Below are 56804 nucleotides of genomic sequence, written 5' to 3' on the forward strand. Positions count from 1 at the left end.
AATCGGGCACGGTCACGCTCGAACTGGCGCTGGCCGGCGTGCCGATGGTCGCCGCTTACCGGGCAGGCGCGGTCGAGGCCTGGTTCGTCCAGCGCGCCATCACTGTCCAGTCGGTGATCCTGGCGAATCTGGTGGTTGGCGAAAACGTGGTCCCCGAGTTTATCCAGGACGCCTGCACGGCGGACAACCTGGCGGGCGCGCTCGGCGAGGTGTTGTCAGACTCTCCGATGCGCCAGCGTCAATTGGCTGCCTTTGCGCGAATGGACGGCATCATGTCGACTGGCAATCATCCGCCCAGCGTCCGCGCCGCCGACATTGTTCTGGCGACGCTGCGGAAATCCCGAAGGGCCGGCTAGAGCGTTTTCGAGCGAAGTGGGCACCGGTTCGCGTAAAGAAAACGCGTCGCAACAAAAGACTGGAGCCCGGTTCTGATTCAATCAGAACCGGGCTCCAGGGAGCGGAATACGACGAAGCCGGACGCGATCATCGCATCCGGCTTCAAAGTCGTTTACGCGCAGGCGCTCGCTATTTCCGTTGATCGATGCCGACGTAGTCGCGACGCGTCACCCCGGTATAGAGCTGGCGCGGACGGCCGATCTTCTGCAGCGGGTCTTCGATCATCTCGCTCCACTGGCTGATCCAGCCAACGGTGCGCGCAACCGCGAACAGAACGGTGAACATCGAGGTCGGGAAACCCATCGCCTTCAGCGTGATGCCCGAATAGAAGTCGACGTTCGGATAAAGCTTGCGTTGAATGAAATACTCGTCGCTGAGCGCGATCTTTTCCAATTCCAGCGCGACCTTCAGCATCGGATCGTCGCCATGGCCGGTTTCCTTCAGCACGGCGTGACACATCTTCTGCATGATCTTGGCGCGCGGATCGTAATTCTTGTAGACGCGATGGCCGAAGCCCATCAGGCGAACTTCGCTGTTCTTGTCTTTCACCTTCGCGATGAATTCGGGAATCTTGTCGACCGTGCCGATGCCCGCGAGCATCGCCAACGCCGCTTCGTTGGCGCCGCCATGCGCCGGTCCCCACAGGCAGGCGATGCCGGCTGCGATGCAGGCAAACGGGTTGGCGCCGGAAGAGCCGGCGATGCGCACCGTCGAGGTCGAGGCGTTCTGTTCGTGGTCGGCATGCAGGATGAAGATCTTGTCGAGCGCGTCGGCCAGCACAGGATTGATCTGGTATTCCTCGCACGGCACTGCAAAGCACATGTGCAGGAAGTTCTCGGCGAAGCTCAGCGAGTTCTTCGGATAGATAAAGGGCTGGCCGAGATTGTACTTGAAGGCCATGGCGGCCAGCGTCGGAATCTTGGCGATCATGCGCATCGAGGCGATCATGCGCTGCTTCGGATCGTTGATGTCCGTGGAGTCGTGATAGAACGCGGCCAGGGCGCCGACCGAAGCCACCATGACGGCCATCGGATGCGCGTCGCGGCGGAAGCCCTGGAAGAACCGCGCCATCTGTTCGTGAACCATGGTGTGAAGGATCACGCGGCGGTCGAAGTCGGCCTTCTGCGCCTTGGTCGGCAGCTCGCCGTAAAGCAGCAGGTAGCAGGTTTCCAGGAAGTCGCCGTTTTCGGCGAGTTGCTCGATCGGATAACCGCGGTATTCCAGGATGCCGGCATCGCCGTCGATATAGGTGATTTTCGACTCGCAGCTTGCGGTCGAGGTAAAGCCGGGGTCGTAGGTGAACATGCCGGACTGCGCGTAGAGCTTGCCGATGTCGATGACGTCGGGCCCAACGCTGCCGCTCGAAATCGGAAGATCGAAGGTCTTGTTGCCTACCGTTAACGTTGCGCTCTTGCCTTGGGATGCGGCCATCGTGAGGTCCCCGATGCGATCGTTGCGAAAGCCCGCGCTTGCATGCCTTTTAAAGGGCAGGCGCGCCAAGCGGGCGCTGAAATGAAGCAATGAAATGGGTAGCTTATTGCCGTGTGCGCTGCAAGGTGGCGGCACTCATGCTTCAATCCGGTCCCTGGTCGTCGAGCCGGGCCAGACTTTCCTGCCGGCCGAGGACGGCCAGTACGTCGAATATACCGGGGGAGGTGGTGCGTCCGGTCAACGCCGCGCGCAACGGCTGTGCGACGGCGCCGAACTTGAGGCCGTTCTGGTCGGCAAAGGTCCGCATCGCGGTTTCGGTCTCTTGGGCGGTCCAGTCCTTGACCGCCCAGAGGGCGACGCGAAGCCGGCCGATCAATAAGCGGCTTTCCGGCGTCAGTAAGGCGGCGGCTTTGGCGTCGATCTCAAGCGGCCGGTCGGCGAAAATAAAGTAGGCGCTGTCGATCAGCTCGATCAGCGTCTTGGCGCGCTCCTTCAGGCTCGGCATCGCCTGCAACAATTGCGCCCGGGTGGTGTCGTTGAGCTTGGCCTTGAGGTCGGCTCCGTTGGGCACGAACGGGAGCACCTGCTCGAACATATTCACGAGGGATTGATCGTCGGCGTGGCGGATGTAGTGCCCGTTGAGATTTTCAAGCTTGGCGAAATCGAAGCGCGCGGCCGATTTGCCGATGCCGGAGAGGTCGAAGGCGGCGATCATTTCCTCCGTCGAGAAAATCTCCTGGTCGCCATGGCTCCATCCGAGCCGCACGAGGTAATTTCGCAAGGCTGCCGGCAAATATCCCAGCGCACGGTACGCGTCGACGCCGAGTGCGCCGTGACGTTTGGAGAGCTTCGAACCATCGGGGCCGTGAATTAACGGAATATGCGACATGCTGGGGATGTCCCAGCCGAGCGCATCATAGATCTGCTTTTGGCGCGCCGCGTTGATCAGGTGATCGTCGCCGCGGATGATATGGGTGACGCCCATGTCGTGGTCGTCCACCACCACGGCGAGCATATAAGTCGGGGTTCCGTCGCCGCGGAGCAACACGAGATCGTCGAGGTTTTCGTTTTGCCAGACGACCCGGCCCTGCACCTGATCCTCGATCACAGTCTCGCCGGTCTGGGGCGCGCGCAGGCGGATGGTCGGCTTGATCCCGGTTGGAGCCTCGGACGGATCGCGGTCGCGCCACAGGCCGTTGTAAAGGCGGTTACGGCCCTCGGCGCGGGCCTTCTCGCGCATGGCCGTGAGTTCTTCCGGCGTGGCGTAACAATAATAGGCCTTGCCGGCCGCCAGCAGGCTCTCGGCGACCTCCCGGTGGCGCGCCGCACGGCTGAACTGGTAGATGACGTCGCCGTCCCAGTCGAGCTCGAGCCACTTGAGACCATCCAGGATCGCTGCAATCGCAGCGTCCGTCGACCGCTCGCGATCGGTATCCTCGATCCGGAGCAGCATCTTGCCGCCGTGCTTGCGCGCATAGAGCCAATTGAACAGGGCCGTGCGGGCTCCTCCAATATGGAGAAAGCCGGTCGGCGAGGGGGCAAAGCGCGTAACGACAGGTGCGGTCATCGACGTCAACAGGGAGGGTTGGGAATCTGCCTGGGCAGGCTGCGGGTGTATAGCAGGAACCCCATATAACTAAAGCCTTCCTTGGGGCTGGTGGCCCGTTTCTGACATTCGTATCCTGTCGCGGAGGCCCATTTACGAATGTCAGAAACGAAGGGCCACCAGCAAATAATAAGTTTGCAGTGTGGTTTGGGATTTGACATTCGCTATAGGAACTCGCGGCGATACTGAAGCGAATGTCAAATCCACCACACTGGCAGATTTGGCAGCTAGTCCTTCGACTCCGGAACAATAAGGTTAGCATGACCCTAGAACCGACGACAGCAGAGGCCGGCCGCGATTTCATCCGCGATATCGTCCAGGCCGACCTCGACGCCAAGAAGCATAGCCTGATCGTGACGCGGTTTCCGCCGGAACCGAACGGCTACCTGCATATCGGCCACGCCAAGTCGATCGGTCTCAATTTCGGCATTGCGCAGGAGTTTGGCGGACACTGCAATCTACGGTTCGACGATACCAATCCGACCAGGGAAGAGCAGGAATTCATCGACTCGATTCAGGCCGATGTGAAATGGCTTGGATACGACTGGGGCAAGAACCTCTTCTTCGCCTCCGACTATTTCGAAAAGCTCTACGAGTGGGCGGAAGGCTTGATCCGCGCTGGTCTCGCTTATGTCGACGATCAGTCGCAGGAGCAAATCCGGCTGGCGCGCGGCACGCTCACCGAGCCCGGGAAAAACAGTCCGTTTCGCGACCGCTCAGTGGAGGAAAATCTCGATCTGTTTCGCCGCATGAAGGCCGGCGAATTTCCGAACGGCGCGCGCGTGCTGCGCGCCAGGATCGATATGGCCTCGGGCAACATCAACCTGCGCGATCCCGTGCTCTATCGCATCCTGCATGCGCATCACCCGCGCACCGGCACCAAATGGTCGATCTATCCGAGCTACGATTATGCCCACGGCCAGTCGGACGCCATTGAAGGCATCACGCATTCGATCTGCACGCTTGAATTCGAGGATCACCGGCCGCTCTATGAGTGGCTGCTCGACAAATTGCCGGTGCCATCGAAGCCGCATCAGTATGAATTCGCGCGCCTCAACCTGACCTATACGCTGCTCTCCAAGCGCGTTCTGACCGAACTCGTGCGCGGCGGCCATGTGGCGGGCTGGGACGATCCGCGCATGCCCACGATTGCTGGCTTAAAGCGGCGCGGCGTGCCGCCGGCGGCGGTCCGGGAGTTCATCAAGCGCATCGGCGTAGCCAAGGCCAATAGCGTCGTCGATGTCGGCATGCTCGAATTCTGCATCCGCGAGGTTCTGAACCAGACCGCGCAGCGCCGGATGGCGGTGTTGCGGCCGCTCAAAGTCGTGATCGAGAACTATCCGGAAGGGCAGACCGAGGAACTCGAAGCGGTCAACCATCCCGACGATCCGAACGCCGGCACGCGGCGCGTGACGTTCGGCCGCGAGCTCTATATCGAGCGCGACGATTTCATGGAAAATCCGCCAAAGAAGTTTTTCCGCTTGTCGCCGGGCAACGAAGTGCGGCTGCGCTACGCCTATTTCATCACCTGCCGAGACGTGGTGAAGAATGCTGCCGGCGAAGTCGTCGAGTTGCGCTGTACCTATGATCCCGCCACGCGCGGCGGCAACGCGCCCGACGGCCGCAAGGTCAAGGCGACCATGCATTGGCTGTCGGTGGCGCAGTCGAAGCCCGCGGAAATCCGACTCTATAGCCCGCTGTTTGCCAACCCAACTCCGGATCCGGCTAATTTCACCACGGACCTCAATTCGCAGTCATTGGAAGTCCTAAAGGATGCGAGGGTCGAACCCGACGTCGCGATCTCCAATTCGATGGAGGTCGTACAGTTCGAGCGTCAGGGTTATTTCGTGCGGGACAAGGATGCGACCGCAGACCATCCGGTGTTCAACCGCACCATCGGATTGCGCGACACTTTCGCGAAAGAGGTTGGCAAGGGTTGAGGGCAATAGCGTTTTCGAGTGAAGTAGGAACCGGTCGCGTTAACAAAACGCGTCAAAACAAAAAATAGAGTCCGGTTCTGATTCAATCAGAACCGAATAGGCTCTACTCGAGGCGCTCGCGGATTTCGTTGCGCATTTTTTCGCGGAATTCCGCCTTGCGTGCGGGCCGTTCCTTCTCGTCCACGTCCCAGCGATCGAAAATGTTGAAATTCTCCAGGATAGGATGGCGGTCGCTGGCCATCGCGAGGATCGTCAGCAACTTGCCTGCGGGCCCGCTCGGACCTGATACCTCCCAGCGGCGGATCGTGTCGGCGCCTTCCTTGGGCTCCAGTCCGCAAAGCTTCGCCATGTCGGCCGCCGAAAGGGGCCGTCCGATCGCCTCACCGAGATCCTGACGCAGTTGCTTCAATTCCGGGCCTGTCACAGCGGTTATCCCTTTGGAATCGCCGACCGGTAGGGGACGGCGCAGCCGGGCTCTCCACAATAATTGCGGCTTTCTCGCGATTCCGCATCCGTTCCCTTTTGCCCAGCCACCGCCCTGGGTAGCATTGTCGCGTAGCGTATCGCTTGTAGCTTGTCTTTTGGGGTAGGCGGATGGCTGAGCGGGGCAGCGCGCCGGGCCGGGCACAGGGCGTTGCGGGGACCTGGCCGCCACACGGTGGCGTCCACACCGGCGGCTTTACCGCCGGCTTTGGTGCCTGGACGAGGGCATTCGAAAAACTGCGCGAATGGGTGCGTGCCGAGGCTGGCGCCGGACGGCTGTTGCCCTGGGTGCCCATCGCCTTTGGAACCGGCATTGCTTTTTACTTTGCCGCCGATCACGAGCCGGTATTGCCAGTTGCAATCGTCACCGCGCTCGGATTGGGCCTCGTGGCGTTTTTGCTTCGGCGCGGAAAGTTGTTCGCCTTGGCCTTGATGGCCGCGAGGGTGGCGGCGGGCTTTGCGACCGCGACCTTCAGAACCGCACAATCGCCCATGAGGTTTTGGTAAAGCCGGCCTATTCGGTGTCGCTGTCGGGATTCGTTGTGGCGCGGGACATTCGCGAACGCACCGACCGCTTTGTGTTGCGCGTGACGCAGATGGATGGTCCGCGTTTGCCGACAAAACTCGAGCGGGTACGGCTCTCGGTGGGTAAGGGCACGGCGCCCGCGGTCGGAAGCTTCGTTGAATTCAAAGCGCGCCTGCATCCGACGAAGCGAACCGGCAACGTCGAGGCTTGCGCTAGGCGCCGCGCGTTCAAGGAGGCCATGCGGCAGCGTGTCAGGGAAATAGCCGCGTCGCTCAATCTTCCGGACATCCAGATCAAGCCGGTTCTGAAGCTCAAGCACGAGGAGATCGGCCGTTTCTGCCAAACGCACAGCGTAAATCTCGGATGGCTACTCGAAGGCATCGGCCCGATGTTCAAGGCATGGCCTGCGTCATGAAGCGCCTTTGCTGATACAACTCTAGCTACATCAAAGTGAGCGGCGCGGGCTCAGGTCCGCGCTCTTACCATATCCCGCATTCGACCTTATGCTCGTGATCCTCTTGTTCGCTCTGACGTTTGGTAAGGCGAGAGCGATGGCGGCGATGTGACACGGTCAGCGCAGTGATGCCGATCACCAGCGCTATCAAAACTATGGTCGCAATGGTGTATGACATGAAGGCCAACGCAGGCCGTGGTGTATCGTTCCGTCTCTCCGAACGAACAGCCAGCGCCGTAGCCCCGAGTTCTGCGACGACGCCGATCAATCCGGAAGCGGTTGGCCGCACATGCAAGGCGGCTCGGAGGCGGTGAGAATTGCCGGGGGCCTACGCCCCCGGTTTTTCTATGGGGTAAAGTAGGCCTCAACCGCGTGCGCTAGAAAAATGCTGACGCTGGCAAATGCAATGACCGCAATAAATAACATCGAACTGTCCTTACACATTCTGTACGCTGGACAGTTACAGCCTAGACGCTTTTCAATTTCGGGAATGTGCCGTAGTTCACATAAGCGGCCTCATGAAGCTGTTTAACAGCGTCTGTGACACTTTCGACACGCTGACATTTGGCGATCCTTGCCCAGCGCAGTATCGGAAATACTAACGGCGGCCCAGGGCTTCGGTCCCGCGCTCTACGCTCGATATGCCGGGCGGCCGGAATGACACGGATGCTTAGGTAATTTGCTGTTTCATGGCAGTGCCCGCGTTGTGTATGGGCCGAGTAGCCGGGCGCCGCCCTTTTTGACCTACCCCAGAGAGCGATAGCGCTCGGCTACTTCGATTGAACCCTTGGACAGGATCGACACACCCTTCTTGTCAAAAATGCGCGTGCCTAGCTGCCAAGGCCGCCCTTACGACACCGCCACAGCCCCCGGTGTTGCCCACACTATTCACGGCTAGTCGTTGGTGAGGAGTCCTAAGATCAGTTGCTGACCTAGGAAGATATCGCCTGTTGCGGAGAAGACACAAAGCGATGCAAGACTCGCCCGTGCACTGGCGCCGATCGGCCGGCACAAGACAGCCCGCAAATCAAACACGCACCAGCGGGCTTGCTTCGAGTCATGGAGGGTATGCGGCCCTGGGAGCTAGCCGCCGTACCATCCGTCTGGAAACGGGATGAGCGGCCAGGCGAGGCTGTTGTCGTTAGCGGATTTCTCGGGGCACTCGAGCTTATCGGCGGCGGGTGCAGCGGTGCTTGCCGGCTGCCGTTCGGTATTCGCGGATTTCTTTCGCAATGCTGCAGGTCTTCGAGCCTTGATCTCATCGGCCATGAACTGACCTTTCGAAATAAATTCCACCGAAATTTTAAAAAAGGACGCTTGGTCGATTAAATGAGGATTTAATTACCGCCGAACGTGGGGGAAATCCAGACCCTTTTGAGGGTTCAGGCATCCATATGCTTCCCGGTGAGAACAAACGGGAAGCACGTCAGGTCTAAGTATCTGTCTCACATACTAAAATAGATAGATTGACACATCTCGGGCTATCATATGGCGGTCGTGGCCGGCGTGGTGTTCTTTGTCATTCGCGCACTGCTCGCGCTCATCCCGGTCTGGACGGTCGCCGTCCCGATCAAGAAATGGGCCGCGGCCGCAGCGCTCGCCGCGGCAACGTTCTATCTGTTGCTGTCGGGCGCCGAAGTCGCCACGCAGCGATCGTATCACATGACCGCTTTCGTGCTGATTGCGGTGATGGTCGATCGCTGCGCCATCACGTTCCGGACCCTGGCGCTGGCGGCGATCGTGGTGTTGGTGCTTGGGCCGGAAGCGCTGGTGCATCCAAGCTTTCAAATGTCGTTCGCCGCGACGCTCGGCCTCGTGGCGCTGGTCCAGATCGGCATGCCGCGCCTGTTTGCGACGCCGGAGAATTCCACGGCCGCAAAGGTCGCGCTATGGGGCGGACGCGAACTGATGACACTCGCGCTCGCTTCCCTCGTCGCGGGGTTTGCTACCACTCCTTACGCCGCTTTCCATTTCCATCGGATCACGCCATATGGCCTGCTCGCCAATCTGGCGGCCATGCCCGTGGTCTCGGCGGTAGTGATGCCCGCGGGCATGCCGGGGCTTGTCGCGATGCCGTTTGGCTTCGACGGCTTTTTCTGGTGGTTGATGGGCGTCGGCATCGACTGGATGATCGTGGTAACGGAGTGGGTTTCGGCTCTTCCCGGCGCCATCGGCCGGATCACGGCGTTCAGCACCGGTCCGCTGATCGTATCCAGCCTCGGGATCGTGCTCTTGGGCCTTTGCGGACGCCGCTGCGATGGGTGGGCGCCGTCCTGGTGCTGATCTCGGTGGCGTGGATATCAGCGACACCGCAGCCTGATGTTTTGATCTCCGGTGACGGTCACAGCCTTGCTGTGCGTGGACGTGACGGGCGGCTTCACCTGATGAAGACCGCCAAGGACGCTTTTCTGCTCAAGGAGTGGTTGGCCGCGGATGCAGATGACCGGGACGCCACGGACGTATCGCTCGGTGACGGCGTCTCCTGCGACGACGAGGGCTGCGTGGCACAGATGGCCGATGGCCGGCTCATTGCGCTGTCGTTGAAGCCGGACGGATTGGCGGATGATTGCGCGCGGGCGGCACTGATCGTGACCGCCAATCCAGCACCCGCGGCATGCGGGGCGACGGCGATCGACCTGAAGCGGTTGCGGGCGCAAGGCGCGATGGCGGTTCGCTGGACCCGGCGCGGGCTTGTCGTCGATGCCGTTAGGCCGAGAGGCACCAACCGGCCGTGGTCACCTTCTGCCGGCGATGTCGAGCCAGAAGCCGAGCCAGCCTCAGGGCGCACTGTTGCGCGTCCGGCCGACGCGACGCCGGCCGAGCCTGATCTTCAGACCGAGGATTGAATTCCATCGGTCTTTCCGTCAGGCGGCCGCATGCTCCCGGAGGACCTCGTCGTTGGCATGCAGCTCGAATGCGCCAAGGTGAAACTCGTCTTTCTCCGCTGCCGGCGTTTCGTCCGGCTCGATATCCGCGGCCAGGGGCGGCGACGACGTCCGCACCAAGGTGAACGACGTATCCGGATATTGCGTCCAGATCGCGAGATCGCCAGGCGCGATGGTCAGCCATCCGAAGCGGAACATGTAGCGGCCAGGCTCCGTGACGTGTCCGACCTGTTGCCAAGTAACTTTATCTACGACTTTATTGATGGACAATTTTGTCTCCCTTACGAGGTTCGCGGCCCAGCGGGTCATCTGCCGATGGCCCGATCGAAGACAGCACCCCATGCGCCCGCATCTCGAACGTATCGAGTTGCAGGGCGAAGGTCGCGAGCGCCAGCTTTAGCCGGGTCAACTCCCTGACGCGTGGGTCGATCGAGGAACTCATGACGCAACAAACCAACCGTTGGACTGACCGGGCGCGTTATCCTCTCAAACGTTGCCAGCTCAACCCGTGGCCAACGGTCTTGCCACAGCCGTAACGACGGGGACGGGGCGGAGGGCGCCGCGTTTGACGGCGGGAAGTTGCAACACGGTTGCCCGCTGGCCCTCGCGGAGCAGGGTCACCAGTACCTTGCTGCCGTCCGGAAACTCGATCGTGTCGTGATGCCGATCGGGAAGGTGCCGATCGATCTCGCCCAGCTTGCCGACCCGGAAAACCGATCGCCGTGTCCAGAACCAGCGGCTGTCGTATTTGACGTTGTCGGCAAAGGCGAGTTCGGTTCCCGGCAACAGGCAGACCGCCACGTCGGGCTCGCTCTCCGAGGCAAACCCCCTGGTGGAAGTGCCGTGGAACGTCGTGGTAATGAGAGTTTCCCCCGCTTTGGCAGGGCGTGTGGCAACGGCGTGCAGACTGTAGTCGCACATCGGATGGCTCCTCGGTTGAGATAGCCGGCCCGCGCCATTCTATCGAAAAGAGGCGCCAGCCTCCATCTAGGTGAACATCAGCCTGCGAGAGTGTTGTCGATTGGCGGCAATTCTGCGGCTGTCCGCAGCCTCTCGCATCACAAATTTGTTTTGCGAAAGCCGCATGCCCCAAGGAACCTTTTGGTTCCTCAGGAAATGGCCGATACCGAGAGAGTTGAAAGCAGGCGCCGAGAGCTTCGCTCGAGCTCAGTATTTCCGGTACAGGCCGATCAGCTTGCCCTGGATCTTGACCCGGTTCGGCGGCAGGATGCGGACCTCATAGGAGGTGTTCGCCGGTTCGAGCGCGATGGAAGCGCCGCGGCGGCGGAAGCGCTTCAGCGTGGCTTCTTCGTCGTCGATCAAGGCGACGACGATATCGCCGGTCTCAGCGGTTTCGTTGCGCTGGATCAGCGCCATGTCGCCGTCGAGGATTCCAGCTTCCACCATGGAATCGCCGCGCACTTCAAGGGCATAGTGTTCGCCCGAGCCCAGCATGTCCGGCGGCACGCTGATGGTATGGCTGCGCGTCTGCAGCGCCTCGATCGGCGTACCGGCGGCGATCCGGCCCATGACCGGCACGGCTACGGGACGGTTACCGTCATCCTCGGCGGCGATGCTGCCGCTGCTGCGTACTTTCCCAAGCGTGCCCTCAATGACACTCGGCGTGAAGCCACGCCGGCCATTGCCGCCGGCACTGGCCAATTCGGGAAGCTTGATCACTTCGATAGCGCGGGCGCGATTGGGGAGGCGTCGAATGAAGCCGCGCTCTTCCAGGGCGGTAATCAGGCGGTGGATGCCGGACTTCGAGCGCAGGTCGAGCGCGTCCTTCATCTCGTCGAAGGAGGGCGGTACTCCCGACTCCTTCAGCCGTTCGCTTATGAACCGCAGAAGTTCGTATTGTTTGCGCGTCAGCATCTCGACAAGTCCCCAGGTTGCTGTCGTTCTATTTCCGAGACTCTATTCCCGAGGCACCCGACGTTGAGACCTTGAGGGAGCGCCCGATCCCATTCAAAGAAGCCAGTCATCATCGTCGAAGCTCAGAAACAAATCATGAACGAACACTATCTGTTCCATATGTGTTCCGCAACCACTTAATTTTTCGTCAACGAGACGGCCTGCGGGAGAACGCGCCGGAACTCACTCAGGCCGGGAGCCTGAGGATGTTGCAAGCAGAGCCTGCCTTGGCTGCGGGTGCAAAGGGCGGACGGATCAAAAGTGCCTGTGCCGCAGCGAGATTCCCGAGCAGCGAACTGTCCTGATGATCGACCGGTGTTACGATTAAAGCACCATCGTTTCGTGTCGCAAGACGTGCGCGCAGATAGTCCTCGCGTTGATCGTTGGCGGCGATGTCACGCCCCAGCAGCGCGGATTCGGTCGCGTGATGGATCGTGACTCGGCCGCAGAGTCTCCGAATCAACGGCACGAGAAACAGGAAGGCGCACACATAGGACGACACGGGATTGCCGGGCAGGCCGATCACCCGCATCGCGCCGAGACGCCCGTGCATCAGCGGTTTGCCGGGTCGCATGGCGATCCGCCAGAACGCCATCGCGACACCTTCGGCATCCAGCGCCTGCTTGACGAGGTCGTGGTCGCCGACCGAGGCGCCGCCGGTCGTGATCAGGATATCGGCGCCGACGTCGCGGGCGCGGCGAATTCCGCTGGTCGTAGCATCAAGCGTATCCGCGGCAATGCCGAGGTCGATGACGTCGGCACCCTCGGCCCGGGTAAGCGCGCGCAGTGCGTAGCCGTTGGAGTAGACGATCTGACCGGGTCCGGGCGTTTCGCCCGGCATCACCAGTTCGTCGCCGGTGGCGAGCAGCGCGACCTTGGGCCGGCGGCGGACGGGCAGGAGCGGATAGTTCATGGAAGCCGCGAGCGAGAGATCGCGGTCGGAGAGTTCGCTGCCGGCCTTCAGCAATACGTCGCCTTGCCGAAAGTCGACGCCGGCGCGGCGGATGTGGCGTCCCGCGACGGCTGCTTCGGTGACGGTAATTCCGCCGCTCTCGATGACGGTGTCTTCCTGAATGATGACGGCGTCGGCCCCGTCGGGCATGACGCCGCCGGTAAAGATGCGCGCCGCTTCGCCCGGTCCTACGATGCGATCAAAGGGCCGTCCAGCCGCGATCTCGCCAATCACCTTCAGCCGGGCTCCGGCGCGCGCGGCATCCGCAGCGCGCACCGCATAGCCGTCCATGGCCGACATCGCGTCGGGCGGCTGGGTGCGGAGCGCCGCGAGGTCGTGGGCGAGGATCCTCTTGTAAGCTGAATCGAGCGCGACCATCTCCTCGGGCAGCGCTTCGGCGCCCGAAAGAACCGCGGCCAGCGCGTCGGCGACCGGCATCAGGGCCAAGACAAAACTCCGCGAGCGAACAGCTTCAAAACGGCTTTTCCTAAATTCGAGCTCTTCTAGATTCCAAGTGCGTCCAGCGTTCTTGCCACGTCGTCGGTCGAGGTCACAAGAACGGCTTTGAGGCCGCGTTGGCGCGCACCCTCGATGTTTTCGTCGAGATCATCGAAGAACACAATGCGCTCCGCCGGTACTCCAATGGCTTGCACCACATGATCATAGGCCTCCGCATCCGGCTTTCGAAGCCCGATTGTGGAGGACAGGAAGATCTCGCGGAAATGACCGAGCACCTCGGCATATTGACCGGAGAAATGGGCTACGTGCGGGGCATTGGTGTTGGAGAACGCATAGAGCGGCAGGCGTTGGGCGGCGCGGGCGAGCAGTTGCTGAATCCCGGGAATGACCCCGATGAAGATCGCGTTCCAGCCCTCGATGAATTGCGCGTCGGAAATCTCGATGCCGAGCGAGGATCTCAATCCGGCAAAGAAAACCTCATCGCTGATCTCGCCCTTTTCGTGACGGCGATACAATTCGTCACGCCAGAAGGGCAGACCGAGTTGCATCGGCTCGCAACCGGCATGGCGTGCCCAGCAATGCAGAACCCGGCTGAAATCGATGTCGAGCACGACGCGGCCGAGATCGAACAGCAAAGCGTCGGCGCCGCCGGGCGAAAGGGCCAACTCGTTCATCGCCGATTGCGATTTTTCAATACCGGTAGGGGTCGATATCCAGAAGCGGGAAGGCTGAGAAGACGCTCGGCAGGTTGGTCGGCGTCGCCGGATGCAGGTAGGATTTGTCGAGTTCGGCAAATTTGGTGACGCCCAACAGGCCCAGGGTACGGACCACTTCATCTTCCAACAGCTCGAGCATCCGAACGATGCCGGCTTCGCCGCCTGCCGCCAATGCCCAACATTGCAGCCGTCCGATCCCGACGAGGTCGGCGCCCAGAATGATCGCCTTGACGATATCGGTGCCGCGGCAGAACGAACCGTCTACCATGATTTTCGCACGGCCTTTGACCGCGGCCACGACCTCCGGCAGCACGTGCATGGAGCCGCGGCCCTGGTCGAGCTGGCGCCCGCCGTGGTTGGAGACGTAAATCCACTCGACGCCGTGATCGACCGCGATCGCCGCGTCCTCGCCGGTAGCAATGCCCTTGATGACCAGCGGGATCTTGTACTTGTCCTTGATCAGCTTGACGGTGCGCCAATCGAGCCCCTTCTGGAAATCGCCGCCGGTAGCGCGCAAACGGCTTTCGCGGACGTAGCGTTTGGCGATATCGCGTTCGCGGCGGCTGTAATGCGCGGTGTCGACGGTCAGGCAGAAGGCCGTGTAGCCGCTCGCGATCGCGCGCGCGATGCGATCTTCGACAAAGGCATCGTCACCCCGGACATAAAGCTGATAGATACGCAGCGCGTCCGGCTCGGCCTCGGCGACCTTTTCGAGCCCCGGCTCCGACACCGAGCTCAACATGTGGGCGGCGCCAAACCGGCCGACGCCGCGCGCGACGCTGGCTCCTGAACCGGCTGGATCGAAGATTTCCAGCGCGCCGACAGGGGCCATCATGATCGGCAGGCGCAATTTGCGGCCGAATACCTCGGTCGTGGCATCGATGCGCGCGACGTTGCGCAACACCCGCGGCCTGAACGCGATCTCGTCGAGCGCCATACGGTTGCGGCGCATCGTGGTTTCGGTCTCGGTGGCGCCGACGATATAGTCCCAGGCATTCTGGTTGAGGTTGGCGCGGGCCTTTTTCACGAACTCATGGAGGTTCTGAAACGGCTCGGCGCTGGCGCCCAGTTCGGTGCTTGTCGGGATACGGGTGACTTCGTTCATTTTCTTCTCCTTAGTATTTCCGACGGCGATAGCTTCGAACAACCTTTCTTTAGCGTCAGCCGTTCGTCATGCAAAACCGTTCAGCGCGTATCAGGAATGCCCAGCCTGCGGTGTCAGTGTCGCCGCCAAGGCCGGGCATTCTGAAATCCATCATTTCGCGTTTGATGCAATGACCGACATCGCCCGGGCGTCACGTTTGGCGACCATTTTCGACGCGGCAGCCGCGAATTTCTTGAAATGATCGGTCTCGCGGTGCGCTTTGAGCGCGGCCTCGTTTTCGTAAACCTCATAGAGCAGGAAATGGTTTGGGTCGCTCGCTAGGTTGAGAATGTCGAACCGCTTGCAGCCTGGCTCCGTGACCGCTGCCGCACCGTTCTCCTTGATCGCAGCCAGGAAGTTGTCGCGCTCCGCCGGCAAGATATCGAGATCGACGGAGTTGACGTACATTCCGGCCGACTGCGCTTCAACGCGCTGGCCGGCCGCCAGCAAGACGAAACAGGCGGCCGAAATCGCGAGCGTAGCGGTGGCAAGAGAAATTGACTTGAGCATGTGGTGGTCCTCCCCGAGCGTTGCCCCGGATTATTTCCGGTTAAGGGCGCCTGCCTTCCGGTTTCGGAAGCCTTTCTGCACCTCTAAGGCTATCCATAACCTATCGCGCGCAGCCGGGTAAGCCTTGCGGTTATGTTTGACGGCATCCCGGGGCTAGTCCGCCTTGCGGTTGACCGGCTCGCACCCGCACTGCCATCCTCCATCCCATGCTGACGCAGATCAGCCCTTATCGACGCGAGGAAGTTCGACCATGATGTTTCGCACCATCCAATCGTTTGCCGTTGCCACGCTGCTGGCAGGCTCAGCCACCGCCCAAGCCTCCGACATCCGCCGCGTCGTCACCGGTCTCGACGCCGACAACAAGGCGGTCGTATTGTTCGACAGCCGCATGCCGCTGCAAGCCGGCCTCTTGGGTCTGCAAGCGACCAATCTGTGGGTCACCAATTCCTACCCGCTCGGCTTTTCGTTCAAAGAAGACACGTCGTCGATCCCGGTTGGTGTCTCTCCGCTCGACAACGGCACCAAATTCCGCGTGGTAGAGTTTCCGCCACTCGACCCCGCCACCGAATCCAAGATGGAACCCGGAGCTTTGATGAAAGCGGTCGGCCCGGTGGCCCCGGCGAGAGGCCGCCCCGTCACCCATCCTCTGATGCATCGGACGCGCAGTGTCGACTACGCGGTGGTGCTGTCGGGGGAGATCGATATGGTGCTCGATGACTCCGTCGTTCGCCTCAAGCCCGGCGATACGATCGTCCAGCAGGCCACTAATCACGCATGGGTCAATCACGGAACTGAGACTTGCCGGATCCTGTTCGTGCTGATGGACTCCAAGCAGCCGTGAGCGGGAGTCGTGCTCAAGGATGATTGCGCCTATCCTTTCGGCAATTACAAATTGGACATAAAGTGGATTTCCGGTTTCAGGCGCCCGCGAAACGCCTATAGTCGCATAGCGTTGTCACCGGATCTGTTGCTGACCGAACGCGTTGCCTGTGACCGGAACAGTGTTCCGGCGCCCTCAAAGCGGCCTTAATGCTACCGGAAAAGTGTCGCGAATGACCGGTTTGACCGGATAACCAAACGAAGGTCGCCAGTGGCTCTGAAAAGGGGCCCGCGGAACCAACCAAAAGGCTCGCCACATGCGAAAGAACTCCCTGTTTCTCCTCGGTACGGTTACAGGCGTCTGCCTCACCCTTGCTCTTAGCGGGCCGCACGGCGCGCAATTGGTTGCCGTGGCCAAGGCGAAAGTGGAGGGCGATGTTTATTCGCAACTCAATCTATTTGGTGATGTGTTCGAGCGAGTCCGGACCGACTACGTCGAGAAGCCGGACGATTCGCAGCTCGTTGAGGGCGCGATCAACGGCATGATCACCTCGCTCGATCCGCATTCCCGGTACATGAACGACAGCTCCTGGCACGAAATGCAGGAGACGACGCGCGGCGAGTTCGGCGGGCTCGGCATCGAAGTCACGATGGAGGACGGTCTGGTCAAGGTCGTCACGCCGATGGACGACACCCCGGCCGCCAAAGCCGGAATCCTGTCCGGGGATTTCATCTCCCAGATCGACGAGGACGCCGTGCAAGGGCTCACGCTGGAGCAGGCCGTCAACAAGATGAAAGGGCCGGTCGACACCCAGACCAAGCTCACCATCCTGCGCAAGGGTGCTGACGCGCCCATTTACGTGACCCTCACGCGTGAAATCATTCACGTGCGACCCGTCAGCTATCGCACCAACGGCGGCGATATCGGCTATGTCAGGATTTCGTCGTTCAGCGAAACGACCGGTGACGAATTGAAGAAGGCGATTGCCGATATCGCCAAGCAAATCCCGCAGCAGGGTTTGGCGGGCTATGTGCTCGACCTGCGCAATAATCCCGGCGGCTTGCTCGATCAGGCCGTATCGGTCTCCAGTGCATTTTTGGCGCGCGGCGAGGTCGTGTCGACCCGGGGACGCCGGCCCGAGGAAACCCAGCGCTTTTCCGCCCGTGGCGGCGACCTGACCAAGGGCAAGCCGCTCGTCGTCCTGATCAATGGCGGTTCGGCCTCGGCTTCCGAGATCGTCGCAGGCGCCCTGCATGACCACAAGCGGGCAACCGTGATCGGCACCCGTTCATTCGGCAAAGGTTCGGTACAGACCATCATCCCGCTTGGTGGAGGCCATGGCGCGCTGGCTCTGACCACAGCCCGGTATTTTACGCCGTCCGGACACTCGATCCAGGCGCAGGGCGTCGTGCCCGACATCGAGGTGTTGCAGGATGTCCCTGACGAACTGAAGGGGCGCGCCGAAATGAAGGGCGAGGCCTCGATGCGAGGACATCTCTCTGCGGAGGGCGCCGAACAAACGGGCTCTCAGTCCTACGTTCCGCCGGCCGAGAAGGACGACAAGGCGCTGGCTGCAGCCTTCAACGTGTTGCGCGGTGTCACCGTGAACGCGGGCGGGCCGGCTGCTGCGTCCTCAAAGGCATCGGTGCCGAACTAAGGCTGGAATCAAGCCGTAGAGGCCGACATTGCGCGGTGGGCAAACAGGATTTCTCTCAGTTCTTCAGCGGGCTTCGGCGCGCTGAAGAGATAGCCCTGCATTTCGGTGCAACCTAGCGCGCGCAGCAATTGCTGCTGCCGCTCGGTTTCGACGCCTTCCGCCGTTGTCTTCATGTGCCGCGCGGCAGCGATATTGACCACCGCCTGCACGATGGAGGATCCGCCTGCTTCGGCGAGGTCGTTGACGAAGCAGCGGTCGATCTTGATCTTGTCGAAGGGAAAGCGCTGCAAATAGCTCAGCGATGAATAGCCGGTGCCGAAATCGTCGAGCGCGATCTGCACGCCGATCTCGCGGAGCTGGTGCAGGATATCGAGTGCGGCCTCGTCGTCGCGGATCAAGACGGCCTCGGTGATTTCCAGTTCCAGCCGGTGCGCCGGCAGCCCGGAGGCGGCCAGGGCCGAAACAATCTTCAAGGCAAGCGTGCCGCTTTTGAACTGAACCGGCGAGACGTTGACCGCGAGGTTGATTCCCTCGGGCCAGGTGGTGGCCTCGATGCAGGCTTTGGCCAGGACCCATTCGCCGAGTTCATTGATCAAGCCGGTTTCTTCCGCGATTGGAATAAATTCGACGGGCGAAATCATGCCGCGTTCGGGATGACGCCAGCGCAACAGCGCTTCACACCCCGTGATCCTGTCGCTCAGAAGGCTGAGGCAGGGCTGGTAGTAAACTTCAAGCGCCTGGTCGGCGATCGCCTTGCGCAGATCGATTTCCAGCTGACGGCGGGCCCGGACATGCGCGTCCATTGCAGGCTCGAAGAAGCGCCAGGTGCGGCGCCCCGCCGATTTGGCGGCATACATCGCCAGATCCGCGTTCTTGAGAATCTGGTCGAGGTTGGTGCCGTGCTGGGGAGCGAGCGCGACGCCGATACTGGCGTCGGAGGTCACCTGGTGGCCCAAGCAGTTATAGGGCGCGCGGATCGCATCCAGAACCTGTATGGCGAGTTCGGCAACCTCATCCGGATCCTTCACACCGGTCTTGACGATGGCAAATTCATCGCCGCCAAGCCGTGCGACGAAATCGCTGCTTTCGATACAGGCGCCAAGTCGCCGGGCGACCGACTTCAGCAGTTCGTCGCCGATCATATGGCCGAGCGAGTCGTTGACGCTTTTGAACTCGTCGATGTCGATATAGAGCACCGCCAGTTGCCGGTCCGCAGCGGCCGAGGCGAGTTCTTGACCCAGCCGCCCGTGGAACAGGGCGCGATTTGGCAGGTCGGTCAGCGCATCGTAATGCGCCAGATGCCGGATTTGCTCTTCGGCGCGCGTCCGCTCGGTAATATCGTCGTGGGTGGCGAGCCAGCCGTCTTTGAGCGGCTGATTCACGATCTGGATCAGGCGTCCTTCGCCCGTCTCGAAAGTATTGCGCGTTGTCTTTCCGATCGCGACGTTGTGCTTGACCGTAGAAATAAATGCCTCGACGTCGCCTTTGAACGACCCGATCTTCTTTCTGTACAGCAGGAGATCGCGAAAACGGAGACCGGGCTTTACGACGTCAGGCGATAGTCCGTACATCGAAATGTAGCGCTGGTTACAAACCACGAGCCGCTCGGAGGAATCGTAGAGCAGCAGGCCCTGCGACATGTTGTTGATGGCGGTGTCCAGCCGCTGCTTTTCGGTCCGGTGCTGTTGCAGCAGCTTGCGAACGAACAGAAACAGCATGACCGCGATGACGATCGCGGAGAGGGTTGCGACGAGAACCAAAAACCGGGTTTGCGCCCGCCAGTCGGCCAGCGCGGCATCGACCGTCACGCTCGCGACGATCGAGATCGGGAAATGTTGCAGGGTATTGACCGACGCCAGTCGCTCCTGTCCGTCGATCGGACTGGTCAGGCGCAGGGTGCCGCCGCTCGACAAGGACATGTAGGCGTAGATGCTGCTGGTCCGGATGTTGGAGCCGATCATGTGTTCGATGTGCGGAAAACGCGCCAACAGGATTCCATCGCGCCGGTACATCGAAATCGCCGCACCTTCCCGGAGCACCACGGAGGCAAAGTATTTTTCGAAGGTCCCCGGCAGGATTGACCGTGTGATGACGCCTGCGAACTCGCCTTTCGGCCCGGTTAGTCTCTGAGCGACGATGGTCGCCCAGTTGCCGGAGATGCGACTCCGCACGAGTTCGATCTGGATTGGCGTGGGGGCGTTGCCGGATTGGAGAGTTCTGAAATAGATGCGGTCAGAAACGTTGACGTCCGGGACCGGCCAGACCTCGGAGGAGTTGATCAGCGTGCCATTGGCGTCGAATACGTTTATGCCTGCCGCGGCGGAATTGCCATTGACCTTAGTTCTCAATTCCTCGTGCCATTCCAGCGTGGCGAGCTGTCCTCTCAATACTTCGGAGCTGATTCCAGTGGAGCGGACATAGGCTGCAACGTCCTTCAGGACGATGGTGAAGTCTTCCATCTGCTGGTCGTAGTGACGAGTGATCAACTGCACCGTATTTTCAAGTTCGCGCTCGTTGCTGAGCAACGCCCGCTCGCGAAAGTTGTCGACCATGATAGTAGTGCCGATCGCGATGGCCACGATCAGGAACGCGCCGCCGCTGATCAGCGAGCGAATCGGACCACTGGAAAGAAAAGCCTTCAGGTCGAAGGAGCTGCCACCGTCTGCCGTCATCGCGAACGCCACCACATGCGAATGCCGGCCAGATCCCCCGCGCCGGCCCGAGACTATTACAGCCGCGGTATGGAGGTGAGGTTAGCAATCGGAGTTAACTGCCGGTGAATTCAGCCGATTTTATTTTCAGCGAAGGCAGCAATTGCCGCCAGGAATGGGGCCGGCCTGGGAATGAATTGCCCGATCGCCCGGCGCTCACTTTGGCTTAACCATCCAAGGCCCTGACGGGCTTTACGTGGCCTTGGGCACGCGCCTTGCGAAGCCATTCGCGTCGCAAACAACGACCCGGAAAGGGCAGTTTACAATGATCAAGGCTTTGAAGGCATTTCTCGCCGATGAATCCGGCGCAACAGCGATCGAATATATTGCGGCAGGCATCGCGCTTGCAATCATTCCGGCCGTGAATGGGCTGGGCGCCAAGCTCAACACGAAATTCACCGCGATCAACACGTCGTTGAAATAGCGGGTCATTGGAATTCCGCCGCTTTTATCGCAAGCGGAAATTCAGTTTTCGGCCCGGTAGTGTCCGGACTTGCCGCCTGATTTCTCGACGAGGTGAATGCCGTCGATGCGTGCGCCGCGCTCGACCGCCTTGATCATGTCGTAGATCGTGAGGCAGGCAACCGAGACGGCGGTCAAAGCCTCCATCTCGACGCCGGTGGGCCCAGTCACCCTGACGGTCGCCCGGACCAGGCAGCCCGGCAACTTGGGGTCGGGTGAAATGTCCAGTGTTACTTTCGACAAGGCCAGCGGATGACATAGCGGAATGAGCTCGGCGGTGCGCTTGGCCGCCATGATTCCGGCGATGCGCGCCGTCGCCAGCACGTCGCCTTTCTTGGCTTTGCCGGACATGATCAAGGCCAGCGTTGCCTTGCTCATGACGACACGTCCTTCGGCGACCGCCGCCCGCTCGGTTGCGGCCTTGGCGGACACGTCCACCATCCGCGCTTCGCCTTTGGCGTCGATATGGGTGAGGGCGGCCTTGGTTTCGGTGGATGATGTGGTCTTGGACGGCCGCTGTGCCATATTTCAACTGGCCTTTGTCGCGCTGACGGGTTCGCCGCGCGCGAGTAACGCGCGGGTGGCAGCTGCCACATCGCTCTGCCGCATCAGGCTTTCGCCGACCAGGAACGTCGACATGCCGACGCGCGCCAGCCGCGCCAGATCTGCCGGCGTGAAGATACCGCTCTCGCCGACCATCAGACGGTCTTTCGGGATCAGCAGCGCCAGGGCCTCGCTGGTCTCAAGCTTGGTCTCGAAAGTTCGCAGGTTGCGGTTGTTGACCCCGATCATCGCCGACTTGAGTTTGAGTGCCCGCTCCAACTCGCTTCGGTCGTGGATTTCGACGAGGACGTCCATGCCATGGGCGAGGGCGGCTGCCTCGATATCTTGCGCGGCGGTGTCTTCCAGAGCGGCCATGATGATCAGGATGCAGTCGGCACCATAGGCGCGCGCTTCGGTCACCTGATAGGTGTCGTAGACGAAATCCTTGCGCAACACAGGCAATTGCGTGGCCGCGCGCGCGGCAACCAGAAAATCGATATGACCCTGGAACGAGGGCGTATCCGTCAAAACAGAAAGGCAGGCGGCGCCGCCGGACTCATAGGCTTTTGCCAGCGCCGGCGGATCGAAGTCGGCCCGAATGAGCCCCCTCGAAGGCGAGGCCTTCTTGATTTCGGCAATGAGGGCGTAATCGCCACGCGCGAGCTTGTCGCGGATGGCGGCGACAAAGCCACGGGGCCTCGATGCCGCCTTGGCGCGGGCCTCGAGGCTCGAGAGCGGATGCGCGCGTTTGGCGGCGGCGATCTCTTCCCGCTTGTAGGTCTCGATCCGCTTCAGGATATCGGACATGGTCGGACCTGCTCAGGCGTTGGAGACGGCGACGAGGCGTTTCAGCCGTTCGGCCGCCGCGCCGCTGTCGATTGATTGGATACCGAGCGTCAGGCCTTCCTTCAAATCCTTTGCTCGACCGGCCACGACCAGCGCCGCCGCGGCATTGAAAAGTGCGACGTCGCGATAGGGGCTGGGTTTGCCGTCAAGAACGCTTTGCAGCGCGACGGCATTGGCGGCCGCATTGCCGCCCTTCAGCGCTTCGCCAGCGACGCGTTTGAGGCCGACATCTTCCGGCGACACTTCAAAGGAACGGATCGCGCCGCCTTCAAGCGCGGCGACGAAGGTCGGGCCGGTGAGGGTGATCTCGTCGAGACCATCCGAGCCGTGCACCACCCATACGGCCTCGGACCCGAGGTTTTTCAGAACCTGCGCCAGCGGCAGCACCCATTGCTTCGAGAACACGCCGACCATCTGCCGCTTGACGCCGGCGGGATTAGCCAGCGGTCCCAGCAGATTGAAAATCGTGCGGGTGGCAAGTTCGACGCGCGTCGGCCCGACGTTCTTCCAGGCCGGATGATGGGAGGGCGCGAACATGAAACCGATGCCGGCCTCCGCGATGCAGCGGCCGACCCGCTCGGGCGTGATATCGATCTTGACCCCGAGCGACGACAGCACATCGGCCGCGCCCGAGTGCGACGACAGCGCGCGGTTACCGTGCTTGGCGACGGGGACGCCCGTCCCGGCGACAATGAAGGAGGCGCAGGTCGACACGTTGACCGACCCGGAACCGTCGCCCCCGGTCCCGACCACGTCGACGGCGTTGGCGGGAGCCTTCACGCGCAGCATCTTGGCGCGCACGGCGGACACAGCGCCAGTGATCTCATCGACGGTCTCGCCGCGGACGCGAAGCGCCATCAAAAGCCCCCCCAGCTGCGAGGGCGTGGCTTCACCGGACATCATGCGGTCAAAGGCGGATGCGGCCTCCTCGCGCGAAAGCGTGGCGCCGGTAGCTACCTTGGCAATGATTGATTTGAGATCGTCCATCACATGCTTTCAGCAGAACGCGACAGCCTTTCGGCGCACTGGTGCTTTTAGGGTTAGTTGTTCGCGCCGGTCACCTGCGCAAACGCGATTTCGTTGACGCTGGTGCCGATCGTCGTTTCCAGCTTGGTGATGTACTGGGCGATCTGCTCATCGGTCTGCGCGCGCTGAACGCTTTCCTTGAATTTCTTCATCTCATCCGAGGCCATGTCGACCGGCGGCACCTTGACGTCGGTGACGCGGAAAACGATCCAGCCGTTCGAGGCGACGTCGGGTGTTTGGCCGGCGGCGTCCTTGGCGGTGCCAAACACGGCCGCGACGACACCCGCGTTGAGACCGGGCAGAGTTGCGCTGCGGTTGAAGCCGCCGACGGTTTCGACACTCAAGGCGGCCTGCGCCGCCTCATCGACCAGCTTGCCGCCCTGGTTGATCTTCTGAACCATTTCGTTGGCCTTGTCGCGCAACCGGCTCGAGATCTGCTCGGCACGCCATCTCGCCTCGACCTGATCCTTGACCTCGTCCAGATTGCGCTCGCGTGACGGGGTGATGCTGACAACATCGTACCAGACGTAGCCGCCGCTGAACGAAATCGGATCGTTGTCGACGCCGACATCGGTGTTGAAGGCCTGCGAAACCACATCCAGTCCACGCGGAATGTTCGCCGCCGGCTGACCGTCGGGCAGGCGGCCCGAGCGGTCCACCGCATCGATGGTGATTGCGGTCAGGCCAAGCTTCTGCGCGGCCTCGACGACGCTTGCGCCCCCGCCGCGCTCGTCTTCCATCTTGTCCCTGAGCTCTCCGACCTTGGCGCGGGCGCGCTCGGCGGCAATATCGTGCTTGATCTGCGAGGCGTAGCCCTCATAGGTCGCTTCGGCGCCCGGTTCGATCTTGCCGACCTTGAGCAACGCCACGCCAAACCGTCCTTGTGCCGGCTGACTAACCTCGCCGGATGATAGCGAGAATGCGGCGTCGGCGATCGCGGGATCGCCCGCCGCCGATTTGGCGATCAGGCCGAGGTCGGTGTCGGTCGGGCCGAGACCCCGCTCCTTGGCGAGGTCTTCAAAGGACAAACCCGAAGCGATGCGGTTGCGGGCGGCAGTCGCTTCGTCCGCGTTCGGGAAGATGATCTGCTGGACCTCCCGGCGCTCGGGCGTGCTGAGTTTGTCGCGACGCAGCTCGAAAGCCTTTCGGGCGTCTTCGTCGGAGACCTCGGTCCACTTGCCGATTTCATCCGGCGTCACGGCGACGAACGATATCTTGCGATACTCAGGCGCGCGGAACAGCGTCTTGTGGTCTTCAAAATAGGCTGCCAGCGCCTCCGGCGACGGAGGGTCGATCGTTCCGGCCTGGGCCGCTCCGAGCTTGACGTATTCGATCGAACGCTGCTCGCTCTGGAATCGCGCCAGCGCTTCCAGAAGAACTTTCGAGGGCTCAAGTCCGGCCGCGAGCGATCCGGCGATCTGACGCCGCAGCGAGATTCGCCGCTGTTCGGCGATAAAACGTTGCTCGCTGAAACCGAGTTGCCGGATCAGCATCTGGAAGCGGTTGGGGTCGAACGAACCGTTGACTCCCTTGAAGTTCGGATCGGCGAAGATCGTCTTCAGGGTTTCTTCGTTCGACTGTCCAAGCCCCAGCCGCCGGGCTTCTTCGTCCAGCGCTGCTTCCGCGATGGTCTGTTGAAGCACCTGCCGGTCGAACCCGAGCGCGCGGGCCTGATCCTGAGTCAGAGGACGGCCGAACTGGCGACCGACCTGTTGCAGCCGATCATTGTAGATCTGGCGGAATTGCTCGGTCGATATCTCCGTGCGTCCAACCTTGGCGAGCGTCGACTGTCCGAAGCCCCGGAAAATATCTGCGATGCCCCAAACGCCGAAACTGATAATCAGGACGCCCATCACCACGGCCATGATAATTTTGCCGAGCCAGTTTGATGAGGCTTTGCGCATTCCTCGGAGCATAGGATCCAACTTGTTGGCAGGAGGGAACCGGCGGCGGCCTCTCGGAATTCGTTCTCGAATGCCGCAAAAGGGGCGTCACTGGATTGATAACGCATCATAAAGTGACGGCCTTCTACCCGCAACCAGCGCAAGGGTCCAATTGCAGTCCAATTGGAAGAGTTAACGGCAGCGCAGCATTCCGTTTGGACCGATCTGGCCGAGTTTGCCGGGCTCTGCTAGCGATGCTTGCTCTCTCGTTTGCTAGAGGAACTTTCCAGACATGAGCCCCGTCATTCGGCCGTTGATCGCCGGCAATTGGAAAATGAACGGCCTGCGGTCTTCGATGGCCGAGTTCGAGGCCATGCTGGCTGGTGCCTCCAAAGTGGCTGCGAAGGCCGATTTGCTGGTTTGCCCGCCCGCCACGCTGATTGCGGCGTTCGCGGCGAAATTGGCCGGTTCAAAAGAGCTCGCGGTCGGCGGTCAGGATTGTCACCCCAAGCCGTCGGGCGCCCATACCGGCGATATTTCGGCGGAAATGCTGGCCGATGCCGGCGCCAGCGCCGTCATTGTCGGCCACTCGGAACGGCGTGCCGATCACGGCGAGGGCTGCAGTCTGGTGCGTCAGAAGGCGGAAGCCGTCTGGCGCGCAGGGCTTACGGCCATCGTCTGCATCGGCGAGACCCAGGGCCACCGCGATGCAGGCCAGACGCTTGATATCTGCCGCGGCCAGCTTCAGGGCTCGCTGCCGGAGGGGGCGCGGGCGGATAACCTCGTCGTGGCCTACGAGCCGGTGTGGGCGATCGGCACCGGGCTGACGCCCACGGCCAAGGATGTCGAGCAAATTCATCAGTTTATCCGACAAGCCCTCAGCGCCCGGTTTAACCAGGAGGGGGCCGGGATGCGCATCCTTTATGGCGGCTCGGTCAAGCCGTCGAACGCGAGGGAACTGATGGCGGTCGCCAACGTCAACGGCGCCCTGATTGGTGGGGCGAGCCTCAAGGCCACCGATTTCCTTGCGATTGCAGCCGATTGTCCCTAACTGAACGTGGAGCCGTGCCGGGGGTGACAACGCCCTGTGCAATCGTGTAACACCCGGCCAAATTCAAAATCCCGCAAACCGAAACCCGAGAAAGCCGGACGGTTTTGGTTTGCGACGGAAGGTCGAAATGCAGACTGTCGTTATCGTAATTCACCTGATGATCGTCGCGACGTTGATCGCCACGGTGTTGCTGCAGAAATCCGAAGGTGGCGGCCTGGGCATCGGTGGCGGTGCCGGTTTCATGTCGAGCCGGGGCACGGCCAATCTCCTGAGCCGGACGACCGCGATTCTGGCGGCCGGCTTCTTCGTCACAAGCCTGTTTCTGTCGTGGCTTGCCAGCTACGACCGCAAGCCGAGTTCGATCATCGCGCCGACCTCGCAGTCGCAGCCGGTGGGCGGAGCGCCGGCCGTGCCATCGAGCGGCGGCGGACTTCTGGATTCGTTGAAGAAATCCGACGAGCAGCAAAGTCCGCCCGCGCCATCCGGTCCGGAAGCGCCGCGCTCTCAGTAGACGACGTTCGCAATAAAGCAGGCGGGCCATGCAACGTGGCCGCTTACCACGCTGTATCAGAAACCTATATCAAGGCACTGATATCTCTTTGAATTTGGCGTCACCCACAGGCCGGGAAAATTTCACGGCGTTGAGCCGATTCGTTTTGGCGAATCGTCTTTGTGGCCTTAAAGGTTAGGTCCCATGGCGCGGTACATATTCATCACCGGCGGCGTGGTCTCCTCGCTCGGAAAAGGTCTGGCATCGGCGGCTCTTGGCGCGCTGTTGCAGGCGCGTGGCTACAGGGTTCGGCTGCGCAAGCTCGATCCCTATCTCAATCTCGATCCCGGAACGATGTCGCCCTATCAGCATGGCGAAGTGTTCGTGACCGATGACGGCGCGGAGACCGACCTCGATCTCGGCCATTATGAGCGCTTCACCGGGCGTCCCGCCACCAAGGCGGACAGCATCACCACCGGGCGCATCTATCAGGACATCATCACCAAGGAACGGCGCGGCGACTATCTCGGTGCGACCATCCAGGTGATCCCGCACGTTACCAACGCGATCAAGGATTTCATCCTCGACAGCAATGACGACTTCGACTTCGTGCTCTGCGAGATCGGCGGCACCGTCGGCGACATCGAGGGCTTGCCGTTCTTCGAGGCTATCCGGCAGGTCAAGAACGATCTGCCGCGCGACCATGCGATCTATATTCACCTGACGCTGTTGCCGTTCATTCCAAGCGCCGGCGAACTGAAGACCAAACCGACCCAGCATTCGGTTAAGGAGCTGCGTTCGATCGGCATCCAGCCGGACATCCTGCTCTGCCGTACCGATCGCCCGATTCCGAAAGAAGAGCGCCGCAAGCTCGGCCTGTTCTGCAATGTGCGTGAGACCGCCGTGATCGAGGCGCGCGACGTCGATAACATCTACGCCGTGCCGGAGGCCTATCATGCCGCCGGCCTCGATGATGAGGTACTGGCGGCGTTCGGCGTCACCGCCAAGATTCCACCGAGCCTGCAGAGCTGGCACGTCATCAACGAGCGGGTCAGGAATCCGGAAGGTCAGGTGACCATTGCCGTCGTCGGCAAATACACCGGCATGAAGGACGCCTACAAGTCGCTGATCGAGGCGCTGTCGCACGGCGGCATCGCCAACAAAGTGAAGGTCAATCTCGACTGGATCGAGAGCGAGGTCTTCGAAAATGAAGACCCGGCGCCGTTCCTCGAGCACGTCAACGGCATCCTGGTGCCGGGCGGCTTCGGCCAGCGCGGCGCCGAGGGAAAAATCCGCGCGGCCCAGTTCGCGCGCGAGCGCAACGTGCCGTATTTCGGGATCTGTTTCGGTATGCAGATGGCCGTGATCGAGGCTGCCCGCAATCTTGTCGGCATCGCGGAAGCCAATTCCACCGAATTCGGTGCGACGGCAGAACCGGTCGTGGGTTTGATGACCGAATGGCTGCGCGGTAACGAACTCGAAAAGCGATCGCAGAACGGCAATCTCGGCGGAACGATGCGGCTCGGCGCCTATCCCGCGAGCTTGCGGCGCGGCAGTCGGGTCTCTTCGGTCTATGGCGGCGCGACCGAAATCTCCGAACGCCACCGCCATCGTTATGAGGTGAATACCGCCTACAAGGACCGGCTGGAGCAGCAGGGCTTGCGCTTCTCGGGACTATCGCCCGACGGCATCTTGCCGGAGATCGTCGAATATGAAGGCCATCCGTGGTTCATCGGCGTGCAATTCCATCCCGAATTGAAATCGCGTCCGTTCGAGCCGCACCCGCTGTTTGCCTCGTTCATCGAGGCCGCGATGGTGCGGTCGCGGCTGGTTTGAATCACTAAGGCGCGGTGGTTTTTTTACCTGTGGGCGGCACGGCGGAGGCAGACGTCGCAGCCGCTTTCAATCGCGCCAGTTCGAAACCCGCTGCGATGTGTTCGGTGTAGATGATCACCCCCTGATCGCGCGCTTTTTCGAAACTGGTTTGCGCAAGCCCCTTATAGCCGGCAGCGAGATAATGCTCGCCGAGATAAAAGTAGGCCTCCGACAGAGCCATTTGATGGTCATCGCCGTTCTTTTCGGCGAGGACATTGAGAAGACCGGCGGGCGTTATCGCACCCGTGAGCATGGCAAGTGCGGCGCGGGGCCATTCGCCATGGGCTTCTGCGGCTGCCCAGCTGACCAGACTTTCGGGAAGCGGCTTCCCGAGGCGGCCATAGGCGGCGGCAAGCCAGATATCGCAATAAACCTTGTTTTCCTTATCGGCCAGTTCGCTGGCTTTTGTCAGATCGTCGCGTGCCTCTTCGAACCTTCCGAGCATGAATTTCGATACGCCGCGTCCTCGGAATGTCGATGTGTCGACTGCGCCGAGCGAGAGCGCTTTCGAATAATCGGCAATGCTGTTTTCGAGCTGGCCGCTGTGAAAATAGACCTCGGCCCGGCAGGCGAGCGGGGCAGGCGAGTTCGGGTTGAGGCGCACGCCGGCGCTGGCGTTTTGCAGCGCTTCATCATGGCGCTCAAGATCGGCATAGGCGATGCCGCGAAGGCAGTATGTTTCGGCGAGATCGGCGCCAGCTAGCTTTCCATTGCCGATCGTTTCCGTGGTCTTCTTGATGAGTTCCTGTCGGAGATCGTGGAGCCGGTGGGAGAAGTCGACTTGCGCCGAAGCATCTTCCGACTTGATCGCGATCTTGTTGATGATGAAGGCGCCGCCGATGGCCTTGTTTGCTGAACGCAGGTCCTCGGCATATCGGGAATAATTTTCGGAATCCACCGCACGACGGAGCGTCGCCAGATCGATGGCTTTCTTGGCGATGTTTCCGCGAAAATAGTCGGTTACGATCGCGCTGAAATACTGGTTGGCAAACGTTTGCGCGCGCGGGTCGGTAATGACGCTGACGTTTTCGGGAAACGTCATTTCGAAACTGTATTTGCTATGAAAGGGAAATACGGGGAGTCCCAGCGGTGTTGCCCGGCTTGCCGAGGCCGACGTCGCCAAAACATTCAGCATGTTGTCGGGTCTGAACGTGACGAACCAGTTTCCATCTTTTTCAGTCGCGAAGTTCGGTATGGTGTAGTTGGCGGCGATCGTGAACACGTTCTGGACGGCGTCGTCCTGGATTGTCGGTTCGCTGAACAGCTTTGCTCCGGGGTATCGGTGCTCCATGGCATCGCCGATGCTCCTTAAAAGCTGATCGCGAGAAGTCCGCTCAACGAGGATCCGAAGCCGTTCGGCTCCCAAGCCGTTCCAGACGTGTTTGACTTCGAGCTGGCCCTCTCCGCCGAGCTTTGGAAGCGTGCCGTGTTCGGTTAGCTCGTCGTTGACGACATCCTCAACACGCGTAGAGATCGTCGAGAGCTCCTTGGTGAGCGGCGAGATGATCAGCACCTCGGTGCCTTCGTGGAGCTGTCCCATGCGGTCGAGGAGGCCACGCTGACCAAGCCGGGTCGGATCAAGGAAGAAGGTCTTGCCGTTGAGCGCAGCCTGAACAATGGCGTGGTCAAAAAACTGCGGGCTGGGCAACGTCTTTTCGAGCCCCATGTGGCGGCCGATCTGCAGCAACACGGGCTTGCTGTCGATGCCTAGCTCCCGAAGTAGCGTAATCAGCAGCAGTGATTTGTCTTTGCAGTCGCCAAATCGCCGCCTGAGGACTTCGTTAGGTGAAGCCGGCCGGTGCGAGCTCTCGCCGAGCGAAACCGAAAAGTAGCGAATTTGCGACTGCACGAATTCGAGGGCGGCGGCGATACGGCGCTCGCCGGAGTCCAGCGTACGAAAGCGGTCGACGGCGGCTTTCAGTTCCGCGTCAGGTGCGACTTTGCCCTCGAACAACGAATTCGCCCATATCGCGACTTCGTTCCAATTGGAAAACTGGGAGAACTGAAGAAGACGGAATCCGAAATAGTCCGGAGGCGTCAGAGTTTCGCCGATGATTTGCGGAAGGGGCTGCTCGTTGAATTCGAGCCTGTGCAGGTCACCTTGAATGGAATCTTTCGGGGTGACGGCCGCTGTATTCCGGTCCCCGACCATGCGCCAGGCAATCGGCCGGGCCGACGGGTGGTTCAGCACGACGCGCCGGCGCAGCGTGGGAAGGCCCTGATCCCAGGAGGTTATGCGGAAAAATTTGCCGCCGAAGACGGGGTTCTGACCATACGTGGAGTACGCGATTTCAAGAGTGTCGCCAACGCGCAAATCCTCGATGAGGATCGAGGCGGTCACGCGGCCCGTATATACGCCGCCCTCGAGACCCTGCTCGCGTTGCAGGAAACGCACGTTGGAGGTTTTGGTCCGGTCGAGTTGCTCCTGGCCGCGGTGAATTCGGATAAAATGGAGCTCGACACGCTCGTATTCGGGAGCGAATGGAATCGAGACGCGCCCAGCGCTCGTGAGAGATGCGGCATCGTTGACGAGCGTCGCGCGCCTGACGAAGGTCACGGGCACCCGATCGACGAGAAATTGAGTATCCGCCAGACGGATGACGATGGGCTGAGGCTTCTCCGATTCGGGTATCGGCGCCAGATCGACCCAGGAGGGTACCGAACTTTCAACGGCGAAAGAATTAGCCCCGAGCTGAACTTCTTTCAGAGGGCTCTCGGCACTCTGTTGCGCGGCCGATTGTTGAATTCCAAAAATACCCGCGAGTAGCAAGCTTGTACGGACGAAGTTCGCAAGAGACATGCAGGGCCCCTACCACTCAAAGGTTGTATAGTTGATCGAAATTCGGCGTGCAACATTCCCGGCCCTGCAAGACGTCGCCGCTCAAAGAATCGGCAAGGAAATGTTTTTGTTTTGTGACGATGACATCGGACTTTGACCTAACTGGGATTTCTTGCCAAAAAGGCGCGCTCGCTTGTGAAGACAAGCGCCCAAAGAAGAGCCAGGGAGATTGTTCGATGATCTACGAAACCCGCGTCTATCGCTGCCTGCCGGGCCGGTTGCCTGCGCTGTTGAAGCGATTTGAGACCATCACGTTAAAACTGTGGGAAAAACACGGCATTCGTCAGGCCGGTTTTTTCACCACGCTGATCGGCGAATCCAACCAGGAGCTGACCTATCTGCTGGCCTGGGAATCCTTGGCCGATCGTGAGAAGAAGTGGGCGGCGTTCCAGAGCGATCCCGACTGGATTTCCGCGCGCGCGAAGACCGAGGAAGACGGCCAGATCGTCGCCAACATCGTCAACCAATTGCTGGTGCCGACCGCGTTCTCTTCCGTGAAGTAGTTATCACGAAGGACGTAAGGTCCCGCGATGCCCCACGGTCTTGATCATATCGTGCATGCGGTTCGTGACCTGGATGCGGTGGCGGAATTCTACCGCCGCGCCGGGTTCACTGTCGGCGGCCGCAATCGCCATCCCTGGGGCACGCATAACCGCATTGTGCAGTTGAAGAACTGCTACATCGAAATCTTGGAGGTCGCCGAACCCGAAAAGATCGTGCCGCATGCGACACGATCTTTCTCATTCGGCGCCTTCCATCGCGACTTCCTCGCCCAACGCGAGGGCTTTTCGATGCTGCTGCTCAACAGCAGCGATGCGGCTTCGGATGCGCGGGCGTTCGAGGCAAATGGCATCGGGGCGTTCGACGTGTTCGATTTAGCCCGCGAAGGAAAACGGCCGGATGGCGGCACGGTGAAGCTTGCCTTCTCGCTGGCCTTCGCAGCCGAGCCGAACTCGCCTGATCTGCGTTTTGCCGTCTGTCAGCACCACTTTCCGGAAAATTTCTGGAATCCAGCGTTTCAGGTCCACGCCAACGGGGCACAGCGCGTGCCGGGCGTGGTGGTGGTCGCCAATAGTCCCGCTCGCCATCAAGACTTCCTCAAAGCCTATATCGGTGGAGGCGAGGTGACGGCAGACCCGGCTGGCGTGACCGCGCACACGGAGAATGGCGTAATCGAGGTCCCGGAGCCTTCGGCTGCACGCGATCTCCTGGGTTTTCCGGTCAAGGCAAGCGGCGACGGGCTCACGCTGAACGCTATGCGCTTTGCGGTTGCCGATCTCGGGCGGACCGAGGCCCTGTATCGGCAAAATCGTTTGGCCGTTCGGCGCCATGGGGAAAAGCTGATGGTGCCACCGGATGAGGCCTTTGGCGCAACCCTGATATTCGAAGCTGCCAACTAAAGTGGGTTGATCCGCCCCCTCTCAACGGTCATGGTCGCGCGCGAACAGGACCTCACCGTTGAAAACAGCCGTCTCCGCCGCAACAATCGTCGATATTGGCCCGGTCAAATTCGGTAACGACTTGCCGATTTCGATCATTGCCGGTCCGTGTCAGCTCGAAAGCCGCGCGCATGCGCTTGAGGTTGCGTCGGCGCTAAAAGAGATCGCTTGGCGCCTGAAGATCGGTCTCGTCTACAAGACCTCTTTCGACAAGGCCAACCGCACCAGCGCGTCGGCGGCGCGGGGAATAGGCCTGGCGCAGGCCTTGCCGATCTTTGCGGAAATACGCTCATCGCTGGGATTGCCGGTTCTCACCGACGTGCATGAGGCCGCACAATGCGCGGAAGCGGCGCAAGCGGTTGATGTCTTGCAAATTCCGGCGTTCCTGTGCCGGCAGACCGACCTGCTGCTCGCCGCCGCGGCCACCGGCAAGGTCGTCAACGTCAAGAAGGGCCAGTTCCTGGCGCCGTGGGACATGGCCAACGTCGTGTCCAAGATCACGGGCGCGGGGAATCCGAAAGTTCTGGTCACCGAGCGCGGCGCCTCGTTCGGCTACAATACGCTTGTGTCCGACATGCGCGCGCTGCCGATTCTCGCGCGCACCACCGGCGCGCCGGTCATCTTCGATGCGACCCATTCGGTTCAGCAGCCGGGCGGCAAGGGAACCTCGTCGGGTGGCGAGCGTGAATTTGTCCCGGTGCTGGCGCGGGCGGCGGTCGCCGTCGGCGTCGCCGGTGTCTTCATCGAAACCCACCCCGATCCGGACCATGCGCCTTCCGACGGGCCGAACATGGTGCCGCTCCGCGAGTTTGAGGATCTGCTGCGAACCCTGCTGGCTTTCGACGCGGTTGCGAAAAATCATAACAAGGATCACGGAAAGAACGTGACGCGCTGATGCCGCAGCCTGCAACGCGGCCGCATGATCGCATGCCGCCCGCGATCAATATCATCGCGATCGCGAACTTTGCGGCGAGCCTTTCGGCACGCGCGCTCGATCCGGTCCTGCCGCACGTGGCAGACGAGTTCAGCATCAGCATTTCGACCGCCGCGAGTTTCGCCGCGGTGTTTGCGTTTACCTTTGCCGTTATTCAGCCGGTGTTGGGGGCGGCCGCCGATATGCTCGGCAAGGTCCGCCTGATGATCGCGTGTCTGGTCGTTCTTGGATTCGCCAACATGCTCGGCGCTGTGGCCGGGTCCTTTCCGCTGTTGTTTGCGACGCGAATTCTGGCCGGTATCGGCTCCGGCGGTGTGTTTCCGGTCGCACTCAGCCTCACCAGCGACCTCGTCGGACCCGAAAAGCGTCAGGTCGCGATCGGGCGTACGCTGGCGGGCTCGATGACCGGCAATTTGCTGGGCGCCTCGTTCTCGGGCGTGGTCGGCGACTTTCTCGGTTGGCGCGGCGTGCTCGCGATCCTCGGCCTTCTGGTGGTTGCAGCATCGGTCGCGGTCGCAGCTGGCTTTCGGGGTAAGGCGATCACGCATCCGCCGAAAACCAACCTGAGGATGCTTCGTCACGGCTATCGCACCATTTTCACAAACCCAAACGCACTCTGCTACGCGGCGGTCTTCATCGAAGGGTGCTGCGTGCTCGGCCTGTTTCCCTACCTCGCTTCGTTTCTTTTCGACCTCGGTGAAAAGAGCCTGTCGATCGCAGGAATCGTGATCGCCGGTTTTGCGCTTGGCGGCTTGTTCTACACCCTGACCGTTTCCCGCTTTCTGCCGCGGCTCGGCGTCAACGGCATGATGATAACAGGCGCGGCGCTGGTCGGGATTCAGCTCGCCGCCCTTGCTTTCGGCCCGGGTTGGAAAATTCAGGTGACATGCCTGCTGCTGATGGGGTGGGGCTTCTACATGATCCACGGCTGCCTGCAGGTCTTCGCCAGCGAACTTTCGGTGGAGGCGCGCGCCACGGCGCTGTCGCTGCATTCGTTCTTCTTCTTCATGGGCCAGACCGTCGGCCCGATCGCCTATGGTTTCGGTATTCGGCACGCCGGCAAGACCACGACCTTGCTCACCGCTGCTGTGATCATTACCTCGCTTGGCTTTATCTGTACCCGGCTGTTGCGCCAGCGGCCGCCGGCGGATGCAACGGCGGGCGCAAACTAGCGATCCTTCTAACATTTGCATCCCAATCGAGCAGGCACTTTTGCAAATGTTAGAATCAAAGGACCACCAGCAAATAGAGGTTTCTAGTGGAGTTTTGGATTTGACATTCGCATTGCGAGTTCCCGCCTACGGGTTAGCGATCAAATCCACGCCACTAGCGGCCTTACCCCCGGCCGCGATAGGGCGCTACCCCCTGATCGGGAATCCACATCCCCTTGGGCAGCATTCCGGTCTGCCAGAACACGTCGATCGGAATGCCGCCGCGCGGATACCAGTAACCGCCGATCCGCAAAAATTTCGGCTTGATCTCGGCCGCGATCCGTTTGCCGATGGCGACCGTGCAGTCCTCGTGGAAAGCGCCGTGATTGCGGAAGCTCGCGATGTAGAGCTTGAGCGACTTCGATTCCAGCAGCCACTGGCCGGGGACGTAATCGATCATCAGGTGCGCGAAATCAGGTTGGCCGGTGACCGGACACAGCGATGTAAATTCCGGCGCCGTAAAGCGCACCACATAGTCCGTATCTTTTTGCGGATTAGGGACGCGGTCGAGCTTGGCGGCCTCCGGCGTCGTCGGCCATTCGACCGCGCGGCCGAGCTGCAAAGTGGACGATAATGACGTGGATTTTGACGCCTTTGAAGGCTTCGTGGGCATAATCGGTCTCCGTTGTCGCGTTATTAGCAACGCAACCTTTTCCGGGATAGGGGCTTGCTGTAGAAGCAGCCGATCCCCGTCGGACCACACTTTCCAAATGAGGTATCCATGACCGCCATCGTCGACATCATCGGCCGCGAAATTCTCGATAGCCGCGGCAATCCCACCGTCGAAGTGGATGTCGTGCTGGAAGACGGTTCCATCGGCCGCGCGGCGGTACCGTCCGGCGCCTCGACAGGCGCGCATGAGGCGGTGGAGCTGCGCGACGGCGACAAGGCCCGCTATCTCGGCAAGGGCGTGCAAAAGGCCGTCGAGGCCGTCAACGGTGAGATCTTCGACGCGCTCAGCGACGTCTCGGTCGAACAGCAAATCGAGGTCGACCAGATCATGATCGATCTCGACGGCACGCCGAACAAGAGCCGGTTGGGGGCCAATGCCATCCTGGGGGTTTCGCTCGCCTGCGCCAAAGCGGCCGCGGAATCCTTCGATATGCCGCTGTATCGCTATGTCGGCGGCACCTCGGCGCGGACCTTGCCGGTGCCGATGATGAATATCATCAACGGCGGCGTGCATGCCGACAACCCGATCGATTTTCAGGAATTCATGATCATGCCGGTTGGCGTGGCGACTTTCGCCGATGCCCTGCGCTGCGGATCGGAAATCTTCCACACGCTGCGCGCGGAGCTGAAAAAAGCCGGCCACAACACCAATGTCGGCGACGAGGGCGGGTTCGCGCCGAATCTGCCGTCGGCGGATGCGGCACTTGAATTTGTCATGGGAGCGATCGGCAAGGCCGGCTACAAGGCCGGCGGTGACGTCATGCTGGCGCTTGATTGCGCAGCGACCGAGTTCTTCAAGGACGGCGCCTATGTCTATGGCGGCGAGAAGAAGACCCGCTCGCGCTCCGAACAGGCGAAGTATCTGGCCGATCTCGCTGCGCGCTATCCGATCGTGTCGATCGAGGACGGCATGTCGGAAGACGACATGGACGGCTGGAAGGAGCTGACCGATTTGATCGGCGGCAAATGCCAGTTGGTCGGCGACGATCTCTTTGTCACGAACGTGACGCGGCTCGCCGATGGCATCAAGAACGGCCGCGCCAATTCGATCCTGATAAAGGTCAATCAGATCGGCACGCTGACGGAAACGCTCGCCGCCGTCGAGATGGCCTACAAGGCCGGCTACACCGCCGTGATGTCGCACCGTTCCGGCGAAACCGAAGATTCCACGATTGCCGATCTCGCCGTGGCGACCAATTGCGGGCAGATCAAGACTGGCTCGCTGGCGCGCTCGGACCGCACCGCCAAGTACAATCAATTGCTGCGGATCGAGCAGCAGTTGGGCGATCAGGCGAAATATGCAGGGAAGGCAGCCCTCAAGGCGCTCGCCTGAGGTCATCGCGTCGCTGCCCCCAGCCGGCGAGGGGGCTTGCGTTTCCCGGCCAACGCGCGATCATCCGGCCACAAAAGCCAAAACGGGAGGACGTGATGAGCGCCGACGGCAAAACCGGCTTGCAGCTTCGCTCGCTGATTAAGAAAAGCGGCGAACTCGAAATATCGCTGCTTCAAGTGCCGACGCCTGAGCCTTCGGCCGATGAGGTCGTGGTTCGGGTCGAGGCGTCACCGATCAATCCGTCCGACCTCGGCCTTTTGGTTGGCGCTGCCGACATGACGACCGCGAAAGCGGCCGGCAGCAAGGATGCGCCAATCATCACGGCGCGTGTGCCGGAAGCCGCGATGCGGGCGATGGCGGGACGGCTGGATGAGTCCATGCCGGTCGGCAACGAGGGCGCCGGTGTCGTCATTAGGACCGGATCGTCGGACGCGGCAAAAGCGCTGATGGGCAAAACCGTCTCGGTGATCGGTGGGGCCATGTATTCCCAGTATCGGACCGTCAAGGCGTCTGACTGCATGGCATTGCCGGCTGGGACGACGGCGGCTGAAGGCGCGTCCTGGTTCGTCAATCCGTTCACCGCGCTTGGCATGACCGAGACCATGCGGCGCGAGGGCCATAAGGCACTGGTGCATACGGCAGCTGCCTCCAATCTCGGCCAGATGCTGAACAAGATCTGCATCAAGGACGGCATCGGCCTGGTCAATATCGTGCGCAAGGCCGAGCAGGCGGAAATTCTGCGCAAGATCGGTGCAAAGTATGTGGTGGATTCCTCTTCCCCCACCTTCATGAGCGACCTGACGAACGCGCTTGCCGAGACCGGTGCGACCATTGCCTTCGATGCCATTGGCGGCGGCAAGCTTCCGGGGCAAATCCTCACCTGCATGGAAGCGGCCATCAACCGCGAGGCCAAGGCCTATAGCCGCTACGGCTCCAATGTGCACAAGCAGGTCTATCTTTACGGCATGCTCGATCCGGGCCCGACCGAATTGAACCGGGCGTTCGGCATGGCGTGGGGGATCGGCGGCTGGCTGGTAACACCGTTCCTGATGAAGATCAGCGCGGCCGATCGCCAGCGGCTCCGCGAGCGCGTGGCAAGCGAGCTCAAGACCACTTTTGCAAGCCACTATACGCAGGTGGTTTCCCTGGCCGAGGCGCTCCAGCTTTCGCATCTGGCGGTCTATGGCAAACGCGCCACCGGCGAAAAGTATCTGATCAATCCGAGCAAGGCGTGATCGCTAAAGGCAGCCGGAATATGCGGCCAGCGCGCGTGTTTACCCAAAGTTAGGTACGCGCAAAACGATGTGACTTGCCTTTGCGGTGCGGGAAGTGAACATGCCCGCCGCAACCATTTGCCTAAATCACGAAGCTGAATCTTAAGGGGGAGAACCTTTATGAATGATCTGAACCGTCGTGACCTGTTGGCAGCCGCCGCCGCTATCGGCGCCGCGTCTGCCCTCTCACCGCTGATCTCGCAGCAAGCCAATGCCGCCGCGCCGGCCACCGCGGCGCAAGCTCCGGGCTTCTATCGCTACAAGGTCGGCACCATCGAATGCACCTCGATCAATGACGGTGCCCGCACGTTCCCGTTGCCAGACAAGTGGGTGACCAATGTGAGCAAGGATGCGGCGCTGGCCGCCGCAGAAGCCGCTTACATGCCGAAGGGCATGGTAACGGTGCCGTTCAACCCGCAACTGATCAACACCGGCGGCAAGTTCGTGCTGCTCGATTGCGGCAACGGCGTCTCGGTCCTTGAGCCGACCAAGGGTCAGGCCGGCCGCACGCTGCAAAATCTCGCCGCCGCGGGCGTCGACCCCAAGAGCATCGATATCGTCATCATGTCCCATCTGCATCCGGACCACACCAACGGTATCCGCGCCGCCGATGGCTCGATGGCGTTTCCGAATGCACAAATCATGGTGCCGGCGAAGGATTGGGAATTCTGGATGAGCGATGAAAACGCCGCCAAAGCCCAGTCGAATGAAATGATGAAGGGCTATTTTGCCAACGTCAAAAAGATCTATACCGGCATCGAATCCAAGGTCGCGAAGTTCGATTGGGACAAGGAAGTCGCACCGGGCATCACCTCGATTGCGGCTCCCGGTCACACGCCCGGCCACACCGCGTTTGCGGTCGCTTCCGGCGGATCGAAGGTGCTGATCCAGTCCGACGTCACCAATATTCCGGAATTTTTCCTGCGCAATCCGGATTGGCATGTCGCCTACGATTTCGATCCGGAACTCGCGCAAAAGACCCGGCACAAGTTCTACGACATGGCGTCCGCCGAGAAGGCCACCGTGGTCGGCTTCCACTTCCCGTTCCCGGCCGTCGGCCATGTCGAGAGGGATGGCAAGGGCTACCGGTTGATTCCGGTCGCCTTCAACCCGGTGCTCTGAGCGCGGGTTTATCGCAAGCTGATGAAACAGGCCGCCCTTGAGGCGGCCTGATTTCGTTCGGGAACCATTTCTTGAACGGATTGGCGCGGTTCGCGGTTTCATGCACTTGCATCTTTTGCAGGCCGCGCTAGGGTGGCGCGGAAATCCGGTCCTGCACTTCCAGAGGAAATCACATGTCCAACCCGCATCACATCGTCGTCATCGCCGGCAGCCTCCGCAAGGAGAGCTTCACCTTGAAGATTGCCAATGCGCTGGCCAAACTGGCGCCGCCCTCACTCAAGCTCGACGTTGTCACGCCGCACGGCATCTCGTTTTTCAACCAGGATCTGGAGGCCAATCCGCCGGCGGACTGGGTCGCCTTCCGGGAGAGGATTCAGAAGTCGTCGGGCGTTATTTTCGTCACGCCGGAATACAATCGTGCCATTCCCGGTGTGCTGAAGAACGCCATCGATGTCGCCTCCCGCCCGTATGGCAAGAGCTCGTTTCTTGGCAAACCGATCGGCATCATCTCTAATTCGCCGGGACCGCTTGGCGGCGTCAACGCGGCCAAGACTTTGCAGAACGTCCTGCCGGGCATTTCCGGACCGATCATGGGTCAGCCCGAGACCTATCTGAACGGGGTTGGGGACGCTTTCGACGAAAAGGGCAACCTCATCAAGGAATCCCTGAAAACAGTACTCCAGCAGTATGTCGACGCCTTCGCCGTTTTCGTCGAAAAGCAGCACAGATAAACCAGATTTTACGGTTCGGGTTTGAGGGTGTGTTTAGCATTCCCTTAACCCGGCCGCGCCATCTTTGGCGCCATGGTTTCCCGCAGGCGCCTCAAATCGTTTCTGACCGGTCTTGCCCTCTATACGATGGCGGCAGGCATGGTCGGCTATTTCGGCATCAACGCCTATACGGGAAAATATGGGCTGAATGCGCGTCTGGAGCTCGATCAGGAAATCGTCGCGCTGACCTCCGAACTGGCGCGCCTGAAAAAGGAGCGGCTTGAGGGCGAACAGCGGGTTTCGCTGCTGCGGTCCGACCGGCTGGACCCGGATATGCTCGACGAACGCGCCCGCTACCAGCTCGACTATGCCAACCCGCACGACCTGGTTCGGTCGATCAATCCGAATTGATCGAAATTACAAATTCACTCCAAATAGCTTTCGAAAATGTCGCGCTGCACCGCAGTGCGGTATGACGAGTCCTATTCCGGCTTACGCAAATCCTTTCATGGCGGTTTGAGTTAAGCTAGAGAAAGCAAATTCGCTCTCTCATCCGGAAATGCCATGGCCACTCCCAAAAAAAGCGCCGCTAACGAAACTGCTCAGGAGCAGGGGGCGCCGCCGCCCTTCACAAAAGAGCAGGAGCTGAAGGCGCTGCGGGACATGCTGCTGATCCGCCGGTTCGAGGAAAAGGCCGGCCAGCTGTACGGAATGGGGGCGATCGGCGGCTTCTGCCACCTTTATATCGGCCAGGAAGCGGTCGTCGTCGGGATGCAGATGGCCCTGAAGAAGGGCGACGAGGTCATAACCGGATACCGCGATCACGGGCATATGCTGGCCTGTGGAATGGATGCCAAGGGCGTGATGGCCGAGTTGACCGGACGCCGCGGCGGCTATTCCAAAGGCAAAGGCGGCTCGATGCACATGTTCAGCAAGGCCGAGAACTTCTACGGTGGCCACGGCATCGTCGGCGCGCAAGTCTCGCTCGGCACCGGGCTGGCCTTCGCCAACCGTTACCGCGGCAATGATTTCGTCAGCCTGACCTATTTTGGCGACGGCGCCTCAAACCAAGGCCAAGTCTATGAGAGCTTCAACATGGCGGAGCTCTGGAAACTTCCGGTGATCTACGTCATCGAGAACAACCGTTACGCGATGGGCACCTCCGTGACGCGCTCTTCGGCCCAGACCGATTTCTCCAAGCGCGGCATCTCCTTCAACATTCCGGGTGAGCAGGTCGACGGCATGGATGTTCGTGCCGTGAAGGCCGCAGCCGATAAGGCGGTCGCCTGGTGCCGCGCCGGCAACGGGCCCTTCATCCTGGAAATGCAGACCTATCGCTATCGCGGGCACTCGATGTCGGATCCGGCGAAGTACCGCACCCGCGAGGAGGTCGACAAGGTCCGTCACGACAGCGACCCGATCGAACAGGTCCGCAACCGCTTGCTCGCGGCAAAAATGAGCGAGGACGAGTTGAAGAAAATCGACGCCGATGTTCGTGAGATCGTCAACGCGGCGGCTGATTTTGCCCAGCACGACCCCGAGCCCGAAGTGTCCGAACTCTATACCGACATCTATCGATAAGCGTTCGTGGCGCTGGATGTGCGCGGTCTAAAGATGAATTTGCGGAGTTGATATGCCCATTCAAGTACTGATGCCTGCTTTGTCGCCGACGATGGAGAAGGGCAACCTCGCCAAGTGGCTGAAGAAGGAAGGCGAGACGATCAAATCGGGCGATGTCATCGCCGAGATCGAAACCGACAAGGCCACGATGGAGGTCGAGGCGACCGACGAGGGCACGCTCGGCAAGATCCTGATTCCGGAAGGCACCGCCGACGTCGCCGTCAATACGCCGATTGCAACCATTCTGGCCGATGGCGAAAGCGCGGCTGATCTGGCCAAGGCGCCCGCACCGGTGAAGCAAGAAAAGCCGGCTGAGGCGCCAGCCGCTGAAGCGAGATCGGCGCCAGCCCCGAAGGACGAAGCCGCGCCGGCCGCTCCAAGCGCCACCGCTTTGCCCGATCCGGAAATACCCGCCGGCACCGAAATGGTGACCATGACCATTCGCGACGCGTTGCGCGACGCGATGGCGGAGGAAATGCGGCGGGATCCGGACGTGTTTCTGATGGGCGAAGAAGTCGCCGAATATCAGGGCGCCTACAAGGTCAGCCAGGGTCTGTTGCAGGAATTCGGCGCCCGCCGTGTCATCGATACCCCGATCACCGAGCACGGCTTTGCCGGCATCGGCGTCGGCGCGGCGATGACGGGCTTGAAGCCCATCGTCGAGTTCATGACCTTCAACTTCGCCATGCAGGCGATCGACCAGATTATCAATTCGGCGGCGAAGACGCTCTATATGTCCGGCGGACAGATGGGCTGCTCGATCGTGTTCCGCGGTCCGAACGGTGCGGCCTCGCGCGTTGCGGCCCAACACAGCCAGGATTATTCGGCCTGGTATTCGCAGGTTCCGGGTTTGAAGGTGGTCGCGCCGTTCTCGGCCGCGGATTACAAGGGTTTGCTGAAGGCGGCGATCCGCGACCCCAATCCGGTGATCTTCCTCGAGAACGAAATGCTCTATGGCCATTCCGGCGAAGTGCCGAAGCTCGATGACTATGTGATCCCGATCGGCAAGGCGCGCGTGGTGCGAAGCGGCAGTCATGTCTCGATCATCTCCTGGTCCAACGGCATGTCTTACGCGCTGAAGGCGGCCGACGAACTCGCCAAGGAAGGCATCGAAGTCGATCTCATTGATCTCCGAACGCTGCGTCCGCTCGATACCGACACCATCGTCGCGTCCGTCATGAAGACGGGGCGCGCCGTTACCGTCGAGGAGGGCTGGCAGCAAAATGGCGTCGGTGCCGAAATTGCGGCGCGGATCATGGAGCACGCCTTCGATTATCTCGATGCGCCGGTGACGCGCGTCTCGGGCAAGGATGTGCCGATGCCGTACGCAGCCAATCTGGAAAAGCTCGCATTGCCCTCGGTGGCTGAAGTGGTCGCGGCCGCTAAAGCTGTTTGTTATCGCTGACAGAGCAGGGCTCAACACATGCCAATCAATATTCTGATGCCCGCATTGTCGCCGACGATGGAGAAGGGCAATCTCGCCAAGTGGCTTAAAAAAGAGGGCGACAAGGTCAAGTCCGGCGATGTGATCGCCGAAATCGAGACCGACAAGGCGACCATGGAGGTCGAGGCGGTCGATGAGGGTACGATCGCGAAGATCCTCGTTCCCGAAGGCACGCAGGACGTCCCTGTCAACGATATCATTGCGGTGCTCGCGGGCGACGGCGAGGACGTAAAATCCGCCGGCGCCTCAGTCGGGGCTGCAAAGCCGGCTACCGAAGCCGCACCGGCAAAAGCAGACGCACCGCCGAAGCCAGCTCCTGCCGCTGCGCCCGCTTCTGCGCCAGCTCCCAAACCGGCTGCGGTGCCTGCGCCTCAGGCGGCGCCATCAGCTCCGCAGGCCGCCTCGGCTTTGCAAGCGAATGGCCATGCGCGCACGTTTTCGTCGCCGCTGGCGAGACGTCTGGCCAAGGAAGCCGGCATCGACCTTGCCCGTATCACCGGCACCGGACCGCACGGCCGCGTCGTCGCCCGCGACGTGGCGGAAGCCAAGTCCGGCAAGGGCCTGAAGGCCCCGGCTGCCGCGCCAGGCGCAGCGCCCGCGATTGCGCCCTCAATGTCGGACAAGCAGATCCTCGCGCTGTACGAGCCCGGCAGTTACGAGATCGTGCCGCACGACGGCATGCGCCGCACGATCGCGCAGCGGCTCACGGCTGCCGTGCAGACCATTCCGACCTTTTATCTCACGATCGACTGCGAGATCGGAAAGCTGCTTGCCGCGCGCGAAGAGATCAACGCGTCCGCGCCAAAGGACAAGGAAAAGAAGCCGCTCTACAAACTTTCGGTCAACGACTTCGTCATCAAGGCGATGGCGGTCGCACTGCAAAAGATCCCGAATTGCAACGTGAGCTGGACCGAAGGCGGCATGCTCAAGCACAAGCATTCCGACATCGGCGTGGCCGTGGCGATGCCGGGCGGTTTGATCACGCCGATCATCCGCAAGGCGGAAACCAAGACGTTGTCGACGATCTCGAACGAGATGAAGGATTTCGCGGCGCGGGCTCGGGCGCGCAAACTCAAGCCGGATGAATATCAGGGCGGCACCACGGCCGTATCCAATCTCGGCATGTACGGCATCAGTCACTTCACCGCCGTCATCAACCCGCCGCATGCGACGATCCTGGCGGTCGGCACCAGCGAGGAGCGTCCGGTGGTGCGCGGCGGCAAGATCGAGATCGCGCAGATGATGAGCGTGACCCTGTCGTGCGATCACCGCGCCATCGACGGCGCGCTCGGCGCCGAACTGATCGGCGCGTTCAAGCAACTGATCGAAAATCCCGTGATGATGATGGTTTGAGGTTCAGCGGCTCGTCGGCAACAGGGGCGATCATGCGAACAGCGGGAGTTTTCGTCCTGGCATTTGTCGCCTCGGTCGTCGTCGGTGTACTTGCCTTTGCCGCATCCTCATTGCTGCCGGACTGGGATGACGCCGCCGGCCGCGGGCTCGGCGAGGCGTTCCGGGCGGTTCTGATCGTGGTCTATGTGATCATTGCCGTCATCGTCTATGGAGTTGCGGCGTGGCACGACGATCGTGAACGTCACCTCAAGCGCGGGCTTCATATCTTGTGTCTGGTGCCGCTGCTGATCCCTGTTCTCGGCCTCATCGATAACGGCATTCATCACATCCAATGGCTCCGGGAAACCGTCGGCGCGGTGCAGATGTTCGTGCCGCTTTGGCTGGTTGCCTTGGTACAATGGCTGATCCTGCATATGTATCTGCCTCGACCGGCCGCGCATGCAGAGCTCGTCACCACATGAATATCGCGATTGCATTGAAAAGCCGCGTTTGCGGCACCACGACTGCACGATCTAACGGGAGCTTCTATGGCCGACACATCCTTTGACGTCATCATCATCGGCTCGGGTCCCGGCGGCTATGTCACGGCGATCAGAGCAGCCCAACTCGGCTTCAAGACCGCGATCATCGAGAAGTCCTATCTCGGCGGGATTTGCCTGAACTGGGGCTGCATCCCGACCAAGGCGCTGCTGAGGTCGGCCGAAATCTATCACTACATGCAGCACGCCAAGGATTACGGCCTGTCGGCCGAGAAGGTCTCCTACGATCCCAAGGCGGTCGTGCAGCGCTCACGCGGGGTTTCCAAGCGCCTCAACGACGGCGTCGGCTTCCTGATGAAGAAGAACAAGGTGACGATCATCTGGGGCGAGGCATCGATCGACGCGCCCGGCAAGATCACCGTCAAGAAATCCTCCGTCGAAGGGCCTAACGGTGCGCTAGGTGAGGGCGCCTATCAGGCCAAGCACATCATCGTCGCAACCGGCGCGCGGCCGCGTGTGCTGCCGGGGTTGGAGCCCGACCAGAAACTGGTCTGGACCTATTTCGAAGCCATGGTGCCGGAGAAAATGCCGAAGTCGCTGCTCGTCGTCGGCTCCGGCGCGATCGGTGTCGAATTCGCATCGTTCTTCCACACCATGGGTTCGGAAGTGACGGTGGTCGAGGTATTGCCGCAAATCCTCCCCGTTGAGGATGCGGAGATCGCGGGCCTGGCGCGCAAGCGTTTCGAAAAGCAAGGCATCAAGATTCTCTCCAATACCAAAGTGACAAAACTTGAGAAGAAGAGCGACAGCGTGGTTGCCACCATCGATGACGGCAAGGCCCCGCAAGCGCTCGAATTCGACCGGGTGATCTCGGCAGTCGGCGTTGTCGGCAATATCGAAAATCTCGGACTGGGAAAGCTGGGCGTCAAAACCGATCGCGGCTGCGTCGTGATCGATGGCTACGGCAAGACCAACGTGCCCGGCATCTACGCCATCGGCGATGTCGCTGGGCCGCCGATGCTGGCGCACAAGGCCGAACATGAGGGCGTGATCTGCGTCGAGGCCATCAAGGGCCTGCATCCGCATGCGATGGACAAGAATCTCATTCCAGGCTGCACCTACTGCAATCCGCAAATCGCTTCGGTGGGCCTTACGGAGGCAAAGGCCAAAGAGGGCGGCCGCGAAATTCGCGTCGGCCGTTTTCCGTTTGTCGGCAACGGCAAGGCCATCGCGCTCGGCGAAGATCAGGGTCTCGTCAAGGTGATCTTCGACAAGAAGACCGGCCAACTGCTCGGCGCCCACATGATCGGCGCGGAGGTGACCGAATTGATCCAGGGTTATGTGGTGGCGATGAATCTCGAGACGACGGAAGAAGAACTCATGCACACCGTCTTCCCGCATCCGACGCTGTCGGAGATGATGAAGGAAGCGGTGCTGGACGCGTATGGCCGCGTGCTGAATATCTGAGGTCGTCCAATCGTGCGTATCGCGGTGCCACGGTCGCGAATTCGCGCGTGGCGCCCTTCAACGAGATGAATATTTCGATAGCGCGTCGCGAACAAGCAAGACGTTCTTTGCGACGTGATGACGACAAGAGAAATTCGACTCAAGTTAGTCTTTGAATGGAATCAGACGAACGACGTGATGATGAATTTCTAGTCGAAAAAATTTTTGACCAATAAATTTGCTCGCTGCTTCGTGATTCCGAGCGCGCTTCCCGATAACGACGACAACAACTATGTCCTGTCGAGCAGTGACGTGCGGGGCGCCGGGCCCTGTGCCTCAACTGGCTATGGGAGACTACAATGAAGAATGCAATTTTGATGATTGCCGGGGCGGCGCTGGTTGCTTTGTCGACGGTGCAATTTGCGGCTGCGGCCGAGCATCATCATCGGGCTCATCAGCGCACGACTGAATTCCGCGACAGCAACGCTTTCGTGGCGCCGTCTTACGACGAATCGTCCCGCTATAGCAGCGGTGCCCTATCGGCCCCCGCCGGTCGCTAACGCCCGCCCAAAATCGAGTGTTGCATTGCGAAGACCGGCCCTCTCTGGAGGCCGGTCTTTTCAATTTTACCGGCGCAAAGGGTGACTTTACCGCAACGATCGTGTCGTCGTTGCAACACTTCTGGAAGATTTAACCCTCATCCCGGGTCCTGTGAGGCTACGCCGCTTTTTAGCCACACCCCTCCATGAGATCATAATGCTCAGGGCAGTGGTCCATCGGCCGACCTGAAGCGAGATGGCCGAGGAAACAGGTTTACGAATGGACGCCAAGACCAACATCAAGAAGCGGCTTCCAAGCCGCCACGTCACGGAGGGGCCCGAGCGGGCGCCCCACCGTTCCTACCTCTATGCCATGGGATTGACGACCGAGCAGATCCACCAGCCTTTCGTCGGCGTGGCGTCGTGCTGGAATGAGGCTGCGCCCTGCAATATCTCGCTGATGCGCCAGGCGCAGGCCGTGAAAAAGGGCGTCGCTTCCGCCGGCGGTACGCCGCGTGAATTCTGCACCATCACCGTCACCGACGGTATCGCGATGGGCCATGACGGCATGCGCTCGTCATTGCCGTCGCGTGAGTGCATCGCCGATTCCGTCGAACTGACGGTGCGCGGCCACGCCTATGATGCGCTGGTCGGTCTGGCGGGCTGCGACAAATCACTGCCGGGCATGATGATGGCAATGGTACGGCTGAACGTGCCGTCGATCTTCATCTATGGCGGATCCATCCTGCCCGGCAATTTTCGTGGCCAGCAGGTCACAGTGCAGGACATGTTCGAGGCGGTCGGCAAGCACTCGGTGGGTGCGATGTCGGATGAGGATCTCGATGAAATCGAACGGGTCGCTTGCCCCTCGGCCGGCGCTTGCGGCGCTCAATTTACCGCCAACACCATGGCCACTGTGTCCGAGGCGATCGGACTGGCTTTGCCATATTCGGCCGGCGCACCGGCACCTTACGAAATCCGCGATTCTTTCTGCATGACCGCGGGCGAAAAGGTCATGGAACTGATCGCCCAGAACATCCGGCCTCGTGACATCGTCACGCGGAAGTCGCTCGAAAACGCCGCCGCCGTTGTCGCCGCATCCGGCGGTTCGACCAATGCCGCACTGCACCTGCCGGCGATCGCCAACGAATGCGGTATCAAGTTCGACCTGTTCGACGTCGCCGAAATCTTCAAGAAGACGCCTTATGTCGCAGATTTGAAACCGGGCGGCCGTTATGTCGCCAAAGACATGTTTGAGGCTGGTGGCATACCGCTTCTGATGAAGACGCTCCTCGATAATGGCTACATGCACGGTGACTGTCTGACGGTCACGGGCAGGACAATCGCGGAGAACCTCAAGAACGTGAAGTGGAACCCGCACCAGGACGTGGTGCGGCCCGCCGACAAGCCGATCACCGTCACGGGCGGTGTGGTTGGCCTGAAGGGGAACCTTGCGCCGGAAGGTGCGATTGTAAAGGTCGCGGGTATGGCCAACCTGAAATTCACAGGTCCGGCCCGCTGCTTCGATCGCGAAGAGGATGCCTTCGAGGCCGTCCAAAAGAAGACCTACAAGGAAGGCGAGGTCATCGTCATCCGTTATGAGGGGCCGCGCGGCGGTCCCGGAATGCGTGAAATGCTTTCGACGACGGCAGCGCTGACGGGCCAAGGGATGGGCGGCAAGATCGCCCTGATCACCGACGGCCGCTTTTCAGGCGCCACCCGGGGGTTCTGTATCGGCCATGTCGGGCCGGAAGCCGCCATCGGGGGCCCGATCGCACTGTTGCGGGACGGTGACATCATCGAGATCGACGCCGTGGCCGGGACTCTTAACGTAAAGTTGACCGAGGCGGAACTCGCCCAACGCAAGACCGAATGGAGGCCTCGCGCGACTAACCATACGACGGGAGCGTTGTGGAAGTACGCCCAGCAGGTTGGACCGGCTGTGACGGGCGCGGTTACCCACCCCGGCGGTACGCACGAGAAGTTGTGTTATGCGGACATTTAAGCGCATCATTTTTGCTGTGATTTTGGGGGCTGCGCCGGTGGCAACTCCCGGCTTCGGCTTTGATGGCGCTCCGGTGAATCAGGATTCAACCATTCCGGTCGTCTCGGCTCAGCCCGGTGCTGCGTCGAACCTGAAGAAGGCGGTGCCCGCCGCTCCCGATACCTCGCTGACGTCGTTGCAATATGCCGCCGAGGGCGGACATCCGATTGCCCAGTGGAAGCTGGGGCGGATGTATGCCGACGGCGACGGCGTGGCGCAGGATGATCTGCGGGCGTTCGAATATTTCAGCCGCATCGCCAATGCGCATGCGGAGGACAGCCCATCGGCGCCGCAGGCGGCGATCGTCGCGAATGCCTTCGTCGCGCTCGGGCGCTATTATCTGAACGGCATCCCGAATTCGAAGATCAAGCCGGATTCCGAGCGTGCGCGCGAGATGTTCTCTTACGCGGCCTCCTATTTCGGCAATGCCGACGCCCAATACGATCTGGCCCGGCTTTACCTGCGCAGCGCCGGTTCTTCCCGCGACGATTTCCGCTACGGCGCGCGCTGGCTCGGGCTGGCTGCCCAGAAGGGCCAGCATCAGGCCCAGGCGATGCTCGGTCAGATGTTGTTCAACGGCGATCAACTGCCGCGGCAGGCCGCGCGCGGCCTGATGTGGCTGACGCTTGCGAGCGAAAATGCCACGCCGGAAGAGACCTGGATCAAGGACAGCTACAGCAGGGCCATGGCGAGGGCGTCGCAGGAAGACCTCGCCATGGCGGCGAAAATGCTGGAGCACTGGGTGCAGGGCCGCAGGGACTGAAGCGGGAAGCGCGGCGCGTTTCCCCGTCGATTAAGGGGGAACGAGATGATCGTCAGAGACGCGACACCGGCCGATGCCGTGAGCATGTGACGTGCTCCGCGCCTCGATCACCGAACTCTGTACCGCCGACCACATGCAAGACCCCGACATTCTGGCGCGCTGGCTCGCCAGCAAGACGCCCGAGAATGTTGCAGCGTGGCCGGTAGCAACGGCCGTTCGCTGCTGATCGCGATCGGGGACGATGCAGTTCTGGCCGTTGGCGGGGTCAAGGACGATGGCGAGATCACGCTGAACTACGTAGCGCCCAAAGCCCGGTTTGGTGGAGTGAGTGCAGCGCTTCTGAAGGCGCTCGAGGCGAGGGCGCTCGCGCGCGGCGCAACGCGGGCCGCGCTGCTCAGCACCGAGACGGCGCATCGCTTCTGCCTATCGCGCGGCTATGAGGATACCGAGGTGCCGCAGCGAAAATTCGGAACGACAGCATCCTATCCGATGGCGAAGATGCTCGTTTCGACTTGAGCGTTGAGGCTCCTCACGCTGCTTCCAGATCGAGATCGATCCATACCGGTACGTGATCGGACGGCTTTTCCCAGGCGCGGACATAGCTGTCGATGCCGACGTCCACGAGGCGGTCGCTGGCCTGCGGCGACAGCAACAGATGATCGATGCGCAGGCCCTGGTTTTTCTGCCAGGCGCCCGCCTGATAATCCCAGAACGTATATTGGCCGGGCGCATCGGTGACGGAGCGCAGCGCATCCGTCAGGCCCAGACCCAGCAGCGATTGAAAGCTTTCGCGGGTATCGGGGCGAAACAGCGCGTCACCGACCCAGGCGTCGGGATTATGGACGTCCACCGCCATCGGGATGACGTTGAAGTCGCCGGCCAGCACCAACGGTTCTTCTGCTTTAAGCCGCTGCCTTGAGTACTCAAGAAGCCGCGACATCCATTTGAGTTTGTAAGGATATTTCTCGGTGTTGGGCGGGTTGCCGTTGGGCAGATAGAGGCACGCAATCCGAACCACGCCCTGTTTGAGTGTCACGACGCCTTCGATAAATCGCGCATGGGCGTCTTCGTCGTCACCGGCGAGGCCCGAGGCTGTCTCTTCGAACGGATACTTGGATAACAGCGCGACGCCGTTGAAGGTCTTCTGGCCGTGAGTGACGACGTTGTAGCCGAGGCTCTCGATTTCCAGCCGCGGAAACGCGTCGTCGGTGCATTTGATTTCCTGAAGGCAGACCACGTCTGGCGAGCACTCCTTCAACCAGCTCATCAGATTTTCGATCCGCTGCCGAACCGAGTTGACGTTCCAGGTGGCGATGCGCATCGGGCCCAAGATTTCTTTCAGGTCAGCTTTCTTTAGATCGAAAAGCTGGTGCCGCAGCCGCAGGAGGCGGTCGCGTTGGGATTATTGACGCGGAATGAGGCGCCGATCAGATCGTCAACGAAATCAACCTCCGAGCCCGCCAGGAACGGTACCGAGGCGGGATCGACCAGAATGACCGCGCTGTCGCGGGCGATCACCAGATCATCCTCGGCACGCGAACGATCGACATCGAACTTATACTGAAAGCCGGAGCAACCGCCGCCCTCGACGCTGATCCGCAGCATGGCGCCGTCGCCCTCGACTTTGAGGATTTCGCCGATGCGGCGGGCGGCCCGCTCGCTGATGGTGACGGCTGTGGTCATCGTCAAAACTCCGATCGTAGGCGCACGGCGTATTTATCTGGTAACCGGCGTATCATAGCTAAGTGCTGCGGGCAGGGGAATCAAACCGGTTTGCCCGTCTAAAGACAGGATATCCCGTGTCGGTAGGAATGGCTGCCCATCGTTCGGTCTATGCCTGCGATCCCGACCGCAGCCGTGGTCGGGAGTTCGCCGAACCGCCGAGCCGGACCCGCAGCCCGTTCCGGCGCGACTGTGACCGGGTGATCCATTCCACGGCCTTCCGGCGCCTGAAGCACAAAACCCAGGTTTTCGTGTTCCACGAAGGCGATCATTACCGCACCCGGCTGACCCACACGCTGGAAGTGGCCCAGATCGCCCGTGCGCTGGCCCGCCAGCTTGGGCTCGATGAGGATTTGACCGAGACGCTGGCGCTCGCCCACGACCTCGGTCATCCGCCGTTCGGCCACGCCGGCGAGCGGGCGCTCGACGCCTGCCTGCGCGGCCATGGCGGCTTCGACCACAACGGGCAGACCCTGCGGGTGGTCACGTCGCTCGAGCATCGTTATCCCGAATTCGATGGGCTGAATCTGACCTGGGAATCGCTGGAAGGCATCGTCAAGCACAACGGTCCGCTGACGGCGCGCGACGGGTGTCCCGTCGGCGCCTATCGCGAACAGGGCGTGCCCGTCGGGATCGCCGAATTTGTCGCCTCCTACGATCTCGAATTGTGGAGTTTCTCATCGCTGGAAGCCCAGGTCGCCGCGATTGCCGACGACATCGCTTATGATGCGCATGACATCGATGACGGTTTGCGCGCAGGCTTGTTTGCGATCGACGATCTCAAGGAGATCCCTCTCACCGCTCGCATCATCGCGGAAATCGACGCCGAGTATCCCACCCTTGACGAGAGCCGGCGCGGCGCCGAACTGGTGCGCGAACTGATTTCCCATTTCATTGGCGCTGTCATGATGGAGGCGCATCGCCGCCTGGAACTGACACGGCCTTCCTCGGCCGAGGAGGTTCGCAATCAAAACGAGGCGTTGATTGTCTTTCCGGACGAGACGCGGGAAGCGGAAGCCGCGATCAAGAAATTCCTGAAGCTGCGGATGTACCGGCACGAACGGGTGATGCGGGTGATGCGCGATGCCGAACAGCTCGTGTTCGATCTGTTTGCACGTTATCAGAGCGATCCGGCCGCCATGCCCGCCGAATGGCTGCCGCCCGAAAACCGCGCCGAAGGCGAGGCCGAACGGGCGCGGCGGATCGGCAACTTTATCGCCGGAATGACCGACCGTTTCGCGCTAACCGAACATCAGCGGCTTTTTGACTCGACCCCGGATTTACGTTAGGCGGCGGCCATGGCCGATACATCCTCGAAACAACATCTTTTCGCCCAGGTGCTCGCGCGCGTACACGCCGTTTGCGCGGCGGAACTTGGGCCGCGCGCCGATCTGTCGCGCGTCGTGGTCGAACCGCCGAAAGATCCGACCCATGGCGATATGGCGACCAATGCCGCCATGGTGCTCGCCAAGGAAGCGAAGGCCAAACCCCGCGATCTGGCGGAAAAGGTCGCCGGGCGGCTGCGCGCCGACGATCTGGTCGCTTCAGTGGATATTGCCGGTCCGGGCTTCATCAACCTCACTTTGAAGGTCACGGCCTGGGCCGACGCGCTGCGGTCAGTGCTGGGCGAGGGCAACGCTTTCGGCCAAAGCGCCGTCGGGGCGGGCGAGAAGGTCAACGTCGAATACGTCTCGGCCAATCCGACCGGGCCGATGCATGTCGGCCATTGCCGTGGCGCGGTGTTTGGCGATGCGCTCGCCAGCCTGCTTCAGCTCGCGGGCTTCGATGTTGTCAGAGAATATTACATCAACGATGCCGGCGCCCAGGTCGACGTGCTGGCGCGCTCGGCGTTCCTGCGCTATCGCGAAGCGCTGGGCGAAGACATCGGCGAGATTCCGGAAGGGCTTTACCCGGGCGATTATCTCAAGCCCGTGGGGCAGGCACTGGCCGCGGAACACGGCAAGACGCTTCTCGCGATGCCTGAGGCTGAGTGGCTGCCGGCGGTGCGCGCCAAAGCCATCGCGATGATGATGGAAGCGATCAAGGGCGATCTCGCCGCGCTCAACATCAAACACGACGTGTTCTTCTCGGAGCGGTCGCTGGTTGCAGGCGGCCACAACCGCGTCGCGGAGACGATCGATTTCCTGCGCGCCAAAGGCGATGTCTATGAGGGCCGCCTGCCGCCGCCGAAAGGCGCGCCGGTCGACGATTACGAGGATCGCGAGCAAACGCTGTTTCGGGCGACCGCCTTTGGCGATGACGTCGATCGGCCGCTGCTCAAATCCGACGGCAGCTATACCTATTTCGCCTCCGACATCGCCTATCACAAGAACAAGTTCGAGCGCGGGTTTCGCAATCTGGTCGATGTGTGGGGCGCCGATCACGGCGGCTACATCAAGCGCGTCGAAGCCGCCATCAAGGCCGTGACCAGCGGGCAGGCGGCGCTGGACGTCAAGATCGTTCAGCTCGTCAAATTGCTGCGCAACGGCGAGCCGGTGAAAATGTCGAAGCGCTCGGGCGATTTCGTCACCCTGCGCGAGGTCGTCGATGAAGTCGGCAAGGATGCCGTGCGCTTCATGATGCTCTACCGCAAGAACGATGCGGTGCTGGATTTCGATCTGGCCAAGGTCATCGAACAATCGCGCGACAACCCGGTCTTTTACGTCCAGTACGGTCATGCCCGCGGGCACTCGATCTTTCGAACTGCGCGCGAGGAGGTACTGCATGACCTCCCCGAGGAGGACGGGGCGCGGCTGGCCTATCTCGCGCCGGCTCCCGTGGAGCGGCTGACCGATACGGCCGAGCTGAGCCTGTTGCGGAAACTGGCGGTCTATCCCCGGACGGTGGAGGCCGCCGCCGCCGCCCACGAGCCTCACCGAATCGCTTTTTACCTGTATGATCTGGCCAGCGAATTTCACGCGCTATGGACGAAGGGGCGGGATTTGCCCTATTTACGCTTTATTATCAATAATGATGCCGAGATGACGAAGGCCCGGCTAGCAATGGTACAGGGCGTTGTCACGGTTTTGGCGTCCGGCCTGGGGGTTCTCGGCGTCGGCGCGCCAAACGAGATGCGCTGACTGAAGTGCCGCTTCCTGGGTGACTTTGAGAGTGGCAGCCGGCGGGGGCCGGTAGCGAAAAGCGGGTTGGCGACTTTCCCTTGAGGGGACACATCATCACGATGGCGGATCGATATCAGGACAGAGCCTTTCCTGCCGGTGGCGATTACGATCGCGACGGGCGGGCGCGATCGTCCGACAATACCGAAAGCGATCCTCTTGCCGAACTCGCGCGTCTGATCGGCCAGAACGATCCGTTCGGCGGCCGGCCGCCGATAGGCCGGGCCAATTTGACGGTGCAACCCCAGGCAAGGCCGGTCGAGCCGCCGCCGTCCTACGACAACTACGAAGACGACAGCTATGCGGATCCTGAACCGGAGCAACCTCCCGCGCCGCCCTCCTGGATGCAGCGCGCGGTGAGGCAAGAGGCTCCTCCGCCACCGCCGCAGGACGACTATCCGAGCGCTGTCCATCCATTGCAGCGTTACGCCACGGCGCATCCTCCGGCCGAACCGGAAGACTACGATCCGGCGCATTTGTTTGCCGATACCCCTCATGAGCTGCATGAGGACGAGCCACATGAGCTGGATCTGACGCGTTACGACGATGCGCTCTATGGCAGCTTGGATTCACAGACGCAGAGCGCTCAGCACGATCAGGCTTACACCGACGACGGCTATGCCTACGAAGAGGACCAGTTCGAAGCGGTGGAAGAGCCGCGCCGCCGCGGCGGTATGATCACGGTCGTCGCCGTGCTGGGGCTCGCGGTATTCGGCGTAGGTGGTGCTTTTGCCTATCGTACCTATACCGGCTCGGCCCGTAGCGGCGAGCCGCCGATCATCCGCGCCGATGCCGGGCCGACCAAGATCATTCCCGCACCCGCCGAGGGCGGATCGAAGGTGCCTGACCGGATGACTTCGGGCGACGGCATGGAAAAGATGGTTTCCCGAGAGGAGACACCAATCGATCCCGCGGCCAGGTCAGGCCCGCGTGTCGTGTTCCCGCCGCTGACGCCGAACGGCAGCATGCCGATGCCGACGGGTGTCGTGCCACCGAGCACGCCGCCTGCCGCCGGTGCGCCGAACGGGACGTTTTCGAATAACGAGCCGCATCGGGTCAGGACGCTCTCGGTCCGCGGAGACGCGGCAGACGCGGGCGCACCGGCAGGCGCCGCACCGCCGGCCGCGCCAGCCAAGCCCGCGCCCCGTGCAGCCGCTGCGGGCACCCGCACGGCGGCCGCCAATCCCAATGCGGCCAATGCCAATGCACCGATGTCGCTGTCGCCGCAGGCGGATGCCCCGGCCGCAGCAGAACCTTCGGTTCGGGTCGCAGCCACCAACCCTGTGCAGGCCGCTCCGAGTGCCCCCGGCACCCCGAGCGCAGCCGGCAGTGGCAGCTATCTGGTCTCGGTGACGTCACAGCCGAGCGAAGCTGATGCCCAGAACTCCTATCGGGCCCTCCAAAGCAAATACCCCAGCGTGCTCGGCTCGCAGTCGGCTGTCGTCGCGCGCGCCAATTCGAAGACCGGCGCTGTGACCTATCGGGCTGGCCCTGCCTTCGGGAGCTCGGCCGAGGCCGCACAGTTCTGCCACAACTACACGACCGCCGGCGGTCAGTGCTGGGTAGTGAAGAACTAGCAGCTCTTGCTTGACCCTCTGATCCGGAGCGGGCTATTCGGCGCTAGGCTGCCGCGCTAGCTTGCGAACTTCGGAATCGGAGCACCAGTGGAGTGGATTTGGCATTCGCCAGCCCGTCGCCGTGATTTCTCATCGCGAATGCCAAATCCAAAACCCCACTAGAAATCTATATTTGCTGATGTCTTTTTAGCTCTGACATTCGTAAACGAACCCACCGCGACAACGTACGAATGTCAGAGCCAAGACACCAGATGACCAAGGCCTTCATCACTGGAATCGCCGGCACCACGGTGAACGCCGACGAGCAGGCGTTCATCGCGGCGGAGCGTCCCTGGGGCTTCATCCTGTTCAGGCGGAACATCGAGACGCCGGAGCAGGTCGCTC

The 56804-nt window shown here is 61.3% G+C and carries 52 protein-coding genes and 2 pseudogenes (2 of these 54 running past the window's edge); 33 read left to right on the forward strand and 21 right to left on the reverse strand.

The window, feature by feature from the left end:
* On the forward strand, positions 1-356 hold the 3' portion of the coding sequence (gene lpxB, locus ABSE61_RS16490) for a lipid-A-disaccharide synthase (RefSeq protein WP_423872190.1). Its footprint begins 835 nt before the window's first position; 356 of the gene's 1191 nt are visible here — the last part of the coding sequence; its start codon lies off the left edge, out of view; it ends in the stop codon at positions 354-356.
* 169 nt (positions 357-525) lie between these two features.
* On the opposite strand, the gene gltA is transcribed toward lpxB, so the two are convergent.
* Both gltA and gltX read right to left on the reverse strand, forming a co-directional pair.
* Positions 526-1827, reverse strand: coding sequence for a citrate synthase (gene gltA / locus ABSE61_RS16495; protein WP_423872191.1), 1302 nt, complete (start codon positions 1825-1827; stop codon positions 526-528).
* Positions 1828-1969: 142 nt separating this feature from the next.
* The gene (gltX, locus tag ABSE61_RS16500) at positions 1970-3394 is read right to left on the reverse strand and encodes a glutamate--tRNA ligase (protein WP_423872192.1); all 1425 of its coding nucleotides are present in this window, start codon (positions 3392-3394) and stop codon (positions 1970-1972) included.
* A gap of 299 nt (positions 3395-3693) precedes the next feature.
* Here gltX and ABSE61_RS16505 point away from each other — a divergent pair, with 299 nt between their 5' ends.
* Complete coding sequence (locus ABSE61_RS16505) at positions 3694-5373, forward strand: glutamine--tRNA ligase/YqeY domain fusion protein (protein WP_423872193.1); 1680 nt, start codon at positions 3694-3696, stop codon at positions 5371-5373.
* Positions 5374-5476: 103 nt separating this feature from the next.
* On the opposite strand, the gene ABSE61_RS16510 is transcribed toward ABSE61_RS16505, so the two are convergent.
* Positions 5477-5797: a helix-turn-helix domain-containing protein gene (locus ABSE61_RS16510; protein WP_423872194.1), complete on the reverse strand. Its 321-nt coding sequence runs from the start codon at positions 5795-5797 to the stop codon at positions 5477-5479.
* A 170-nt stretch (positions 5798-5967) separates the two neighbouring features.
* Between ABSE61_RS16510 and ABSE61_RS16515 the strand changes: the two are divergent.
* Positions 5968-6563: pseudogene (locus ABSE61_RS16515) on the forward strand (DUF4131 domain-containing protein); the annotation flags it as partial.
* A 1356-nt stretch (positions 6564-7919) separates the two neighbouring features.
* Here ABSE61_RS16515 and ABSE61_RS16520 read toward each other — a convergent pair.
* Positions 7920-8105, reverse strand: a complete 186-nt coding sequence (locus ABSE61_RS16520) for a hypothetical protein (protein ID WP_423872195.1) — start codon at positions 8103-8105, stop codon at positions 7920-7922.
* A gap of 204 nt (positions 8106-8309) precedes the next feature.
* Here ABSE61_RS16520 and ABSE61_RS16525 point away from each other — a divergent pair.
* Positions 8310-9682, forward strand: a pseudogene (locus ABSE61_RS16525) (ComEC/Rec2 family competence protein); the annotation flags it as partial.
* Positions 9683-9700: 18 nt separating this feature from the next.
* On the opposite strand, the gene ABSE61_RS16530 reads toward ABSE61_RS16525, so the two are convergent.
* The 8 genes from ABSE61_RS16530 to ABSE61_RS16565 form a co-directional block, all read right to left on the reverse strand.
* A complete protein-coding gene (locus ABSE61_RS16530; RefSeq protein ID WP_423872196.1) occupies positions 9701-9991 on the reverse strand; it encodes a hypothetical protein in 291 nt (96 codons plus the stop codon).
* Entirely contained in the window at positions 9978-10163 is a 186-nt protein-coding gene (locus ABSE61_RS16535; protein ID WP_423872197.1) for a hypothetical protein, read from the reverse strand. The genes ABSE61_RS16530 and ABSE61_RS16535 overlap by 14 nt, the downstream gene beginning before the upstream one ends.
* Positions 10164-10222: 59 nt before the next feature.
* The gene (locus ABSE61_RS16540; RefSeq protein ID WP_423872198.1) at positions 10223-10642 is read right to left on the reverse strand and encodes a hypothetical protein; all 420 of its coding nucleotides are present in this window, start codon (positions 10640-10642) and stop codon (positions 10223-10225) included.
* A gap of 246 nt (positions 10643-10888) precedes the next feature.
* Positions 10889-11596: a transcriptional repressor LexA gene (lexA, locus tag ABSE61_RS16545; protein WP_423872199.1), complete on the reverse strand. Its 708-nt coding sequence runs from the start codon at positions 11594-11596 to the stop codon at positions 10889-10891.
* A gap of 226 nt (positions 11597-11822) precedes the next feature.
* Positions 11823-13034 (reverse strand): molybdopterin molybdotransferase MoeA, encoded by a 1212-nt coding sequence (locus ABSE61_RS16550; RefSeq protein WP_423872200.1) that lies wholly within the window; start codon positions 13032-13034, stop codon positions 11823-11825.
* A 56-nt stretch (positions 13035-13090) separates the two neighbouring features.
* Positions 13091-13720: an HAD-IA family hydrolase gene (locus tag ABSE61_RS16555; protein WP_423872201.1), complete on the reverse strand. Its 630-nt coding sequence runs from the start codon at positions 13718-13720 to the stop codon at positions 13091-13093.
* Between the two features lie 16 nt (positions 13721-13736).
* Complete coding sequence (locus ABSE61_RS16560; protein WP_423872202.1) at positions 13737-14867, reverse strand: alpha-hydroxy acid oxidase; 1131 nt, start codon at positions 14865-14867, stop codon at positions 13737-13739.
* A gap of 150 nt (positions 14868-15017) precedes the next feature.
* Entirely contained in the window at positions 15018-15416 is a 399-nt protein-coding gene (locus tag ABSE61_RS16565) for a putative quinol monooxygenase (RefSeq protein ID WP_423872203.1), read from the reverse strand.
* A 250-nt stretch (positions 15417-15666) separates the two neighbouring features.
* On the opposite strand from ABSE61_RS16565, the gene ABSE61_RS16570 reads away from it, so the two are divergent.
* Positions 15667-16257, forward strand: a complete 591-nt coding sequence (locus ABSE61_RS16570; RefSeq protein WP_423872204.1) for a cupin domain-containing protein — start codon at positions 15667-15669, stop codon at positions 16255-16257.
* 295 nt (positions 16258-16552) lie between these two features.
* Positions 16553-17893 carry a S41 family peptidase gene (locus ABSE61_RS16575; protein WP_423872205.1) on the forward strand — a complete coding sequence of 447 codons (1341 nt, stop codon included), beginning with the start codon at positions 16553-16555 and terminating at the stop codon, positions 17891-17893.
* An 8-nt stretch (positions 17894-17901) separates the two neighbouring features.
* Here ABSE61_RS16575 and ABSE61_RS16580 read toward each other — a convergent pair whose 3' ends face one another.
* Complete coding sequence (locus ABSE61_RS16580; protein WP_423872206.1) at positions 17902-20565, reverse strand: bifunctional diguanylate cyclase/phosphodiesterase; 2664 nt, start codon at positions 20563-20565, stop codon at positions 17902-17904.
* Positions 20566-20869: 304 nt separating this feature from the next.
* Here ABSE61_RS16580 and ABSE61_RS16585 point away from each other — a divergent pair, with 304 nt between their 5' ends.
* Positions 20870-21028, forward strand: coding sequence for a Flp family type IVb pilin (locus tag ABSE61_RS16585; RefSeq protein WP_423872207.1), 159 nt, complete (start codon positions 20870-20872; stop codon positions 21026-21028).
* A gap of 41 nt (positions 21029-21069) precedes the next feature.
* On the opposite strand, the gene moaC is transcribed toward ABSE61_RS16585, so the two are convergent.
* From moaC to ABSE61_RS16605, 4 genes are read right to left on the reverse strand one after another with little or no spacing between them, the layout of a single operon-like run.
* Positions 21070-21591 (reverse strand): cyclic pyranopterin monophosphate synthase MoaC, encoded by a 522-nt coding sequence (moaC, locus tag ABSE61_RS16590; RefSeq protein ID WP_423872208.1) that lies wholly within the window; start codon positions 21589-21591, stop codon positions 21070-21072.
* 3 nt (positions 21592-21594) lie between these two features.
* On the reverse strand, positions 21595-22416 hold the full coding sequence (gene trpC, locus ABSE61_RS16595; protein ID WP_423872209.1) for an indole-3-glycerol phosphate synthase TrpC: 822 nt from the start codon (positions 22414-22416) through the stop codon (positions 21595-21597).
* A gap of 12 nt (positions 22417-22428) precedes the next feature.
* Positions 22429-23442, reverse strand: a complete 1014-nt coding sequence (gene trpD, locus ABSE61_RS16600; RefSeq protein WP_423872210.1) for an anthranilate phosphoribosyltransferase — start codon at positions 23440-23442, stop codon at positions 22429-22431.
* Positions 23443-23495: 53 nt separating this feature from the next.
* Positions 23496-25397 carry a peptidylprolyl isomerase gene (locus tag ABSE61_RS16605; RefSeq protein ID WP_423872211.1) on the reverse strand — a complete coding sequence of 634 codons (1902 nt, stop codon included), beginning with the start codon at positions 25395-25397 and terminating at the stop codon, positions 23496-23498.
* Positions 25398-25656: 259 nt separating this feature from the next.
* Here ABSE61_RS16605 and tpiA point away from each other — a divergent pair, with 259 nt between their 5' ends.
* The 3 genes from tpiA (at position 25657) to pyrG (ending at position 28741) form a co-directional block, all read left to right on the forward strand.
* Positions 25657-26415 (forward strand): triose-phosphate isomerase, encoded by a 759-nt coding sequence (gene tpiA / locus ABSE61_RS16610; protein WP_423872212.1) that lies wholly within the window; start codon positions 25657-25659, stop codon positions 26413-26415.
* 127 nt (positions 26416-26542) lie between these two features.
* On the forward strand, positions 26543-26926 hold the full coding sequence (gene secG, locus ABSE61_RS16615; protein WP_423872213.1) for a preprotein translocase subunit SecG: 384 nt from the start codon (positions 26543-26545) through the stop codon (positions 26924-26926).
* 183 nt (positions 26927-27109) lie between these two features.
* Complete coding sequence (pyrG, locus tag ABSE61_RS16620; RefSeq protein ID WP_423872214.1) at positions 27110-28741, forward strand: CTP synthase; 1632 nt, start codon at positions 27110-27112, stop codon at positions 28739-28741.
* Positions 28742-28745: 4 nt separating this feature from the next.
* On the opposite strand, the gene ABSE61_RS16625 is transcribed toward pyrG, so the two are convergent.
* Positions 28746-31580 carry a DUF3857 domain-containing protein gene (locus ABSE61_RS16625; RefSeq protein ID WP_423872215.1) on the reverse strand — a complete coding sequence of 945 codons (2835 nt, stop codon included), beginning with the start codon at positions 31578-31580 and terminating at the stop codon, positions 28746-28748.
* A gap of 215 nt (positions 31581-31795) precedes the next feature.
* Here ABSE61_RS16625 and ABSE61_RS16630 point away from each other — a divergent pair, with 215 nt between their 5' ends.
* The 4 genes from ABSE61_RS16630 to ABSE61_RS16645 are packed head-to-tail and all read left to right on the forward strand — an operon-like array spanning position 31796 to position 35164.
* On the forward strand, positions 31796-32122 hold the full coding sequence (locus tag ABSE61_RS16630) for an NIPSNAP family protein (protein WP_423872216.1): 327 nt from the start codon (positions 31796-31798) through the stop codon (positions 32120-32122).
* A gap of 27 nt (positions 32123-32149) precedes the next feature.
* Positions 32150-33019, forward strand: coding sequence for a VOC family protein (locus tag ABSE61_RS16635; protein WP_423872217.1), 870 nt, complete (start codon positions 32150-32152; stop codon positions 33017-33019).
* Positions 33020-33077: 58 nt separating this feature from the next.
* A complete protein-coding gene (kdsA, locus tag ABSE61_RS16640) occupies positions 33078-33953 on the forward strand; it encodes a 3-deoxy-8-phosphooctulonate synthase (protein WP_423872218.1) in 876 nt (291 codons plus the stop codon).
* The gene (locus ABSE61_RS16645; protein ID WP_423872219.1) at positions 33953-35164 is read left to right on the forward strand and encodes an MFS transporter; all 1212 of its coding nucleotides are present in this window, start codon (positions 33953-33955) and stop codon (positions 35162-35164) included. The genes kdsA and ABSE61_RS16645 overlap by 1 nt, the downstream gene beginning before the upstream one ends.
* Before the next feature lie 163 nt (positions 35165-35327).
* Here the strand turns inward: ABSE61_RS16645 and queF are convergent, their stop codons facing one another.
* Positions 35328-35816 carry a preQ(1) synthase gene (queF, locus tag ABSE61_RS16650; protein WP_423872220.1) on the reverse strand — a complete coding sequence of 163 codons (489 nt, stop codon included), beginning with the start codon at positions 35814-35816 and terminating at the stop codon, positions 35328-35330.
* A 108-nt stretch (positions 35817-35924) separates the two neighbouring features.
* Between queF and eno the strand changes: the two genes are divergently transcribed.
* The 15 genes from eno (at position 35925) to ABSE61_RS16725 (ending at position 50518) form a co-directional block, all read left to right on the forward strand.
* On the forward strand, positions 35925-37208 hold the full coding sequence (eno, locus tag ABSE61_RS16655; protein ID WP_423872221.1) for a phosphopyruvate hydratase: 1284 nt from the start codon (positions 35925-35927) through the stop codon (positions 37206-37208).
* Between the two features lie 95 nt (positions 37209-37303).
* Complete coding sequence (locus tag ABSE61_RS16660) at positions 37304-38443, forward strand: zinc-binding dehydrogenase (RefSeq protein WP_423872222.1); 1140 nt, start codon at positions 37304-37306, stop codon at positions 38441-38443.
* Positions 38444-38602: 159 nt separating this feature from the next.
* Positions 38603-39604, forward strand: coding sequence for an MBL fold metallo-hydrolase (locus ABSE61_RS16665; protein WP_423872223.1), 1002 nt, complete (start codon positions 38603-38605; stop codon positions 39602-39604).
* A 173-nt stretch (positions 39605-39777) separates the two neighbouring features.
* Positions 39778-40335: an NADPH-dependent FMN reductase gene (locus ABSE61_RS16670; protein ID WP_423872224.1), complete on the forward strand. Its 558-nt coding sequence runs from the start codon at positions 39778-39780 to the stop codon at positions 40333-40335.
* Between the two features lie 72 nt (positions 40336-40407).
* On the forward strand, positions 40408-40725 hold the full coding sequence (locus ABSE61_RS16675) for an FtsB family cell division protein (protein ID WP_423872225.1): 318 nt from the start codon (positions 40408-40410) through the stop codon (positions 40723-40725).
* A gap of 153 nt (positions 40726-40878) precedes the next feature.
* Entirely contained in the window at positions 40879-41895 is a 1017-nt protein-coding gene (gene pdhA, locus ABSE61_RS16680) for a pyruvate dehydrogenase (acetyl-transferring) E1 component subunit alpha (RefSeq protein ID WP_423872226.1), read from the forward strand.
* 52 nt (positions 41896-41947) lie between these two features.
* Positions 41948-43339: a pyruvate dehydrogenase complex E1 component subunit beta gene (locus ABSE61_RS16685; RefSeq protein WP_423872227.1), complete on the forward strand. Its 1392-nt coding sequence runs from the start codon at positions 41948-41950 to the stop codon at positions 43337-43339.
* Between the two features lie 18 nt (positions 43340-43357).
* Complete coding sequence (locus ABSE61_RS16690; RefSeq protein WP_423872228.1) at positions 43358-44731, forward strand: pyruvate dehydrogenase complex dihydrolipoamide acetyltransferase; 1374 nt, start codon at positions 43358-43360, stop codon at positions 44729-44731.
* 32 nt (positions 44732-44763) lie between these two features.
* Positions 44764-45192 carry a hypothetical protein gene (locus ABSE61_RS16695; RefSeq protein ID WP_423872229.1) on the forward strand — a complete coding sequence of 143 codons (429 nt, stop codon included), beginning with the start codon at positions 44764-44766 and terminating at the stop codon, positions 45190-45192.
* A 66-nt stretch (positions 45193-45258) separates the two neighbouring features.
* Complete coding sequence (gene lpdA / locus ABSE61_RS16700; RefSeq protein WP_423872230.1) at positions 45259-46677, forward strand: dihydrolipoyl dehydrogenase; 1419 nt, start codon at positions 45259-45261, stop codon at positions 46675-46677.
* 338 nt (positions 46678-47015) lie between these two features.
* Positions 47016-47216 (forward strand): hypothetical protein, encoded by a 201-nt coding sequence (locus ABSE61_RS16705; RefSeq protein ID WP_423872231.1) that lies wholly within the window; start codon positions 47016-47018, stop codon positions 47214-47216.
* 259 nt (positions 47217-47475) lie between these two features.
* Positions 47476-49200 carry a dihydroxy-acid dehydratase gene (gene ilvD, locus ABSE61_RS16710; protein ID WP_423872232.1) on the forward strand — a complete coding sequence of 575 codons (1725 nt, stop codon included), beginning with the start codon at positions 47476-47478 and terminating at the stop codon, positions 49198-49200.
* Positions 49187-50002 (forward strand): tetratricopeptide repeat protein, encoded by an 816-nt coding sequence (locus tag ABSE61_RS16715; RefSeq protein ID WP_423872233.1) that lies wholly within the window; start codon positions 49187-49189, stop codon positions 50000-50002. The genes ilvD and ABSE61_RS16715 overlap by 14 nt, the downstream gene beginning before the upstream one ends.
* A 91-nt stretch (positions 50003-50093) precedes the next feature.
* On the forward strand, positions 50094-50228 hold the full coding sequence (locus ABSE61_RS16720; RefSeq protein ID WP_423872234.1) for a hypothetical protein: 135 nt from the start codon (positions 50094-50096) through the stop codon (positions 50226-50228).
* Positions 50198-50518 (forward strand): GNAT family N-acetyltransferase, encoded by a 321-nt coding sequence (locus tag ABSE61_RS16725; RefSeq protein WP_423872235.1) that lies wholly within the window; start codon positions 50198-50200, stop codon positions 50516-50518. The genes ABSE61_RS16720 and ABSE61_RS16725 overlap by 31 nt, the downstream gene beginning before the upstream one ends.
* 13 nt (positions 50519-50531) lie before the next feature.
* Here the strand turns inward: ABSE61_RS16725 and xth are convergent, their stop codons facing one another.
* Together xth and erpA are read right to left on the reverse strand one after the other, a co-directional pair.
* Positions 50532-51323, reverse strand: coding sequence for an exodeoxyribonuclease III (gene xth / locus ABSE61_RS16730; protein ID WP_423872236.1), 792 nt, complete (start codon positions 51321-51323; stop codon positions 50532-50534).
* A gap of 32 nt (positions 51324-51355) precedes the next feature.
* Positions 51356-51685 (reverse strand): iron-sulfur cluster insertion protein ErpA, encoded by a 330-nt coding sequence (gene erpA, locus ABSE61_RS16735; protein WP_423872237.1) that lies wholly within the window; start codon positions 51683-51685, stop codon positions 51356-51358.
* Between the two features lie 116 nt (positions 51686-51801).
* Here erpA and ABSE61_RS16740 point away from each other — a divergent pair, with 116 nt between their 5' ends.
* The 4 genes from ABSE61_RS16740 to nagZ all read left to right on the forward strand — a co-directional run.
* Positions 51802-53013 (forward strand): deoxyguanosinetriphosphate triphosphohydrolase, encoded by a 1212-nt coding sequence (locus ABSE61_RS16740; protein WP_423872238.1) that lies wholly within the window; start codon positions 51802-51804, stop codon positions 53011-53013.
* Between the two features lie 9 nt (positions 53014-53022).
* The gene (argS, locus tag ABSE61_RS16745; RefSeq protein ID WP_423872239.1) at positions 53023-54804 is read left to right on the forward strand and encodes an arginine--tRNA ligase; all 1782 of its coding nucleotides are present in this window, start codon (positions 53023-53025) and stop codon (positions 54802-54804) included.
* A gap of 101 nt (positions 54805-54905) precedes the next feature.
* Positions 54906-56420, forward strand: coding sequence for an SPOR domain-containing protein (locus ABSE61_RS16750; RefSeq protein ID WP_423872240.1), 1515 nt, complete (start codon positions 54906-54908; stop codon positions 56418-56420).
* A gap of 230 nt (positions 56421-56650) precedes the next feature.
* Positions 56651-56804, forward strand: the start of a protein-coding gene (nagZ, locus tag ABSE61_RS16755; RefSeq protein ID WP_423872241.1) for a beta-N-acetylhexosaminidase. Its footprint extends 893 nt past the window's final position; the window shows 154 of its 1047 coding nt (coding positions 1-154); it begins with the start codon at positions 56651-56653; its stop codon lies off the right edge, out of view.

The sequence above is a fragment of the Bradyrhizobium sp. genome, from assembly GCF_049519115.1.
GTDB lineage: Bacteria > Pseudomonadota > Alphaproteobacteria > Rhizobiales > Xanthobacteraceae > Bradyrhizobium.

Excerpts from the sequence above, each read along its gene's own strand:
- gltA (WP_423872191.1), bottom strand. The coding sequence starts at position 1,827 with ATGGCCGCATCCCAAGGCAAGAGCGCAACGTTAACGGTAGGCAACAAG.
- gltX (WP_423872192.1), bottom strand. The coding sequence starts at position 3,394 with ATGACCGCACCTGTCGTTACGCGCTTTGCCCCCTCGCCGACCGGCTTT.
- ABSE61_RS16505 (WP_423872193.1), top strand. The coding sequence starts at position 3,694 with ATGACCCTAGAACCGACGACAGCAGAGGCCGGCCGCGATTTCATCCGC.
- ABSE61_RS16520 (WP_423872195.1), bottom strand. The coding sequence starts at position 8,105 with ATGGCCGATGAGATCAAGGCTCGAAGACCTGCAGCATTGCGAAAGAAA.
- ABSE61_RS16535 (WP_423872197.1), bottom strand. The coding sequence starts at position 10,163 with ATGAGTTCCTCGATCGACCCACGCGTCAGGGAGTTGACCCGGCTAAAG.
- ABSE61_RS16540 (WP_423872198.1), bottom strand. The coding sequence starts at position 10,642 with ATGTGCGACTACAGTCTGCACGCCGTTGCCACACGCCCTGCCAAAGCG.
- lexA (WP_423872199.1), bottom strand. The coding sequence starts at position 11,596 with ATGCTGACGCGCAAACAATACGAACTTCTGCGGTTCATAAGCGAACGG.
- ABSE61_RS16555 (WP_423872201.1), bottom strand. The coding sequence starts at position 13,720 with ATGAACGAGTTGGCCCTTTCGCCCGGCGGCGCCGACGCTTTGCTGTTC.
- ABSE61_RS16560 (WP_423872202.1), bottom strand. The coding sequence starts at position 14,867 with ATGAACGAAGTCACCCGTATCCCGACAAGCACCGAACTGGGCGCCAGC.
- ABSE61_RS16565 (WP_423872203.1), bottom strand. The coding sequence starts at position 15,416 with ATGCTCAAGTCAATTTCTCTTGCCACCGCTACGCTCGCGATTTCGGCC.
- ABSE61_RS16570 (WP_423872204.1), top strand. The coding sequence starts at position 15,667 with ATGATGTTTCGCACCATCCAATCGTTTGCCGTTGCCACGCTGCTGGCA.
- ABSE61_RS16575 (WP_423872205.1), top strand. The coding sequence starts at position 16,553 with ATGCGAAAGAACTCCCTGTTTCTCCTCGGTACGGTTACAGGCGTCTGC.
- ABSE61_RS16580 (WP_423872206.1), bottom strand. The coding sequence starts at position 20,565 with ATGACGGCAGACGGTGGCAGCTCCTTCGACCTGAAGGCTTTTCTTTCC.
- ABSE61_RS16585 (WP_423872207.1), top strand. The coding sequence starts at position 20,870 with ATGATCAAGGCTTTGAAGGCATTTCTCGCCGATGAATCCGGCGCAACA.
- moaC (WP_423872208.1), bottom strand. The coding sequence starts at position 21,591 with ATGGCACAGCGGCCGTCCAAGACCACATCATCCACCGAAACCAAGGCC.
- trpC (WP_423872209.1), bottom strand. The coding sequence starts at position 22,416 with ATGTCCGATATCCTGAAGCGGATCGAGACCTACAAGCGGGAAGAGATC.
- trpD (WP_423872210.1), bottom strand. The coding sequence starts at position 23,442 with ATGGACGATCTCAAATCAATCATTGCCAAGGTAGCTACCGGCGCCACG.
- ABSE61_RS16605 (WP_423872211.1), bottom strand. The coding sequence starts at position 25,397 with ATGCTCCGAGGAATGCGCAAAGCCTCATCAAACTGGCTCGGCAAAATT.
- tpiA (WP_423872212.1), top strand. The coding sequence starts at position 25,657 with ATGAGCCCCGTCATTCGGCCGTTGATCGCCGGCAATTGGAAAATGAAC.
- secG (WP_423872213.1), top strand. The coding sequence starts at position 26,543 with ATGCAGACTGTCGTTATCGTAATTCACCTGATGATCGTCGCGACGTTG.
- pyrG (WP_423872214.1), top strand. The coding sequence starts at position 27,110 with ATGGCGCGGTACATATTCATCACCGGCGGCGTGGTCTCCTCGCTCGGA.
- ABSE61_RS16625 (WP_423872215.1), bottom strand. The coding sequence starts at position 31,580 with ATGTCTCTTGCGAACTTCGTCCGTACAAGCTTGCTACTCGCGGGTATT.
- ABSE61_RS16630 (WP_423872216.1), top strand. The coding sequence starts at position 31,796 with ATGATCTACGAAACCCGCGTCTATCGCTGCCTGCCGGGCCGGTTGCCT.
- ABSE61_RS16635 (WP_423872217.1), top strand. The coding sequence starts at position 32,150 with ATGCCCCACGGTCTTGATCATATCGTGCATGCGGTTCGTGACCTGGAT.
- ABSE61_RS16645 (WP_423872219.1), top strand. The coding sequence starts at position 33,953 with ATGCCGCAGCCTGCAACGCGGCCGCATGATCGCATGCCGCCCGCGATC.
- queF (WP_423872220.1), bottom strand. The coding sequence starts at position 35,816 with ATGCCCACGAAGCCTTCAAAGGCGTCAAAATCCACGTCATTATCGTCC.
- eno (WP_423872221.1), top strand. The coding sequence starts at position 35,925 with ATGACCGCCATCGTCGACATCATCGGCCGCGAAATTCTCGATAGCCGC.
- ABSE61_RS16660 (WP_423872222.1), top strand. The coding sequence starts at position 37,304 with ATGAGCGCCGACGGCAAAACCGGCTTGCAGCTTCGCTCGCTGATTAAG.
- ABSE61_RS16665 (WP_423872223.1), top strand. The coding sequence starts at position 38,603 with ATGAATGATCTGAACCGTCGTGACCTGTTGGCAGCCGCCGCCGCTATC.
- ABSE61_RS16670 (WP_423872224.1), top strand. The coding sequence starts at position 39,778 with ATGTCCAACCCGCATCACATCGTCGTCATCGCCGGCAGCCTCCGCAAG.
- ABSE61_RS16675 (WP_423872225.1), top strand. The coding sequence starts at position 40,408 with ATGGTTTCCCGCAGGCGCCTCAAATCGTTTCTGACCGGTCTTGCCCTC.
- pdhA (WP_423872226.1), top strand. The coding sequence starts at position 40,879 with ATGGCCACTCCCAAAAAAAGCGCCGCTAACGAAACTGCTCAGGAGCAG.
- ABSE61_RS16685 (WP_423872227.1), top strand. The coding sequence starts at position 41,948 with ATGCCCATTCAAGTACTGATGCCTGCTTTGTCGCCGACGATGGAGAAG.
- ABSE61_RS16690 (WP_423872228.1), top strand. The coding sequence starts at position 43,358 with ATGCCAATCAATATTCTGATGCCCGCATTGTCGCCGACGATGGAGAAG.
- ABSE61_RS16695 (WP_423872229.1), top strand. The coding sequence starts at position 44,764 with ATGCGAACAGCGGGAGTTTTCGTCCTGGCATTTGTCGCCTCGGTCGTC.
- lpdA (WP_423872230.1), top strand. The coding sequence starts at position 45,259 with ATGGCCGACACATCCTTTGACGTCATCATCATCGGCTCGGGTCCCGGC.
- ABSE61_RS16705 (WP_423872231.1), top strand. The coding sequence starts at position 47,016 with ATGAAGAATGCAATTTTGATGATTGCCGGGGCGGCGCTGGTTGCTTTG.
- ilvD (WP_423872232.1), top strand. The coding sequence starts at position 47,476 with ATGGACGCCAAGACCAACATCAAGAAGCGGCTTCCAAGCCGCCACGTC.
- ABSE61_RS16715 (WP_423872233.1), top strand. The coding sequence starts at position 49,187 with ATGCGGACATTTAAGCGCATCATTTTTGCTGTGATTTTGGGGGCTGCG.
- xth (WP_423872236.1), bottom strand. The coding sequence starts at position 51,323 with ATGCGCATCGCCACCTGGAACGTCAACTCGGTTCGGCAGCGGATCGAA.
- erpA (WP_423872237.1), bottom strand. The coding sequence starts at position 51,685 with ATGACCACAGCCGTCACCATCAGCGAGCGGGCCGCCCGCCGCATCGGC.
- argS (WP_423872239.1), top strand. The coding sequence starts at position 53,023 with ATGGCCGATACATCCTCGAAACAACATCTTTTCGCCCAGGTGCTCGCG.
- ABSE61_RS16750 (WP_423872240.1), top strand. The coding sequence starts at position 54,906 with ATGGCGGATCGATATCAGGACAGAGCCTTTCCTGCCGGTGGCGATTAC.